The 41,163-nt window shown below is 44.7% G+C and carries 41 protein-coding genes; 27 read left to right on the top strand and 14 right to left on the bottom strand.

Annotation, left to right across the window (positions count from 1 at the left end; translation table 11 throughout):
• Both L1D55_RS21570 and nagB read left to right on the top strand, forming a co-directional pair.
• Positions 1 to 237: transposase (locus tag L1D55_RS21570; RefSeq protein WP_239916214.1), on the top strand; the 237-nt coding region annotated here is incomplete at its 5' end.
• A gap of 507 nt (positions 238 to 744) precedes the next feature.
• Complete coding sequence (nagB, locus tag L1D55_RS21565) at positions 745 to 1,545, top strand: glucosamine-6-phosphate deaminase (protein ID WP_063524791.1); 801 nt, start codon at positions 745 to 747, stop codon at positions 1,543 to 1,545.
• A gap of 286 nt (positions 1,546 to 1,831) precedes the next feature.
• Here nagB and L1D55_RS21560 read toward each other — a convergent pair whose 3' ends face one another.
• The 3 genes from L1D55_RS21560 to L1D55_RS21550 all read right to left on the bottom strand — a co-directional run bounded on the left by L1D55_RS21560 (position 1,832) and on the right by L1D55_RS21550 (position 5,643).
• Positions 1,832 to 2,368 carry an MltR family transcriptional regulator gene (locus tag L1D55_RS21560; protein ID WP_193777311.1) on the bottom strand — a complete coding sequence of 179 codons (537 nt, stop codon included), beginning with the start codon at positions 2,366 to 2,368 and terminating at the stop codon, positions 1,832 to 1,834.
• A 50-nt stretch (positions 2,369 to 2,418) separates the two neighbouring features.
• Positions 2,419 to 3,567: a mannitol-1-phosphate 5-dehydrogenase gene (locus L1D55_RS21555; RefSeq protein WP_105023982.1), complete on the bottom strand. Its 1,149-nt coding sequence runs from the start codon at positions 3,565 to 3,567 to the stop codon at positions 2,419 to 2,421.
• A gap of 183 nt (positions 3,568 to 3,750) precedes the next feature.
• Positions 3,751 to 5,643, bottom strand: coding sequence for a PTS mannitol transporter subunit IICBA (locus L1D55_RS21550; protein ID WP_239918783.1), 1,893 nt, complete (start codon positions 5,641 to 5,643; stop codon positions 3,751 to 3,753).
• Positions 5,644 to 6,203: 560 nt separating this feature from the next.
• Between L1D55_RS21550 and L1D55_RS21545 the strand changes: the two genes are divergently transcribed.
• From L1D55_RS21545 to norW, 4 genes are all read left to right on the top strand, one after another.
• Positions 6,204 to 7,070: a glycerol kinase gene (locus tag L1D55_RS21545; RefSeq protein WP_239918782.1), complete on the top strand. Its 867-nt coding sequence runs from the start codon at positions 6,204 to 6,206 to the stop codon at positions 7,068 to 7,070.
• Between the two features lie 324 nt (positions 7,071 to 7,394).
• Positions 7,395 to 8,051 carry a nitroreductase family protein gene (locus tag L1D55_RS21540; RefSeq protein WP_102426648.1) on the top strand — a complete coding sequence of 219 codons (657 nt, stop codon included), beginning with the start codon at positions 7,395 to 7,397 and terminating at the stop codon, positions 8,049 to 8,051.
• A 263-nt stretch (positions 8,052 to 8,314) separates the two neighbouring features.
• On the top strand, positions 8,315 to 9,829 hold the full coding sequence (gene norV / locus L1D55_RS21535; RefSeq protein ID WP_239918781.1) for an anaerobic nitric oxide reductase flavorubredoxin: 1,515 nt from the start codon (positions 8,315 to 8,317) through the stop codon (positions 9,827 to 9,829).
• A gap of 1 nt (position 9,830) precedes the next feature.
• Positions 9,831 to 11,000, top strand: a complete 1,170-nt coding sequence (gene norW / locus L1D55_RS21530; protein ID WP_239918780.1) for an NADH:flavorubredoxin reductase NorW — start codon at positions 9,831 to 9,833, stop codon at positions 10,998 to 11,000.
• Between the two features lie 113 nt (positions 11,001 to 11,113).
• On the opposite strand, the gene gltS is transcribed toward norW, so the two are convergent.
• Positions 11,114 to 12,340, bottom strand: a complete 1,227-nt coding sequence (gene gltS / locus L1D55_RS21525) for a sodium/glutamate symporter (protein WP_128163250.1) — start codon at positions 12,338 to 12,340, stop codon at positions 11,114 to 11,116.
• Positions 12,341 to 12,656: 316 nt separating this feature from the next.
• Positions 12,657 to 13,013: a YibL family ribosome-associated protein gene (locus L1D55_RS21520; RefSeq protein ID WP_004737001.1), complete on the bottom strand. Its 357-nt coding sequence runs from the start codon at positions 13,011 to 13,013 to the stop codon at positions 12,657 to 12,659.
• A gap of 187 nt (positions 13,014 to 13,200) precedes the next feature.
• Here L1D55_RS21520 and L1D55_RS21515 point away from each other — a divergent pair, with 187 nt between their 5' ends.
• Complete coding sequence (locus L1D55_RS21515) at positions 13,201 to 14,013, top strand: DUF4344 domain-containing metallopeptidase (protein ID WP_239918779.1); 813 nt, start codon at positions 13,201 to 13,203, stop codon at positions 14,011 to 14,013.
• Between the two features lie 120 nt (positions 14,014 to 14,133).
• Here L1D55_RS21515 and L1D55_RS21510 read toward each other — a convergent pair whose 3' ends face one another.
• Positions 14,134 to 14,520, bottom strand: a complete 387-nt coding sequence (locus L1D55_RS21510) for a tautomerase family protein (protein WP_004736999.1) — start codon at positions 14,518 to 14,520, stop codon at positions 14,134 to 14,136.
• A 287-nt stretch (positions 14,521 to 14,807) separates the two neighbouring features.
• Here L1D55_RS21510 and L1D55_RS21505 point away from each other — a divergent pair, with 287 nt between their 5' ends.
• The 15 genes from L1D55_RS21505 to L1D55_RS21435 all read left to right on the top strand — a co-directional run bounded on the left by L1D55_RS21505 (position 14,808) and on the right by L1D55_RS21435 (position 26,500).
• Positions 14,808 to 15,428, top strand: coding sequence for an LON peptidase substrate-binding domain-containing protein (locus tag L1D55_RS21505; RefSeq protein WP_128163246.1), 621 nt, complete (start codon positions 14,808 to 14,810; stop codon positions 15,426 to 15,428).
• A 110-nt stretch (positions 15,429 to 15,538) separates the two neighbouring features.
• Entirely contained in the window at positions 15,539 to 16,186 is a 648-nt protein-coding gene (locus L1D55_RS21500; protein WP_004736997.1) for a sigma-70 family RNA polymerase sigma factor, read from the top strand.
• Positions 16,179 to 16,859 (top strand): ChrR family anti-sigma-E factor, encoded by a 681-nt coding sequence (locus L1D55_RS21495; protein ID WP_239918778.1) that lies wholly within the window; start codon positions 16,179 to 16,181, stop codon positions 16,857 to 16,859. Before L1D55_RS21500 ends, L1D55_RS21495 begins: the two co-directional genes overlap by 8 nt.
• Positions 16,860 to 16,983: 124 nt before the next feature.
• Entirely contained in the window at positions 16,984 to 17,931 is a 948-nt protein-coding gene (locus L1D55_RS21490; protein WP_128163240.1) for a DUF1722 domain-containing protein, read from the top strand.
• On the top strand, positions 17,928 to 19,343 hold the full coding sequence (gene phrB, locus L1D55_RS21485; RefSeq protein ID WP_239918777.1) for a deoxyribodipyrimidine photo-lyase: 1,416 nt from the start codon (positions 17,928 to 17,930) through the stop codon (positions 19,341 to 19,343). Before L1D55_RS21490 ends, phrB begins: the two co-directional genes overlap by 4 nt.
• Before the next feature lie 14 nt (positions 19,344 to 19,357).
• Positions 19,358 to 19,789: a nuclear transport factor 2 family protein gene (locus L1D55_RS21480; RefSeq protein WP_004736993.1), complete on the top strand. Its 432-nt coding sequence runs from the start codon at positions 19,358 to 19,360 to the stop codon at positions 19,787 to 19,789.
• A complete protein-coding gene (locus tag L1D55_RS21475; protein ID WP_239918776.1) occupies positions 19,789 to 20,520 on the top strand; it encodes an SDR family NAD(P)-dependent oxidoreductase in 732 nt (243 codons plus the stop codon). The genes L1D55_RS21480 and L1D55_RS21475 overlap by 1 nt, the downstream gene beginning before the upstream one ends.
• Before the next feature lie 2 nt (positions 20,521 to 20,522).
• Positions 20,523 to 21,794: an FAD-dependent oxidoreductase gene (locus L1D55_RS21470; RefSeq protein ID WP_239918775.1), complete on the top strand. Its 1,272-nt coding sequence runs from the start codon at positions 20,523 to 20,525 to the stop codon at positions 21,792 to 21,794.
• Positions 21,791 to 22,597 carry a DUF1365 domain-containing protein gene (locus L1D55_RS21465; protein WP_239918774.1) on the top strand — a complete coding sequence of 269 codons (807 nt, stop codon included), beginning with the start codon at positions 21,791 to 21,793 and terminating at the stop codon, positions 22,595 to 22,597. Before L1D55_RS21470 ends, L1D55_RS21465 begins: the two co-directional genes overlap by 4 nt.
• Before the next feature lie 104 nt (positions 22,598 to 22,701).
• The gene (locus L1D55_RS21460) at positions 22,702 to 23,982 is read left to right on the top strand and encodes a cyclopropane-fatty-acyl-phospholipid synthase family protein (RefSeq protein ID WP_239918773.1); all 1,281 of its coding nucleotides are present in this window, start codon (positions 22,702 to 22,704) and stop codon (positions 23,980 to 23,982) included.
• Positions 23,960 to 24,484, top strand: coding sequence for a DUF2878 domain-containing protein (locus L1D55_RS21455; RefSeq protein ID WP_239918772.1), 525 nt, complete (start codon positions 23,960 to 23,962; stop codon positions 24,482 to 24,484). Before L1D55_RS21460 ends, L1D55_RS21455 begins: the two co-directional genes overlap by 23 nt.
• A gap of 3 nt (positions 24,485 to 24,487) precedes the next feature.
• Positions 24,488 to 25,093: a chalcone isomerase family protein gene (locus tag L1D55_RS21450; RefSeq protein ID WP_239918771.1), complete on the top strand. Its 606-nt coding sequence runs from the start codon at positions 24,488 to 24,490 to the stop codon at positions 25,091 to 25,093.
• Complete coding sequence (locus tag L1D55_RS21445) at positions 25,090 to 25,638, top strand: DUF3833 domain-containing protein (protein WP_239918770.1); 549 nt, start codon at positions 25,090 to 25,092, stop codon at positions 25,636 to 25,638. The genes L1D55_RS21450 and L1D55_RS21445 overlap by 4 nt, the downstream gene beginning before the upstream one ends.
• A 227-nt stretch (positions 25,639 to 25,865) precedes the next feature.
• The gene (locus L1D55_RS21440; RefSeq protein ID WP_004736984.1) at positions 25,866 to 26,129 is read left to right on the top strand and encodes a hypothetical protein; all 264 of its coding nucleotides are present in this window, start codon (positions 25,866 to 25,868) and stop codon (positions 26,127 to 26,129) included.
• A gap of 131 nt (positions 26,130 to 26,260) precedes the next feature.
• A complete protein-coding gene (locus tag L1D55_RS21435) occupies positions 26,261 to 26,500 on the top strand; it encodes an RNA-binding protein (RefSeq protein WP_004736983.1) in 240 nt (79 codons plus the stop codon).
• 132 nt (positions 26,501 to 26,632) lie between these two features.
• On the opposite strand, the gene L1D55_RS21430 is transcribed toward L1D55_RS21435, so the two are convergent.
• From L1D55_RS21430 to L1D55_RS21395, 8 genes are all read right to left on the bottom strand, one after another.
• Positions 26,633 to 26,977 (bottom strand): ribosome recycling factor family protein, encoded by a 345-nt coding sequence (locus tag L1D55_RS21430; RefSeq protein ID WP_061032887.1) that lies wholly within the window; start codon positions 26,975 to 26,977, stop codon positions 26,633 to 26,635.
• A 154-nt stretch (positions 26,978 to 27,131) separates the two neighbouring features.
• A complete protein-coding gene (locus L1D55_RS21425) occupies positions 27,132 to 28,319 on the bottom strand; it encodes a PatB family C-S lyase (protein WP_239918769.1) in 1,188 nt (395 codons plus the stop codon).
• Positions 28,320 to 28,657: 338 nt separating this feature from the next.
• Positions 28,658 to 30,481 carry a sugar phosphate isomerase/epimerase and 4-hydroxyphenylpyruvate domain-containing protein gene (locus L1D55_RS21420; protein WP_171730334.1) on the bottom strand — a complete coding sequence of 608 codons (1,824 nt, stop codon included), beginning with the start codon at positions 30,479 to 30,481 and terminating at the stop codon, positions 28,658 to 28,660.
• An 11-nt stretch (positions 30,482 to 30,492) separates the two neighbouring features.
• Positions 30,493 to 31,563, bottom strand: coding sequence for a Gfo/Idh/MocA family oxidoreductase (locus L1D55_RS21415; RefSeq protein ID WP_061032885.1), 1,071 nt, complete (start codon positions 31,561 to 31,563; stop codon positions 30,493 to 30,495).
• A gap of 43 nt (positions 31,564 to 31,606) precedes the next feature.
• Positions 31,607 to 32,536 carry an AEC family transporter gene (locus L1D55_RS21410; protein WP_239918768.1) on the bottom strand — a complete coding sequence of 310 codons (930 nt, stop codon included), beginning with the start codon at positions 32,534 to 32,536 and terminating at the stop codon, positions 31,607 to 31,609.
• A gap of 9 nt (positions 32,537 to 32,545) precedes the next feature.
• Positions 32,546 to 33,811, bottom strand: coding sequence for a TRAP transporter large permease (locus L1D55_RS21405; protein WP_239918767.1), 1,266 nt, complete (start codon positions 33,809 to 33,811; stop codon positions 32,546 to 32,548).
• Between the two features lie 9 nt (positions 33,812 to 33,820).
• A complete protein-coding gene (locus tag L1D55_RS21400; RefSeq protein WP_235201779.1) occupies positions 33,821 to 34,318 on the bottom strand; it encodes a TRAP transporter small permease in 498 nt (165 codons plus the stop codon).
• Between the two features lie 63 nt (positions 34,319 to 34,381).
• Positions 34,382 to 35,386 carry a DctP family TRAP transporter solute-binding subunit gene (locus L1D55_RS21395; RefSeq protein ID WP_239918766.1) on the bottom strand — a complete coding sequence of 335 codons (1,005 nt, stop codon included), beginning with the start codon at positions 35,384 to 35,386 and terminating at the stop codon, positions 34,382 to 34,384.
• A gap of 424 nt (positions 35,387 to 35,810) precedes the next feature.
• On the opposite strand from L1D55_RS21395, the gene L1D55_RS21390 reads away from it, so the two are divergent.
• The 5 genes from L1D55_RS21390 (at position 35,811) to L1D55_RS21370 (ending at position 40,884) form a co-directional block, all read left to right on the top strand.
• Entirely contained in the window at positions 35,811 to 37,031 is a 1,221-nt protein-coding gene (locus L1D55_RS21390; RefSeq protein WP_239918765.1) for a LysR family transcriptional regulator, read from the top strand.
• Between the two features lie 129 nt (positions 37,032 to 37,160).
• A complete protein-coding gene (locus tag L1D55_RS21385; protein WP_239918764.1) occupies positions 37,161 to 38,084 on the top strand; it encodes a DUF1932 domain-containing protein in 924 nt (307 codons plus the stop codon).
• Between the two features lie 30 nt (positions 38,085 to 38,114).
• A complete protein-coding gene (locus tag L1D55_RS21380; RefSeq protein ID WP_128163205.1) occupies positions 38,115 to 39,068 on the top strand; it encodes a Gfo/Idh/MocA family oxidoreductase in 954 nt (317 codons plus the stop codon).
• Positions 39,069 to 39,079: 11 nt separating this feature from the next.
• On the top strand, positions 39,080 to 40,084 hold the full coding sequence (locus L1D55_RS21375) for an aldo/keto reductase (protein WP_239918763.1): 1,005 nt from the start codon (positions 39,080 to 39,082) through the stop codon (positions 40,082 to 40,084).
• A 65-nt stretch (positions 40,085 to 40,149) separates the two neighbouring features.
• Positions 40,150 to 40,884 (top strand): PIG-L deacetylase family protein, encoded by a 735-nt coding sequence (locus tag L1D55_RS21370; RefSeq protein WP_032553670.1) that lies wholly within the window; start codon positions 40,150 to 40,152, stop codon positions 40,882 to 40,884.
• The last annotated feature ends 279 nt before the right edge of the window (positions 40,885 to 41,163 follow it).

Below are 41,163 nucleotides of genomic sequence, written 5' to 3'. Positions count from 1 at the left end.
GAGGTATGGTGGGCACAAGTGCAAGAAAGTGGAATTAAGCCATTGAAAGAGTTCGCACGAAAACTGAGGCCTTATCTTCACGGTATTATTGGATCGGCAAGTTATCCGCTCAACACCTGCACATTGGAAGGGATAAACAACAAAATAAAGTTAATCAAGCGAATGGGGTATGGGTATCGAGATACAGACTACTTCTTCTTGAAGATAAAAGCGGCTTTCCCCGGAAAGCCGCGATGAACCTTTTTTTTTTTGCCTTCAAACACGACTTCACCTCGTGATTAGTAATTTTAGCTAACCAATTAAGTTTTACCAAGATTTATAGAAAATTCATAACGATAGCACACAATAGCTATCTCTCAGTATTCACATCTTGCAAATGCAAAGCTCATAGACCTTTCCGAAAGCGGCTATTACTGCGGCTTTTTGCGTGCAGCCCTATCTCCCGGGGTCATGCTTTTCTGCTCGCCTCTACTATACTCCTCTAGCTCACTCCTACTTCAAAATCGGTGAACCCTTTCAGGCGCTGAATTAAATCAAGATTGCGATATATGACAAGCGTATTAATCTTGTTTAACGCCACCAAATATCCATACAATAAGTGTGCAATTTTGCGAGTTCGAGTCACAGATACGACGAAAAAAGTAAAAACTTGACCTAAAACAATGGCAGAAACAGATCACTTATTTTATAATGCGAATTAATGTTTCAGCACACTATAAATTACTTATCTTAGGGGCTACAAAAATGAGACTTATTCCTTTAAACAACGCGGCACAAGTAGGTAAATGGGCAGCACGTCACATCGTTGAAGCGATCAAAGCATTCAACCCAACAGCTGATCGTCCATTCGTTCTTGGTCTACCAACTGGTGGCACACCACTTACGACTTACAAAGAGCTAATCGCACTATACAATGCGGGTGAAGTTAGCTTTAAAAACGTTGTTACATTCAACATGGATGAGTACGTAGGTATCGATCCTAACCACCCTGAGTCTTACCGTACTTTCATGTACACAAACTTCTTCAACCACGTTGATATTCAAGAAGAGAACATCAACCTACTAGACGGCAAAGCAGAAGACATCGACGCTCACTGCGCAGCTTACGAAGAAAAAATCCGTTCTTACGGCAAAATCAACCTGTTCATGGGCGGTATCGGCATCGACGGTCACATCGCATTCAACGAACCAGGTTCTTCTCTAGCTTCTCGTACTCGTATCAAGACGCTAACTGAAGAGACTCGCATCGCGAACTCTCGCTTCTTCGACAACGACATCAACCAAGTGCCGAAATACGCACTAACTATCGGTGTTGCGACTCTACTAGACGCTGAAGAAGTAATGATCCTGACTATGGGTCACAACAAAGCACAAGCTCTACAAGTTGCTATCGAAGGTTCTGTAAACCACATGTGGACTGTTACAGCACTACAAATGCACCGTAAAGCTATCATCGTTGCTGATGAGCCAGCTCAACAAGAGCTAAAAGTTAAGACTCTACGCTACTTCCAAGAGCTAGAAGCAGAAAACATCCAAGACCTATAATTTCAGGTTTTGTTGAAACAAAAAGCCACGTTATGTGGCTTTTTTTGTACCTGAAATTTGCCGTCGATACACTGAACTACCGACGTGTTTGAACAATCAGATAGGATGCTAGGCGAGAGAATCATCTCCGATACAGATCTTGCTTAGGTCAGAAGAAATTAAGGATGGAGTGAATACAAAAAAGCGATTCCTCAATGAGAGAAACCGCAATCAATATCTATTCTAGGATGGGTAAAACAAGTGGTAGCGAGTTGTTGTGCGTAGTGAAAACGTTCAATAACGAAATCTAAGAACTCAAGGCGTTGTCACGACATAAGGTGTTAATGATGTCTGTGATAGCCAAAACAATGGTCGACTTCACTTTCTGATGATGTCGCCCTAAGAACATTTGAAGCATCGGGCCAGACATGGTTTCGACCATCTCCGCATCATATTCGATAGGCATAATACGCTGAATCGCATGTACCTTATTGAGCTCAAAGATAACATCAACTTCGGTAAAACTGGTGTCGTCACCTTGTAATTTCGCCCACTCTTTCAAGGTTACGAAAACCTCTAAATCGTCATAAAGCTCTTTACTGATAACACCCAAACCCAAGAGCAATTTACCGCGAACCATTATCTCGCCTAAAGGCCCACCGCTGTTGAGTAGAGGCTCGACAACGAATTTAATCGCCGTGTCGTCTTTCTTGAAGATGTTTTTTAAAACCGCATCCACCGTATCATCCAATGCATCATAAGCCGCCATCAAGCAGGCGCTAGCACTCTCAGCTTCAGATAAGGCCTCGAGTAATTCTGTTTCATGACTAGGATGTATTGGCATAACGGCTCGGCAATAAGAAAGTGCCACAGGTGTGGCACTTTGATGATTTATCATTTCAATGCTAGGTAAGCTTGTTCCGCTAGTTTAACAACTTCTGAGTCGATATTCAGCTCAGAATAGTGCGCTAATGTCTCAGCAAAACCTTTTTCTGCGAACATTGCCTGAAGTTCAACCGCTTGAGGGTCATCTTCATTCTTGTAGTGGAAAGCCGCGGCAATCGCTTTTACAAGGTGTGCATTTGGTAGGCCGTATTCTAGCGTACCGTTCAGTGGCTTGACTAGACGATCTTGTGGGCTCAGTTTACGGATTGGTTGACGGCCAACACGGTCAACTTCGTCACGTAGGAATGGGTTCGCAAAGCGGCCTAGAATTTTTAAGATGTATGCTGCATGTGCCTCTGGATCAAAGCCGTAACGCTTGATAAGCACCTCACCACTCTCTTCCATCGTCGCTTTTACTTCAGCGTAAATTGCTTGGTCTTCAATCGCGTCTTTGATTGTTTCGTGGCCTGCAAGCACGCCAAGGTATGCCGTTACCAAGTGGCCTGTATTTAGCGTGAATAGTTTACGCTCAACGAAAGCCATAAGGTTGTCAGTGCATTCCATACCTGGGATGTTTGGAATCTCACCTTTAAATTGTGTTTGGTCTACGATCCACTCGCTGAACGTTTCAACCGTTACTGCTAGTGGGTCAGTTTCGCCTGCTTCTGCTGGCGGTACGATACGGTCAACCGCTGAATCAACAAAGCCAATATGTTCTTCAGTGAACGCTTTCATGTCATCAGAAAGATGCTCTAAAACCGCCGCTTTTAGTTGGCTAGTACCACGAACCATGTTCTCTGCTGCAATGATGTTCATTGGCGCAGTATTGTTTGCCGCTGCACGCTTTTCGATACCTTGAGCAATAGACTTAGAAATAATCTTAAGAACTGTTGGGCCAACAGCTGTCGTCACAATGTCAGACTCAGCAATGCAATCTACCACAGCGCTTGTTGCTGAGTTTACTGCTGTCACGTTCTTAACGGTTTCAACAACGCACTCTTCACCAACAATCTTTACTGGGTATTCTTGGCGTTCAATTAACGCATTAACAACCGTTTCATTTACGTCAGCAAAAGTAACCTTCATACCAGCGTCAGAAAGAAGTTTACCAATGAAACCACGACCGATATTACCTGCACCAAAATGTAACGCTTTCATAATTTTGACCTTATAAATATTTGAATCTAGATAGCTAACTGCTCAACCACATGCCTGATGATTAACTAGAGACATTAAGCAGTAAGCTATTCAGACTGAATCTTGTTAAGACAGATTTAGACCGAAAATGAGGCCAGTAGGGGGATACCGGCCTCCTTCACTTAGGAGCTTGACTAGAGCTTTTTAGTTTCCGCTAAGAATACGTAGAACATCAGCAGGGTTTGTTGTGTTCTGTAGGCATTCCACAGCGTCTTCATCATCAAGTGAATTGGTAATAGCCATCAGCACCATGTTGTGCTCATCGCCTTGAGCGGCAATACCGATAACCATCTTCGCGATATCATCTTCATCTTCGCCCCACTGAATACCTTCAGGGTACTGACAGAACACGATGCCGGTTTTTTGTACGTATTGCTTCGCTTCGATTGTGCCGTGTGGTACTGCGATAGACTCGCCTAGGTAAGTAGATACAAGCTCTTCACGAGCAAACATGCCATCTACGTACTCTGGAGATACGTTGCCAAGTTTCACTAATTGGTCGCCAGCAAACTTGATTGCGTCTTCTTTCTGAGTCGCTTTAAGGCCAAGGAAGATGCTGTCATTAGTTAGTGCAAGCTTGTTGCCTTCTTGAGCTGGTGCTGATGTAGGAGCCGGAGCTTCTACCTTCGCTTCACCACTTTGTGCTTCAACAAGTTCTGCTACTAGGTTGTCGTATACTGCGCCGTCTAAGAAGTTGTTCAGAGACATGTGCATTGCACCAGGAATGGTTTTACGTGCACGGTCTGTTAAATCTTTATGCGTAATAACAATTTGTGAATCAGCTGGTAAGTTGTTGATTGCGTAGTTAGTTACCGTGATATTTAGGCCCGCTGCATCTACTTTCTTACGCAGTAGACCTGCACCCATTGCACTTGAACCCATACCCGCATCACACGCTACGTATACTGCTTTCACGTCAGCTAGGTTGATGTCTGCACCCGTTGCTGCACCTTTAGAAGACGCTTTCATGTCTTTCATTTGTGCTGATGCTTTCTCTAGTGAATCTTCCTCATCATCTTGCGCTGATGTTTTAAGAAGGATTGACGCTACAACAAACGATACTGCCGTTGCTGCGATAACCGATAGAATCACGCCGATGTAAGAGCCTTTTGGTGTCATCAACAGAATCGCGAAGATAGAACCAGGAGACGCTGGAGAGATTAGACCAGAGCTGAACATTACGTTAGTGAATACACCAGCCATACCACCTGCGATTACCGCTAGGATTAGACGTGGGTTCATTAGAACGTATGGGAAGTAAATTTCGTGGATACCACCTAGGAAATGGATGATAGATGCACCCGCAGCAGATTGCTTAGCGCTGCCTTTACCAAATACCATGTAAGCAAGTAGTAGACCTAGACCAGGACCTGGGTTCGCTTCAATTAGGAAGAAGATAGAACGGCCGATCTCTTCAGACTGCTGAATACCTAGTGGAGAGAAAATACCATGGTTGATTGCGTTGTTTAGGAATAGGATTTTCGCCGGTTCTACAAAGATAGAAGCAAGAGGTAGTGCACCCGCTTCAACCATCACGTTAACGCCAGCCGCTAAACCAGAAGACAGAACTTTCACAGCAGGACCAATCACGATGAACGCGATGATCGCGCAGATCATGCCGATGATACCAGCAGAGAAGTTGTTCACTAGCATTTCGAAACCACTCTTCACTTTACCGTGAATAGCTTCATCGAATTTCTTGATTGCGATACCGCCTAATGGACCCACAATCATTGCACCCATGAACATCGGGATGTCAGTACCAACGATAACACCCATTGTTGTGATGGCACCTACTACCGCACCGCGGTCACCACCAACCATCTTACCACCAGTGTAACCAATCAATAATGGCAGCAAGTAAGTGATCATAGGACCAACCATTGATGCTAACGTTTCGTTAGGCCACCAACCTGTTGGGATGAATAGTGCTGTAATGAAACCCCACGCAATAAATGCGCCGATGTTTGGCATTACCATATTGGATAAGAAACGACCAAAGTTTTGAACCTTGATCTTCGCTTCTGGTGATAACATAGGTAGAACCCCGTAGTGTATTGGTTGGTCAAATGACCGAAAAGGTGTGCTCAAAAGTTGATTGAAATGTATCACAACATTTCCAAAATGCACCTCAAGCCAATTTTCGTGATAACAATCACACACAAAAAACACTTAGGGGTTACTGAGAACGATTTAGATCACAAAAATGTCATGAATTAAAATTACAAAGCAAAATTAACGATAATAAATCTCATTCACACAAGATCTAGATCACACTTATAAATTCAACCACCAAAAATAATTAGCGATCCAGATCACACTTAATAAAAGACACACCTTAAAAACTATAAACCATGTATGAAAGAACGCCATTCCAAGTGTGTTTTCTATGCACTCAGATGAATTTAGCTTGTCATTTTGTAATTTAATTACAAAGTCAGATTAATGCCTATTTTTCAAAATTCTGATTTTCCCAGCCCCTAAACCTCAAAATACATGAACAATGAAGGAACGAAATTGCTTAAAATAGATGTGTTATTCTAATTACTCCTACCCCAACGTTATCCAGTAGCCCAATAACGAGTTAAGAGAAGACTATGTCAGACAAGATCTCCACATCAGCTCTCGCTAAACAGAGAGATATAGAAGCTAAAACTCTATTCAGTGACCTAAAAACGGCCGGCTATATCGTACGTTCACAGGATCGATGGGTGCTGACTGAACGAGGGGAAAGCTTTGGTGGGGAGTATGTGGAACACAAAAAGTTTGGTGTCTTCATTGTCTGGCCTGAGAAGCTACTTATCGATTTGGACACCTTCTCAGGGCAAACACTAACCGCAACTCAACTTGGGAGTGCTTTCAAGCTCAGCGCAAAGAAAATTAACCTCTTGCTCAATGAACTTGGTTGGATAACAAGAGAAGAAGACGGTTGGCACGTCACCTCGACAGGTTTAAAGGCAGGTGGTGAACAGAGAGAAGATAAAGCCACACAAAACTTATTCGTGGTGTGGCACGATTCATTAGTCCGCAATAAACGTTTGAAGCAATCAGTTGTTGAATTTCTAGGGCACGATGCAGAAAGCCACTCAACGGATGTGTCATTTTCTAGCTTCCGCCAAAAGTTCGAGGCCAAGCATAGAACCTTGGATGGGCACTATGTGCGTTCAAAAGGAGAGCTAATCATCGACAACTGGCTATATATGGCGGGTGTGGTACATGCGTACGAGCGTCCACTGCCAATAGCGAAAGAAGTGATCAGTGACTTTTATCTTCCAAGCGGGAAAGTTTACATCCAATTTTGGGGAACCGACTCTGCGCCAATCGCCGAAGAAAAACGTGACGCGACGAGAAAAATCTATGATGAGCATGGTTTTGGCTTAATCGAGATCACACCGGAAGATATCCCAAACCTAGACAGCGTCCTTCCACCATTATTGCGCCAATATGGCATCAAGGCGTACTAAACGACTGAATCTAGACAATTCAAACCTATTGAGATCACACTTATCGAATCATTATGGATATTATTTACCATAGTGATTTGATATGTTCGCTATTTTTCCCAAGTTAATCTTCTATTATCTTACCTCCATCGACTTGAGCTACCGCAGATACTCGATTTATTGGGGCATGTTCGATGACCATTTCAGCGCTTGTTTCTTAGAAACCCGTTCTATTTAAGACCGATGATATTAGAGACAAAGCCCAAATGCGTTATCCGTTTATTGTTGACGTTACCGAACATAACACCCTACAACATTTATTATTGATAGATATTAGGATTCAACATGACTCATCCAATCATTACTGATCTAAACACTCGTTACACAACTAAAAAATACGATGCAGAAAAACGCATCTCTGCGGAAGACATGGAAGTAATCAAAGAAGCACTTCGTCTGTCAGCTTCTTCTATCAACTCTCAGCCTTGGAAATTCATCATCATTGAGAGCGACGAGGCAAAACAACGTTTCCACAACACTTTCGAGAACATGTTCCAGTTTAACCAACCACATGCGAAAGAAGCGTCACACACAATCCTGTTCGCTCACGATCCTAAGTACACTAAAGAGAAATTTGCGAAACGCGCAGATACGGAAGTAAGCTCTGGTCACCTACCGGCTGAAATGTATGAGCAATTCTTAGGTGCTTACGCATTCGCAGAAATGAACACTGACGAAACAGGTTTCAACGGTAACTGGACTAAGTCTCAAGTGTACATTGCACTGGGTAACACACTGCACACGCTTGCTCGCCTTGGTATCGCTTCAACTCCAATGGAAGGTGTAGACGCGGCTATGATCAGCGAAGAGTTTGCTGACGAGCTAGAAGGTCACGTTGTTGATGTAGCACTGGCTATCGGTTACCACAAAGACGGCGAAGACTACAACCACGGTAAACCAAAAGCGCGTCTAGCTCTTGATGAAGTCGTGACTACGCTTTAAAAACCGACAAATAAATTGCACTACTTATTTGGCCAGACTTTCGTCTGGCCTTTTTTATGCGCGCCTTTTGGTTGTTGGTCAGCATTGGAAATTACCAGAGTCAAATAGACACTTTAGAATCATATTAATCACAAAAAATAGGGTGTCATAAAGACACAAAAGCAAGCTCAAAAACCAAACAAAACCATCAAAAACAACATCTTAAAAATATGGCACGACTAGTGCAATGATGACCTTAGAAATTCAAATAAGGTATTATCATTATGACTATTCACGTTAAATCAAATGTTCACTGGGTTGGTATTCACGATTGGGAAACCGAGCATTTCCATGGCAAGGAATACCACATGAACAAAGGCACCAGTTATAACTCGTACCTAATCCGTGAAGAGAAAACGGTGCTTGTCGATACCGTTGACCATCGCTTTACAGAGCAATTCCTTGCAAACCTTGAGATGGAAATCGACATAAACGAGATCGACTACATCATTTGTCAGCATGCCGAAGAAGACCACTCCGGCGCTCTTGCCGCGCTACTTGCTAAGATCCCTAATACCCCGGTCTACTGCACAGAAGCGGGTGTGAACTCGATTGTCGGCCATCATCACCAGCCAGACTGGAACTTCAGAACGGTAAAAACCGGCGACACACTGGATATCGGTAATGGTAAGCAACTTATCTTTGTTGAGATGAAAATGCTGCACTGGCCAGATTCAATGGCAACTTACCTAACAGGCGACGAAATTCTGTTTAGTAATGATGCCTTTGGCCAACACTACTGCGATGAAAACCTGTTCAACGACCAATTAGACCAAGTTGAATTGCACGAACAGTGCCTGCGTTACTTCTCGAATATCCTGACGCCATTTGCACCGCTAGTAAAAGCCAAGATCGAAGAAGTATTGAGTTTAGGTGTACCAATCGATGTGATTGCTACTTCTCACGGTTGTATTTGGCGAGATAACGCCACCCAGATCGTAGAGCAATACTACGAATGGTCAAAAGCTTATAAAGAAGACCGCATCACGATTGTGTACGACACCATGTCGAACAACACTCGTATGATGGCCGATGCCATTGCGAAAGGAATTCGTAAAGGGAGCCCAGAAACGGCAATCAAAGTGTTCAATATTTCTAAGCATGATAAGAACGACATCCTTGCCAATATCTTCAGATCAAAAGGTGTACTTGTTGGCTCATCAACTATGAACAATGTGATGATGCCGCAAATCGCAGCCTTACTCGAAGAGATACACGGTTTACGTTTTGCCGGAAAAAGAGCCGCAGCATTCGGTTCTTCAGGTTGGACTGGTGGCGCAGTAAAACGTATTGATGCTCGCCTACGTGAAGCCAACTTCGAAGTCAGCGTTCCACAACACATCCACTGGAAACCAGACACAGATGCCCTTCGTCAATGCATCGATTACGGCATGACATTAGCTGAAGTTTGGCGCACAGATGCAAACGAGGTGAGTAAGCCTAAACAAGTTGAACGCAGCGTAAAGAAAATCGACACTCCGGATAATCAGCCAGAGCACACAACTGAATCAGAAGCCGTTGCAGCAGCTTCTACCGAAGAAGCACAGCAGGCAGAGATGCAACCCACTCACAGCGAAGACTGCACATGCTGGCGCTGCACGGTTTGTGAATGGGTATACGACCCACAATTAGGTGAACCTTACCAAGGTGTTGAACCAGGAACACCATGGGCACAAGTACCTGATGACTTCCTTTGTCCTGAGTGCCACTTAGGCAAAGAAGTATTTGTGGAGAAGTAGCATGTCGAACATTGTGATTGTGGGTGGCGGTTTCGCTGCCCTACAAACTATCAAGATGGTACGTAAGCTCAACCAAGATATCGCGATCACCATGATCACGGCAGATTCGGGGGTTGAGTACAGTAAGCCGAACCTTTCGCACGCTTTCAGTCAGGAACAAACGTCCGAAACACTCACCGTACATAATGCTCAGCAGTTAGCTGAGCAGTACAACGTGGTTATTAAAACTAAAGCACTTGTCAGCGAAATAGATGTTGAGCAACAGTATATTCGTGTCGATGGTCAACCAATCCACTACACAAAGTTAGTATTAGCAACGGGGGCCACACCATTTATTCCACCAGCAAAAGGGTTAAAACGTGGTGCGACAATCACGCTCAATAGCCTAGAGGAGTTTGAGAAGCACAAAGCGCAGGTTGATGATGCTCAGCGTGTCACAGTGATTGGTGGCGGCCTGATCGGAGTCGAGCTTGCCTTTGACCTCCAAACCGCTGGGAAAGATGTCACGATCATCGAGCCTGCCAGCTATCTCTTGAGCAGTTTGGTGCCGCCTTTCGTTTCTCTAGAATTAGAGCAAGTGTTAAGAAAAGCAGGGGTGACCGTTGAAACAGACTCTGCAGTTTGTCGAGCGACTTACCTCGAAGAGGATATAAGGCTACAAACCACCGCTTCTCGATTAATACGAACGGATGCTGTGATTGCAGCAGCAGGGCTGAAACCGAACACGACATTAGCGACACAAGCCGGAATCACCGTCAACAAAGGGATCGTTGTCGACCAAACCATGAAAACCAGTGCTAACAATGTGTATGCGATTGGTGATTGCGCCGAAATTGAAGGGCGTATTATGGCTTATCTCCAGCCCGCGATCTTGTCTGCTAATGTGTTGGCAAAGCAGCTCATTGCGAGTGATGAAGTACATGCGACCGCTGACATAAAACTCAAGTTGCCTCATATCATCACCAAGGTGAAAACCCCAAGCTATCCCATTCAGCTTGCAGGCCGCGATCTACAAACCGCTCAAAGCTGGGAGACTCGCTTTGACCCGAAAGGCATTATCGCAAAAGGCTTCAATGCAGATAATCAATTGGTTGGGTTTATCGTCACTGGAGAGCATACCCAAGCTGCATTCCCACTGCTCAAAGAGCTACAGACAAGCTCACCCGCTTAATCTCAATGACATAAGCCCAATAATTCAAAATCAATAACATAAGCAGCGTCCTACAAAACGAAAAAAGCCAGTCAATAGACTGGCTTTTTTATGCGTTAAGCGAGGTGTTCACATTAACCGATAAACGAGATGTAACCTTGTAGGATAATCAGGTTAACGATATCAATGAAGAATGCGCCGACGATTGGCACCACCATGAACGCCTGTGGTGATGGACCGAATCGGTTCACCAAAGAGCCCATGTTCATTACCGCTGTAGGTGTTGCGCCTAAGCCGAAACCACAGTGACCACCCGACATAACCGCTGCGTCGTAGTTTGACCCCATCACTTTAAACGTCACAAAGTAAGAGAACAGACCAAGTACCACTGCTTGAACACTTAAGATCACCAAGAATGGGATCGCTAGGTCGAAGATGTTCCACAGTTTCAGGCTCATTAACGCCATCGCCAAGAATAGAGACAGTGACACAGTACCCAGAATATCAACGGTTTCGCTGTCGGTCTTATGCAGCTTAGTCACTTCAAACACGTTAGTGATGAACACACCGATAAACAGAGCGTAAACAAAGTCAGGAATCATCAACCAAGAAATTTCAAAAGTCGCTACCCACTGCTCAAGGTATTTCGCACCTGTGATACAGATAAGGAGAATGAACAATACTTCAATCACCTTCTTGGCTGTCACTTTGTCTTCTTCATACTCGTTATATGTCACCAGCTCAGGGAAACGCTCGTGCGTTTGTGTACCTGTGCCGTACTCTGATTCAAGGTTGTTTTTGTCGATCAGCTTTTGTGCCACCGGGCTACCGATGATACCGCCAATGATCAAACCAAAGGTTGCCGAAGCCATCGCGATTTCTAGCGTGTTGGAAATGCCATAAGTATCAGAAAAGGTTTGCGACCAAGCTGCACCTGTACCGTGACCACCAGATAGCGTAATAGAACCTGCGATCAAGCCCATTAGCGGCTCAAGACCAAGCGCGGTAGCTAACGTCACACCCACACCGTTTTGGATGATGATGTATACCGAAGCGACGCCCAAGAACAAGAATACCTTCGCACCGCCTTTCATTAACTGTGTGTAGTTAGCAGCAAGACCTACGGTTGCAAAGAACATCAACATGAATGTGTTCTGTAAAGGTAGGGAGAACTCTAGATCAACGCCGTTAAAATGCAGACCTGTAATCGCAAAAGCAACAATTAAGCCGCCCACAATGGGCTCTGGGATATTGTACTTTTTGAGAATCGGTAGCTTTGCGTTTACAAAATGACCTAGAAACAAAACGCTGATCGCGATTAAGAAAGATTCTAGTGGCCCTATTGAAATTAATTGATTCATATAACCTCTATTGTTTTACGTTCTCATCTTCCCTAATGAGTCTAGTTTTATCTGTAAGTATTTGTGTTGCTCTGCCTATATTTATGCAAATTGATGAGAAATTGTTGGATTAGAAAACCGAACACATTAGCGTGTCAGCTAAGTGTCATGTTAGTAACACGTTAACTTTAGTAGGCGATGAGAGGTTTTGTGACCCAAATCAACACCTATCTGTTTATCTTATCGCCAATGCGATCGTCGATTTAACCCTTTCTGAATACCTAAAAAAGCAAAAAGGAGCTATTGCTAGCTCCTCTTTTATTACCATCGCTGGTAATTAGAATTTTTTAGGGGCATAACCCGTCATAACCTCAAGACGAAGCTCTTTACCAATCTTCGTCATTGGGTGAACAACGACTAATCCTTTTACAGACTTTTTCAGTTTACCCATATCCGCTTGCTCAGCTTTAGTAATCTCGCGGCTAAATGGCATATCAAGCAACGACTTACGTTCTTGATTCACATCGTAGCTTTGCTTGTGCTTAAGCTGTGCAATCTTCTTTGTTAGCTTTTTGATTTCGTCTTCAAATTGACGAACAACAGGACGATCATTACGAGCTTTAGCAGCCGCTAACTTATGGCGACACTTGTCTAAACGGTTGTTAATTTGTTGAAGTTCGTTTTTAGCACTCATAATAATTTCCTAAGATTAAGCAAGCCAATTCGGATTGGGGCGCGGAGTATAGCACAAGGGTTTACCTGAACCGAAATTTATCTGATAAATAGCCTTTGGAATAAAAAACAGCCTAAACTGTCTATCAGCCCATCGATACAAAAATGCCACTAATCCGCCGATCAGACATCAACCACAAGGAAGCGTAATGACATCACCGAAACAAAGAGTATTGACCTACAGCCTAGTCCTTGGCTCTGTATTTGCCACAAGTTATGCATCCAGCGAAGCCTCTAATGAAAGCATGCTCGAGAACAATCTGATTATTGAATATTCAGCGCCTCAAGACGAAACAGAGAGACAGCTTAAGCAAGAGATTGAGCAGAGTGGCGTTAATGACACCATGGTAGACCTATCGAATCAGTTGTTCCTGTTCAAACAGCCTTTGGTCATTCAATACGGTGGCGATGAGGGCCCGCTCTACGACCCGCAAACTCATCATGTACTAATTCCTTACAGCTTCTACGCAGAATCACTCAACTATTTTGAAAAGAACCAATACGAAAAAGAGTATGGGAAATCCGCGCAAACTGGCGCCATCGATACCTTGCTCCATACGCTGATTCATGAGGCTGGCCATGCCTATGTTGAAGATCAGCAAATAGCCATTCTAGGTAAAGAAGAAGACGCGGTTGATAATTTAGCGACCATCTTACTTATCAACTATGTCGAACACGGTACAGATGCAGCGATAAGCGCAGCTGATATGTTCGCCTTCGAATCAGAAGACCGCCCAGAGTATTACGATTTGGGTGAATACATTGATGAGCACAGCTTCGATCTACAACGCTACTTCTCAACCTTATGTTTGGTCTATGGCAGCGATCCTGAGGCCTACAAAAACTTACTTGATGAAGTAGAAAACGACTATCTGAAAGATAGAAAAGAGTTTTGCGTAGAGCATTTTGATGTCATCAACGCCAATTGGCATCGATATTTAAAAGAGAGCGACGATAGTTAAGAGCTTCACTATCACAGTTCAGAAGTTTTCCCATTCAACTGCTACTTCCAACAGCGGCTTCGTGCTTTAAAAGCCGCTGAATGTTGTTTGGGGAACGCAAAATGAGACTTCAGACAAAACCTAGACGTTCACTTTGTACTTCAGATCTTGTGCTTCATCGCCAGTCATCCCTCGGAACCCCCAACAATGTGAAGGCTGCTCTTTGATGGTGATTTCAATATCGATCGGAGAGATAGAGAGCTGCTTTTCAATCTCAGAAAAGATCTTCTTAATTAAGCGCTTTTTGGTGTTAACAGCGCGTCCTTCCATCATATTAATCTCGATAACGGTATAGGCCTGCGTTCGACCTTCTGGGTAAAAGAAGTCATCTCGTTCCAATGGCACAAAACGATGTGCACGTTTGTCATCTGGCAACCCCATCTCACTATTTAAGCATTGCTGCAAAACATTAGAGAGCTCTAGCTTAATCGGGTTTAAGCACTCTTTGATACCATAAATAACAATCATGACCAGTCCTTCGATGTGATGTTAAGTAAAGAAGAAAGTTAGAAAGAAGCAGCCATCCACCCTTTCTGCTCGCTTACTATTTATCCATATACTACCTAATGACATTGACTAAAGAAGAGACGAGCGATGAATTTATGAACAAGTGCAACAAAAAACATATCCTTCTATTGCAGCTGGTTTGCCAAACAACTTCGATTAATAAACAACCACCTTATGACCTAGATTGATCGAACCTCTCACACAGTCCGTATACCCTCCTAAATCATCTTTGAACTAAGGAGTGCTATGTGCCGAATTCAACTGGGAAGATCACGCGGACAGAAGCCAAACCAGACAAACCCGTAGAGTCTTCTCTAGAGCTTGCTGTGTTCCCCCTCCCCATCTTTCTTTTGCCAGGAGGGAGACAAAGGCTAAGAATCTTCGAACAAAAATATCTCACCATGGTGGCACACGCTGCCAAAGGCGAAGGTTTTATCATCGCGACGCAAGACAACACAAAGTCCGAACATCTTAGTACGTGGGGAACTAAGGTCACGATTGTCGATTTCAATATGTCAGATGATCAGTTGTTGGAGATCGACGTAGAAGGGCAAAACCTAGTGCAGTTACACTCCTCACATCGCCAAAGCGACGGCCTGATTAAAAGCCAATTCCATGATTTACCCCATTGGCCAGCGCTCGACTATGATGTGCCCAATGTCTTTACTGCATTTCTAGTGCAGTTATTCCGTGACCACGACTCAATCAGAACGCTCTACCCGACCCCAGATTTTGATAGCCCGCAGTGGATTTGTGCGCGATTGCTCGAGATGATGCCAATCCCGTTAGAAAAGAAATCGGAATTTACAGAACCTGCGAGTTTTCCCTCGTTAGTTCCTTTTTTGAATCAAATCATTACGGGGCAGTGAACACTTTTTTTCACTATAATTTTGTATAGTAAAAATTAATTTAAACAAAAGTGATCCCTACTGATGCTTTGCACGTAGTGCCACTCAAATTCGCATGATGGTTACTGACTATGCAAGTGGAAAGCAGAAGTAAAGGGAAGGGCAAGGAGCATGTCATCATTCCCGACAACAAATTACCGAGTGAAAACAAGGTACCTACAGAGCTCTCAAGCTGGTTGATTTCGGTGGGAGAAAACCGAGACAAGCAGGCATTCACCTGTTTGTTCAAGTTCTTCGCACCTAAAATCAAACGTTTCGGAATCAGCAAACTCGGTGGCGAAGCAGCCGCAAATGAACTGGTCCAAGACACCATGACTAATGTTTGGAAGAAAGCACACCTCTACAACGAAGATAAAGGTGCGGCCACCACTTGGGTCTACACAGTAATGCGAAACGCAGCATTCGATATGCTTCGCAAAGTAAAAGCAAAAGCAGAGCAAACGATAGCTGACGATATTTGGCCATTAGACGCTATGGTGGCTGAGACTCAAAACGAAGATTTGCCTTTTGGAGATCATCTAATGAGCCGACATGTCATGACGCAAATCGAGAAGCTCCCTTTAGCTCAGAAAACCATAGTGAAAGGCGTTTACTTCCAAGAGCTGTCACAGGAGCAACTCGCTCAGCAACTCGGCGTCCCGCTTGGAACCGTGAAATCCCGTTTAAGACTCGCTCTAGCCAAACTTAAGGTTCACATGGGGGAACAAAGCCATGATTAAACATCACCCAAACGATGCAATATTGAAAAACTTTGTTGATGGCACGCTTGCTGACTCAGTTTCCCTAATTGTGTCCAGCCATATCGAGCTATGTGAACATTGCCAGGCAAAGGTGCAGCAGCTAACGGCTAATGCAGCTGACAGCGTATTTGATGAGCAACAAACAGCAACAAGTAACGAACTAGATAGCTTCCTTGCTGACGGCATAGATTTCGATTTTGATGTGATTGATCAGATCACTGCCGATTTGTCGCAATCAATCGAGGTGGAATCAAAAGCCGAACAAGTGACAGTCGCTGACACTACTTTCACTATTCCACGTGCGTTGAGTTCAATCGCGAGAAAGGACTGGATGAACCTCGGGAAAATATCTCGAGCACGCCTCGATTTTGAAGATGACGCTCACCATACTAGCTTGTTACACATTGATAAAGACGGCCAAGTGCCTTGCCATACACACAAGGGTTTTGAGATTACTCTATTATTAGAAGGCAGTTTCGAAGACGAGATGGGTGTCTACAACAAAGGCGATTTCATCTGGTTAGATGGAAATCATACCCATCAGCCAGCAACGAAAGAAGGGTGTGTGTGCCTGACAGTATCAAGCGACGCCTTGTACTTCACTAAAGGGGTGAGCCAGCTGTTCAACCCACTAGGTAAATACATTTATTAAGGTACATCACAGAACTCTTAAAGTCGCTAGGAAACAACGTCAAAAACAGACTAAATTAATGTGGGATAAGCAACATCCCACATAATAAGAAATAAAATGAGCAATGAACGTAAGGAATTGACCAATGGATAAAAAAATAAAAATAGGCATTAGTGCATGTGTCGCTGGTCATAAAGTTAGGTTCGATACTGGCCACAAACGATCTCGCTTCTGTACTGAAGACCTTGCAGATTATGTTGAGCTTGAGCCAGTGTGCCCTGAAATGGCAGTTGGTTTACCAACGCCTCGCCCAACCATTCGTCAGACACGGATGTTAGACGATATCATTCACGTTTCCCGTCCTGATGGTACTGGCGACGTTACTGATGAGCTAATCGAATTCGGTCAAAACTACTCCAAGAATAACCAACACATCGCTGGTTTTATTGTGTGCCAAAAGAGTCCAACTTGCGGCATGGAGCGCGTTAAGGTGTATCACCACCATGGCCGCGGATCTGAATCAACAGGCATTGGCATGTTCACTAAGCAGGTTATGGAAGGTAATCCGTTGCTGCCTGTGGAAGAGAATGGTCGTCTGAACGATCCGATTTTGCGCGAAAACTTCATGACTCGCGTTTTCACTTATCAGAAGTGGCTAGACCTAGTAGATGAAGGGATTACCAAGCACAAGCTTATCCAGTTCCATAGCGCCCACAAGTATCTAGTAATGTGCCATCACGTTGAGGGCTATAAAAGCCTTGGTAAATTACTAGCAGGCAATGAGCTAGAGATAAATGAGCTTGCAGATAAGTATATCGAAGGGCTGATGACGGCATTATCGCACCATGCAAACCGTGGTACGCACGCTAACACACTTCAACACCTTCAAGGGTACTTTAAGAAGCAGCTCAGCAGTGCTCACAAGCAAGAGTTATCTAACCAAATTGCTTCTTTCAGAGAGGGCGTGATTCCGCTGTTAGTACCACTAACACTGATCAATCACTACTTGATGGAATACCCAAATGAGTACCTGCAGTCACAGGTTTACTTAAACCCGCACCCGCAAGAACTTAAATTGAGATACGGATATTGAGCGATATTCTATGGATAAGACGAGACCTGCGCATTCACGATAATCCAGCTCTCGTCTCAGCAATCGAAAACGGCGTTTCAATCGCCGTTTTTATTTCAACACCACAAAAGTGGCATCAGCATCACCTTGCTCCGATTAAAGCAGACTTTATCTTCCGTCATTTAAAGCAACTGGAAGCTGAACTCGCCGACTTGGGCATAACCCTGCTGCACCTCAAAGCGACCGATTTTGATGATCAAGCCAAGCAGTTGACCGAGCTGTACCAACAACTTGGTTCTCAGGTTATTTTCGCCAATTCAGAGCCAGAGGTCGATGAACAAGCTCGTGACCAACAACTGATATCGAGCGGTGTAAATCTTCAGATCAGCGACTGTGATGTGATGCTCCCTCTAGGCAGCGTGCTTAACCAGCAAGGTGAGATGTTCAAAGTTTTCACGCCATTTAAAAATGCCTGGTTAAAAGAAGTTCAAGCAAAAGGGATTCAATGCAGCCCTGCTGCACTTGCTTCTAATAACAACGCTAAGACTCAGTTGCCTGACAACTTGCAAACGCTCCAGCTTGCCAGTGACTATGATTTCGACTTTCCGCGTGTCGACTCAAGCCGTTGGCCACTAAGCCAAGACGTACTTGGCAATGTGATACCTAACTTCCTAGCCAACAAGGTCAACGACTACGCTCACCTGAGAGACATCCCTTCAGTAAAAGGTACCTCGGGCTTATCGCCTTACTTATCGATTGGCGCGGTAAGCCCAAGATGGTTAGCCATTCAGCTCATCCAGCAGCAACCCGATTTACTGTTTGATACCCAACTGCCCGCTTTTTCTTGGCTCAATGAATTGATTTGGCGAGACTTTTATAAGCACTTGATGTTCCACCATCCTAAACTGGTTAAAGGGGCTAATTTCCAGCAGAAATACAATGGTTTAGATTGGTATAAAGATCATCCGAGCTTCAAAGCGTGGTGTGAAGGAAAAACGGGGTATCCATTGGTTGATGCGGCCATGCGTCAACTGGTCGAGACCGGCTGGATGCACAACAGGTTAAGAATGGTAGTCGCTAGCTTTCTAACTAAACACTTGTTGATTGACTGGCGTTGGGGTGAGCGTTTCTTTATGGATCACCTCATTGACGGTGATTTTAGTGCCAACAATGGCGGCTGGCAGTGGGCTTCAAGTACCGGCTGTGATGCACAACCTTACTTCCGAATCTTCAATCCGATCACCCAGAGTGAAAAGTTTGATCCGAAAGGAATTTTTATCCGTAAGTACATACCAGAGCTGCAAAATATTCCGGACAAGCATGTGCATTTCCCACATGATTACATAGCAAAAAACGGAATAAACAGCGAATACTGGCAACCCATCGTTGAACATAAAGAAGCACGATTGAGAGCCTTAGCCTTTTTCAAATAATTAGAGTGAATATTATGGATAACTCTCTATGGCTTGATAACTTTCTCAACATGTATCGAGAGCTCGGAACGGACAATTTCGACGTGCTAAAGACGGTTTATCACCCTAATATCGAATTCCAAGACCCGCTGCATCATGTCAGCGGGATTGCAGCGCTAACTCACTATTTCGACAACATTTACACCCAAGTTACTAGCTGTAACTTTCACATCGAGCACACGTTTGAAGTTAATGGCGAAGCATCGGTTTATTGGACAATGCACTTCGTACACAAACAACTTAATGGGCAGAAGCCTATCGAGGTGCAAGGCCACAGCCACCTAAAAATGCTCGATGATCAAGTGATTTACCACAGAGACTATCTCGATGTCGGCTCTATGTTGTATGAACATATTCCGGTGTTGGGCTGCGCCATCAAATCCATCAAAAAAAGAGCGAGCCGATAATGCGTATTATGATCACAGGCGCGACCTCTGGTATCGGCCAATCACTCGCTCTAAATTATGCCCAGCAAGGACATCAAGTCATTGCTTGTGGTCGTAGCCAAGATAAATTACAGGCTCTAGTCGATTCGCACGAAACTGACATCGCAGAGTCGTCTATTACACCTCTGTGCTTTGACTTAACGGATTACCACAACTTCCCGGAGCTTGACCAAGACAATCCACTTGACCTTCTCATTCTCAATGCGGGTGACTGTGAATACATCGATGACCCAGTCAACTTTGACGCAGAGCTTTTTGAGCGCGTCATCAACATTAACTTAATCTCTATTGGTTACGCTCTGAAGTCTTGGTTGAAAAACATTAAACCCGGCGGACGCTTAGTTTTAGTAAGCTCTAGCGCCAGCTTTCTGCCTCTGCCAAGAGCTGAGGCTTATGGCGCTTCAAAAGCAGCACTCACTTACTTAGGAAGAACACTTTCGGTTGATCTTGCCAAGCACAATATTCATGTCTCAATTGTGCATCCTGGCTTTGTGGAAACGCCTTTAACCGAGCGAAACACGTTCGCTATGCCTATGATTATTAGTAGTGAGGCTGCAACTCAGCGAATCGTTAACGGAATTGCTCAAGGAAAGAGCGAGATCGATTTCCCTCGACGATTCATCATGTTGATGAAGCTATTAAGAATGCTTCCAACTTCAGTTTGGCAAAAACTCGCTTCAAGGATGGTATAACAATGAAGAAAATCGCCATTATTGGTTCAGGGATTTCTGGACTCACTTGCGCGCACATATTAGATAAACACCACGACGTAACAGTATTCGAAAAAAATGATTACGTTGGTGGGCACACCGCCACCGTTGATATTGAACATCAAGGCTCGGCGTTCTCGATTGATACTGGCTTCATCGTGTTCAACGATCGAACCTACCCAAACTTCAACCAACTACTCGAACAGTTGGGTGTTGAACGACAACCGACAGAAATGAGCTTCAGTGTACATAACACAACCACTCAGTTTGAATACAATGGCCACAGCATCAACTCGCTATTTGCGCAGAGGAGCAACATTTTCAGACCGCAGTTCTGGTCATTAATATCTGACATTCTGAAATTCAACAAGTTGTGTAAAGCTCAATTCGAAAATAACCAATTCACACCTGACGTTACCCTTGGCAGTTTCCTACGCGACAATCAATTTTCTGACTTCTTTAGCCAACACTACATTCTGCCAATGGGTGCGGCTATTTGGTCAACAAGTCTCGAAGAGATGGAAGCGTTCGAGCTCAAGTTCTTCATTCAGTTCTTTTACAACCACGGCCTGCTTGATATCACCAATCGCCCCCAATGGTATGTGATTCCAAAAGGTTCTCGTTCTTATGTTGAGATCATCCTTTCTCGCCTGAGCAAGCCAGTGGCATTGAACACATCGATTCAACAAGTCATTCGTCATGAAACAGGTGTAACTATCGAATTTGAAGACGGTGCAACAAAGCAATTTGATGAAGTGATTTTCGCCTGCCATTCAGACCAAGCGTTAGCACTGTTAGGCGATGCAACGGCAGATGAGAAAGAGGTATTAGGTGAGATACCTTACAGCCGCAACGAAGTGGTTCTTCATACCGATACCAGCTTGCTACCAGACAGAAAGCTGGCGTGGGCAAGTTGGAACTACATGTTGGATGGTAATAGCAAACGACCAGCTTGTGTCACTTACAACATGAACATTCTGCAGGGAATAGAGAGCAAAGACACCTTCTGCGTGACCTTAAACCAGAGTGAGGCCATTGCTCCAGAAAAGATCATCCGAAGCTTTGTGTATCACCACCCAGTATTGAACTCCAACACAGTCAATGCACAACAACAGCGTGACCGCATTTGCGGTAAACAGAATACGCATTTTGCAGGCGCGTATTGGTACAACGGGTTCCACGAAGATGGTGTGCATAGCGCATTGGATGTAACCAAGCGCTTTGGTCTTGACCTCAGCACGAGCTCAGCACAATGAACACCGAGACCCTAGCATCCAACACGGAAATTGCATCTGAACAGAGTGAAGAGTTCAGCGGTATCTATTGGGGAAACGTCAGGCATCGCCGCTTTGGTGATATCCCTCATGAGTTCAGCTACCAGCTCTACATGATGGGGCTAGATCTCGATGAGCTGCCTAAGACCACTGAGCGAAGTGCGCTGTTTGGGACTCGCTGGTACAACCCGATTCGCTTTGTCGAATCGGATTATCTTGCTGAAAAAGAAGAAAATGCAATTAGCGATGAACCTAAATCTCTAAAACAACGTATAGCATCCAAAGTAGAACAGCTTGGTGGCGATTGGCCTGATGTAAACCGAGTAACAATGCTGGCTCAATGCCGATGTTTAGGTATTTACTTTAGTCCAATCAACTGCTTTTTCTGTTACGACGAAGCAGACGAGTGTCGATATATGTTGGCCGAGGTTAGCAACACACCTTGGCGAGAGAGGCACTATTATCTGATCGACATGCGCCAAGAGTTGAAAGTTAAAAAAGATTTTCACGTTTCGCCGTTCATGGATTTAAACATGACCTATTTTTGGAAAATTAAGCCACCAGCGAAACGGACGCTTGTCCACATCGAAAGCCGCCGAAGCGAACGAATATTCGATGCGACACTAGCGCTGACTAAGCAGTCAGTAACGAAAAAAAACATTAGGCGAACGGTATTAAAGATCCCTGCAATGACAGTGAAAGTCGTGATGGGGATTTATTATCAGGCTCTCAAGTTATTCCTGAAAAAAGTACCGTTTGTGGCGCACCCGGACTCAACACCTTAAGCGCCAAAACCAATACTCAATTATGTTGTGAGTGCGCTCAAACCAACGAATGCCACCCAACTTAGTTGGCAAAAAAGTTAGAATGAATTCTCAGCGAGGTTGACATGGAACAGCTTGCAAAACAAAACAACAACATTGAACAACAAGCTAAAGCCGTTGCTGTTTCAAGCAACTGTAAGTATCGAGCTTTGATCTTTAAGGTCCTAGAGCGCCTGCAATTTGCAACGCTGGAAATCATCGAGCGAGACCAGCATTCAGTGTTTGGAGACAGAGAAGCAGATTTGAAAGGTCGAATTGTGATTCATGATGCGACCTTTTTTAGAGACGTGGTTGTCAACGGCAGTATCGGGGCATCCGAAGCGTATATAGACGGTAAATGGACCAGTCCAGACCTAACCCGCGTTATACAGATTATGGCTCGTAACCAAGCCCAGTTAGATGAGCTAGACGACAAAACTCAGTGGATTTCTCGTATTAAGAATCTCCTGCTTCGTCGCAAAAACGCCAACACAGAGCAAGGCTCTAAGCGAAACATTTTGGCTCACTACGACATCGGTAATGAGCTATACGAACGTTTTCTTGATAGCTCAATGCAGTACTCGTCGGCTATCTACAGCGAAGATGCGTTAACCCTTTCGAAAGCACAGCAGAACAAAATGAAAACCATCTGTGAGCGTCTAGAACTCTCTGAGGCAGACAGTGTGGTCGAGATTGGCACTGGCTGGGGTGGTTTAGCAATCTTCATGGCACAGCATTATGGCTGCCACGTCACGACGACGACTATTTCAGATGCACAGCACGAGTTGGCAGAGCAGCGCGTAAAATCGCTCGGCTTAACCGATAAAATAACTCTACTCAAAGAAGACTATCGCAACCTAACGGGTGAATACGATAAGTTGGTTTCCATCGAGATGATAGAAGCGGTGGGACATGAATACCTGCAAACCTTCTTTGAGAAATGCTCTTCATTGTTGAAGCCTTCCGGCAAAATGTTGATTCAAGCGATTACCATCGCCGATGGGCGTTATGAAAAGTACCGCAAAGGCGTCGACTTTATCCAAAAGTACATTTTCCCTGGCGGCTGCTTACCTTCTGTATCAGTGATGACCCAACATCTTGCGACCAGTACCGACCTTGTCGTTCAAGAAATTGACGATATTGGTCTGCATTACGCTCGCACATTGAACGACTGGAACATTGCCTTTCAAAACAGCTGGGAAGAATTGCAGTCTCTGGGCTATTCAGAAGAGTTCAAGCGTCTTTGGACCTTCTACTTCTGCTACTGTGAAGGTGCATTCAAAGAGCGAGTGATCAGTACTCACCATTTAGTCGCAAGAAAACCTCGTTACTTTGGAGCGAAAGATGAAACGGTTTTGGATTATTAATCTCATTCTGTTTCAAGCGACCTGGGTTTGTAGCGCGTTCTTCACCGCTCAAGCCCCGTTCGTAACACCGCTGCTGGTGATCGTTCACTTCTTATTGTCACCGACTCGCCACAGCGACCTTAAAATACTCATTTTATTACCATTGGGGCTACTGCTTGATAGCCTCATGCTTCACTTCGGCGTCTTCGCCGTCGACCATGCCATTGCCAATCAATCATGGTTTCCTGTGTGGCTCGTTTGCCTATGGATCATGTTCTTGATTAGCTTCAACCACAGCCTTAGTTGGCTCTTAAAATGCTCAAAAGTGATCTTATTCGCCTTAGGGTTCGTAGCGGGTACTAGTAGCTATTGGGGAGGAATCAAAGCGGGAGCCCTCCTTGCTACTTGGCCAGATGCATCGGTAGTTGCTGCCCTTGCGTTGAGTTGGGGGATATTTTTGCCTCTTCTTGTGGCCGCCTACTCCAACCTAATGAAACCGACAATGGCAAGGACAACGAGGTGACTTATGGCTTACTCACTCAAACGGACACAGGCGCTCCATTCAAAGGGCACTGAGAGTAACGCGTGTGCCCAATCTAACACTCAAACGACTGCAAACAATCACTACACAAGAGCATTTCTAGGTGCGTTCACTCTCTCTCTATTAATCGCAGCATTACTGTTTGCTGGGCAAGCTCGCGCCTCTGCTGTCGACGATTTAAATAAGCGCGGACAAGGGGAAATGAGTTACCTATTTTGGACCCTCTACTCTGCTGAATTCTACACCGCACCTTCGAGTTCAGAACGCGCTCTGAAAATAGAGTACTACCGCGCGATAGACAGTAAGGACCTAGTCGAAGCAACCGAGGATCAGTGGAACAAGCTCGGCTACCCTAACAGCAATATCGAACGCTGGTTGAAGCCCCTCTACTCGATGTGGCCCAACGTAGAAGCAGGAAGCACACTAACGATTCGCGTAGCAGAAGATAATGTCAGCCGCTTTTACTTCGATGAGCAGCCTATTGGTGTCATTCAAGACAAACAATTTGGCGATGCCTTCCTAGCGATCTGGCTCTCTGAAAACACGTCCGAACCTGGCCTACGCAAACAACTATTAGGTTTGAATAAATGAATTCAAAAACAAAAACAAAAATAATCAAATTTGCTCTCGCAATACTATCTCTTAGTTGGCTAACAGGTTGCGGCTCTGCCAGCCTTGATAATCACGTCGACACAACACCAGAGCTCAAACTTGAGACCTTCTTCAATGGTGAATTAATGGCCTACGGCATGGTACTCGACCGCTCCGGCAACTTGTTAAGACGCTTCGATGCTAAACTCATCGCTGCGTGGGAAGGCAATAATGGTGAAATCAAAGAGTGGTTCTCATTTGCCGATGGTGAACGCTCAACCCGAGTTTGGAACCTGATAAAAACCGGCGATAACACCTACTCAGGCACAGCTAACGATGTAGTAGGAACGGCTTATGGTGAGACACAAGGTTCTGCACTGTATTGGAAGTACGATTTAGAAATTGAAGTCGACGGCAGTACATATGAAGTCACATTGGATGATTGGATGTTCTTGATGGACGAAAAACGATTATTCAATAAGACCGAGATGTCTAAGTTTGGCTTTAAAGTCGGAGAGGTAATCCTGTACATCGAAAAGAGTTAGACAACTCGCCCTTCATTCGATCTGAATCGCCCACTTTAGAATCCAGCCCACGACGACACGTTGTGGGCTGTTTCGTTTAATCCCTCGAATAGCATGCCTACATGCTCCTCCACTGTGCTAAGATGCGCCATCAGCGTACAAATGGCCGATACCTCATACTGATGAATGCCCCTTTGTTTCGCCACGTGTAGATTCCCTACCACGATAAATTAAAAAGGCTTTTAAGCATGAGCAAGTTAACCTCAGCGGAGCGTAAAGCTCGCGACAATGAACGTTTCTCACAACGCGTAAACGAGCGCAGAGAAAAAGGTGAAGACGTAGCTGCTTACGCATTAACCAACAAAAAAGCCGTTAAGTTCCTGACCAAGTCAGAGAAGAAACGTCTCAATGAGATGAAAATTGCTCGCCAAGAAGAGCTTCGTCAGAAAGAACAAGAAGAGCTAAACCGAATCGAAGACGCCTTCACCATCAAACAGTTCGACGACGAATAATCACGACAAACAACTCAAAGTGCTATCGCAGATCTTGGCTACCCAATCAAATGAGATCTTAAATTATTTTGTAAGGGTGACCTTCAAAGTGTGCGACAATGCGCGATGTAAATTCATATTCAAGGTTCATTATGAAACTTCTAGTTCGTAACCTATCTCGCTCAACAACAGAGCAAGACATCCGTGTACTATTTTCTGAGTTCGGTTCAGTAAAAGCATGCAACCTAGTATTAGACCAAGAAACTGGCTACTCAAAAGGTTTTGCTTTCGTTGAAATGCCAGAGCAAGAAGAAGCGAAAACTGCACTAGACAAGCTGCACATGACCAAGCTTGGCAAAAACACGATTCGTGTAAAAGTCGCTAACTCTTAATTCGACTTTAACGCTCTCGCTGGTTTCACAGAAAGTCAGATGATAAAGCCCGTAACGATATTGCGCTGAAATAACGCCACATCGTTACGGGCTTTTTGCTGCTCAGTACTTTTCTAAGCACTCATAACTTATCTATAACCCTTCATAGTCATCAATGGCTCGTCGCGCTTCGGCCATTGAACATCCAGACTCCATCACCAATTGAGCAACTGTCATAGAAGGAGTTGCGGCTAACAGCGACGCCAAACACACCACAGGTTTTGGCAGTACCTTGTCTATGGCTACTGTTATCCAGCCGTCTTTTTCATGAGTTAACAAAGCTTTGAATTCGATCAATTGATGCTCTTGAGCCACCAATAACCAGTTACGTGAGCGACGAACTCGCTTCAACTGACATCCACACTCAGCAGCGTTCGCCATTACTTGGCTCTTATCACTCACACGATGTACAAAACTATTCAGTGGGACGCTAAACATAACTCTCTGCCAATCAATCTCTATAATCATTCTGCGCTGTCTAAAACAGCTTGGTGAAACAGTGAGTAGGATTACACAGACACAAAAAAACCGCCAGCCATGCACTAAGCTGACTCGCGGTTATCCAATTTGAAATGGCATTATCGTGTCAAAACTAGCGTTCAGCTTGCTCTGCATTATCAATCGCGTTTGCCAGTGCCTCAAACGATTTTTCGATATTGTCGCGAGACGTCGCAATGTTCATTCGCATGAAATGATAACTCTCAGCGCCAAACCATCCGCCCGGAGTTAGCCCCATCCCCGCCTGCTCAAACACGGTATTTTTAAGCTTTTCTTTAGAGAAACCTAACGCAGAAAAATCAAACCATACCTGATAAGTACCTTGTGGCTGGAACACTTTCAATTGAGGAATGCGCTTTTCAGCAAACTCAGTAATCCACTTAACCGTCTCTTGTAAGTACACCAACATACCCTCTAGCCACTCTTCCCCCTTTTCAAAAGCAGCAATGGTTGCAAATGTCGTCAAAGCGTTACCGTGATCAAGGTACATCGCCGCTACGTTGGCTTTAAACGCTTCAAATAGCGCTTCGTTATTGGTGTAGACATAACCGTTAGAAATACTGTGCATGCCAAAGGTTTTCGCCGGAGAACCAATCAAGGTAATCACCTTGTCGTAATCGAAACTGGTCAAGCTCGTGAAAGTATGGCCTTCAAAAATAATATCAGAATGGATTTCATCGCTGATGATCAGGACATCATGGCGCTTAGCGATCTCAACAACTTGCTCTATTTCTTGCGCTGTCCATACGCGACCCGTTGGGTTGTGCGGGTTACAGAAAATCATCGTCTTCACTTGATGGTCGACGATCTGTTGCTCCATCCCCTCGAAATCAATTTGGTAACTTTGGCCATCATTTACCAACGGGCTTTTCACTACCTCGCGACCGGCTTTGCTCACCAAGTTAGAAAACTGGTGATAGGCTGGCGTATGAATAAGCACGCCATCACCTTCGTTGGTGAATTGGCGCAGTAACAAGGCAATACCAGAGAGCACACCCGGCACCTGCACAAATTTGTCTGCTGAAAGGTTCAAACCATGACGCTTTGCATACCATTTCGAGAGGGCTTCAAACACCGCTTGCTCATGAAACTCGTAAGAGTATACGCCGCGTTCAACCAAACGATTCAGCTCGTGAGTGATGGGTTCCGCTATCTGAAAATCCATATCAGCAACCCAATATGGGAATACATCTGTGGTGTTATACATATTCATAAGCATCTGCGGTTTGCTTTTAATAAACGCATTATCACCGTAGTTCGATGTACTCTTAAACGCTGTCATGGCCTGTCCTCAAATAGTTTCTCAATCATCTTTTACAAATAAGATGAATTGCATAAATGCCCGTAAGACGATGGCAAAGTCAAAAAGACGAAGCTTTTAGAAAAAAATTGGAAATGAGTCCCTTGCCTCTACCTTTATCTCAGTCTTAACCGAATTCGCAATAAAGCAATTCTTGTATGGTAAGTAGTGCTGATTTTTGAGAGCGATGCAGCGTCAGTGAGATGCGTATTTATCGCAGTAAGCCTAAGAAAAAAGCCACCACTGAATTCAGTGATGGCTTTCCGATTACTCACACTCTTTCTTACTGCTCAAGGCAAAAGCGGAGGTGCTGATTAGCTTTAATCCTGATAAGACTGGGAAGCCAAGCGAATAAAGGCGTTGGTTTCACCGTATTTCTTATACTCGCCCACTCGCTGTACCACTTCAAAGAACAGGCCATTCACTTCCTTGGTGTAGAAATGGAAGAACGCCCCTGTGTCATCTTCAGTGTAAAGAATGTTGTTCTTCTGTAGCTGTTCAATCGACTCATCTTCCAAATCAAATTGTGCCTGAATATCTAGGTAGTAGTTATTCGGGATCTTCAATTGATAGATAGGCGATAGGTTAGCCGCCGCTTTAAAGATATCTCGGCACTCAATCGCAATCTGATTGATGCTCGCACCATTGGAGTCATTTAAGAATCGCTGAGCCGAAGTGCGCTTAGCGCTGGTACTGTTAAGTGCGATCTTAATATTCTCGTTCGGGCTCTTGATTGTGCGACTGGTGATCAAGCCGTTGATGTCTGGCAGATCAAAGCTATCTTCAGGAACAAAGCCAAAGATCGACTTATAGAAGAACATGTTCGACAGCAAAGTCTCTGGTGACACTACCTGACCAATGTGGTCAACGCGAATCAAGTTATCATTCACTGCCGGTTGCTGCTCTACTGGCTTAAAATCGACGTCGTAGAACTTGTCTGCCTGATTCTCATCCAATAGATGAATCATCAAGTTGCTAGAACTCTTAAGCGTTGGAATATCCAGCTCATTTTCTTGGCGAGCTTGGAAAATCGCTGGACTGTTATAGCGTTTTGCCAGTTCAACCAAACGATCTGAATCTTTGGTTAATACGCCTAGCGCGCACACAGATTCACCATGACCTTCTAAGTACGCTTGAGCGTTGCTGTTTTTCTCGTAGTTAAAGACGAAGTTAATATCACCTACTTGGTATAGGTCGACATTCTTACTCTTATGGCTGTGTGTTTTGCTAAAGCCCAATGACTCAATCACATCGGTAAATGGATTATCTTCACGCTCTTTTACGGCAAATTCAATGAAGCTCAAATCAGACACGCTTGGCATCTCAAACAGGTTGTTGGTCTGATCTTCGAGCCATTTCAACGAACGCACGCCATCCACCGCTTTCTCTCTTGGAGAAGAGGCGCGGAACTCATCGTTAAACACTTCATGAGAGAGGTAATCATCGTAACCTTTATCTTTGAGTGTTTTCACAAAGTCGATCACAGGGAAATCGCCTTGACCCGGGAAACAACGGTAGTGACGGCTGTACTGCAAAATATCCATCTGCATTTTCGGCGCATCAGCGACCTGTACTAGAGCAATCTTTTCCACTGGAATATCTTCACGCAGCGTGTCTAGTGTGTTGCCACGAGCAAACATGTGAAAGGTGTCCAATACCACGCCAAGATTCGGGTGGTCGACCATCTTCACCAAATTCCAAGCATCATCATAATCGGCAATATGACGCCCCCATGCCAGCGCTTCGTAACCCAATTCCATATCTTCACGCTTGGCCAGTTCTGCCAAGGCATGTAAATCTTCAGCGCAGCGGTCAAGATTATTGGTCGAGAGTGGATTAACGTTACTGCACATCATTAGACGTTTTGTGCCCAGTTGATGTGCTAGATCCATCTTGCGCTCCATCATCTTGTATTTCTTTTCGCGCAAGCCATTTGGCATCCCTTCCATGTCTCGGAAAGGTTGTAGAACCAAGATCTCTAGCCCCATGCTGTCAGCGATGCGTTTAACATCGGCTGCAGAACCACGGTACTGAGTTAAGTCATTTTCAAAAATTTCGATGGCATGAAAACCTGCTTTTGCCGCTGCATGCATCTTCTGTTCAAGAGTGCCAGATAGACAAACAGTCGCGATTGAATACTTCATCCTAAACTCCCTTAATTAACCAGTGCAGTAACATCTTGAACCGGAACGTATTGCTCCGTTTCTGTCGCTTTGATGATGGCGTCGATCACCAACAGATTTTGCAAGCCATCGTAAATGCTGACTTTTGGTGTCTGTTCTTCGCCACGAATTAAGGCGCAGAAATGCTCAAGTTGACGCTTAAGTGGATCTTCACGCGTTACTGGCTCTTGGCGCTCTTCCATCGCATTCCACCAAGAAGGTGTCACACCCTCTTTAAAAGACTTAATCTGCATTGTCGGGATCGATAGCGAGCCGTTAGTGCCAGCCACGTGGTAGCAATCTTCAGTTTCGTAGGTCGCGTAGGTCTTGTTCTCTTGCGAGGTTTGCTCCCAGCTTCGTGGACTTGCTGAGGCATCTGACAACATGAATGAGCCTAATGTGCCATTAGCAAATCGCAGCGAGATTGCGGTTGTATCTTCAACTTCGAACTCACGAGTCGCATTCGAATTCAGAGCTTGAACACCAACAATGTCGCCAACCAAATGACGCAGGTTGCCAATCTCATGAATCATGTTAATTAAGATCGGGCCGCCGCCTTTAACTTTGCGCCACTCGCCTTCGTTATAGTAGTAATCAGGTTTGTAGAACATCGCGCTGCCCATGATAGACACCGTCTTACCCAGTTCGCCGCTGTCGATAATCGACTTAGCCGTCTCTAGCAGTGGGCTATATGCACGGTGATGGCCAACCAGCATTTTTGCTTCTTCACGATTTGCGTGTTTAAGAAGCTCAATGGCATCTTCGATCGAGTCGGTAACTGGCTTTTCCACAATGGCAGGCACGCCAGCATTGATACACTCGTGCGCTTGAATCGCATGCAGACGATTTGGTGTCGCCAAGATCACACCGTCTGGCTTGTCTTGAGCAAACAGCTCTTCTAGGCTGGCGTAAACCTTAACGCCGTACTCTTCAGCAACCTCTTTTGCACCCGGAGAAGGATCAACAATCGACGCCAACTGACATTGCGCGTTTTCAGAAACCAGTTTGATGTGTGTTTTTCCGATCAGACCAGCCCCAGCGACAGCAATTTTAACTTGTTCCATGTTATGACCTTATTTTTCATTCACGCTCTACAGGCGTCTATTTTTATGATGATGTTGTGATAGCAATAACGACGGACAGCGAGAGTCCAGAGGCCACCGTCGTAATAATTAGAGTGTTTAAACAGAAGCGTTGTTGTTGATAGAGCCCACCTAAAATCGGGTAGATAGACAACATAGGAGACGCAGCAAAGATCAGTAAGACATACTTGAGGTCACCTTCAACGGGTAGCGTCATCAGCAGTGCAACAACCACCAATGGGAAGAACACCAGCTTCATCGACGTCACAAAAGCAATTCGCCTGAACTGCTCAAATTTCAGCGACTGCCCCAGTGCCCCACCAATAGCAAATAGCGCCAATGCGACCGATGTTTTCGCAAAAATGGATACCCCTTCAGTCACGAATTCTGGCAAGCGAATTCCCGTGATATTCACGACTAAAGCAAAGCTGATCGCCAAGATAATCGGATTGCGACTAATACGACCCGCGACAATCTTTAGCTGCTCACTGATGCTTGACGAACGACCTTGGGCAAACTCCAGTGAAATCAAACTCAGTGGGATAAACACCAGATTCTCAATCAGCACACACATTAAAAATGCTTCAATGAACTGGCCGTCGTACAGCGATAACACCACTGGAAAGCCAACAAACGCACTGTTTGGCATACCGCTGCCCAAACCATTGATGAAGCTTTCCGTCCAAGTGGACTTGAGCAGGCCTTTGCTCACCAATATCGCCACAGTCATCGCGCTCAAGCCTGCAATGGCGTACACCAACATGAAGTTGACTTGGATGACCTGCCCTAATTCAATGCTACTCAAGCTGCTGATGATCACTGCTGGCAGCGATACATACAGCACGAACTTGCTCACCTCAGCGACGAATTGTTGGCTAAAAAAGCCTTTTTTGGTCGTGAGGAACCCTACTGCCACGATAAAAATCAGTGGCAGCAACACTTCAAATACAAACATTGTTTTTCTCTAGTAGCCGAATAATTTCGGTAAGAAGAGCACGCTTTGTGGTACGAAAGTGATGAAGAACAGCACCACAACTTCCAGTAGGAATAGAGGAATAACTTGCTTAGATATCGCAGCAATCCCGACCTTGGAAATAGTATTGGAGACAAACAGACAGATGCCCATTGGTGGTGTAATCAAACCAATCATTAGGTTGAAGATAACCACAATGCCAAAGTGAACAGGGTCGATACCAAAACTCATCGCAATCGGGTGGAAGATTGGAATCAGGGTTAGCATGGCTGCAATGCCTTCAAGAAACAGGCCCACTGCCAGTAGGATTAGGTTCACCATGATTAGGAACATAATCGGATCTGAGATAGTGCTAAGAACCTGTTGGCTAATGTATTGAGGTACACGCGAGAAGGTTAGTAACCAGTTTGCTACAGAGACAACTGCAATCAAAATCAATACGATAGAAGAGTCGCGCATTGAGCGCATAAACACTTCAGGTAAGTCACTGACTTTGATTGATTTGTACATGAACATGCCTACCGACAGCGCATAGAATGCAGCAAAGGCAGCCGCTTCAGTCGGTGTCACGATACCCATTAGAATTGAGCCAAGGATAAAGATTGGCATCGTCAGTGGTACAAAGGCTTTAACCAAAGCTTTGCGACGACTGGTTCGTACACCGGTATTCACAATCTTATGCTTGGTCGCATAGAAGAAAACAAACACTGACAGGGCAATCGCCGACAAAACACCCGGAACAATACCCGCTAAGAACAGCGCAGGAACCGAGACACCACTGGCGATAAGTGCGTAGATGATCACCGGAATACTCGGTGGAATCATAGGACCAATCACCGAAGAGGCAGCCGTCAGTGCCGATGAAAACTCTTTGCTGTAGCCTTCTTTTTCCATTTGAGGGATAAACACTCGACCCAGTGCAGAAGTGTCTGCTACCGCTGAACCTGAGATCCCGGCAAACATTACCGAAGACCAGATATTTACTTGTGCTAAACCACCACGGAAGTGTCCCACCAAGGCGTTAGCAAAATCGATAATACGATTTGTAATACCACTCTTGTTCATCAGCTCACCGGCTAGAACAAACAGTGGAACAGCCAGAATAGAGTATGAGTCTAATCCGCTAAAAATTCGTTGTGCAACAAGGCTGATTGAGATTGGAGTGCTCGTTACGTAGAACGACATAGCCAAAATAATGGCAAACACTAGCGGAACACCAAATACGAGCATACCGCCCATTAAAGCTATTGATGGCATAGTAGATCCTTATACATCGCCTTGAGTGAGAGAAGAGACTGGCGCATTGGCGCGTCGAGATAGCGTGACGTGTTGTGCGAGACGCAATAGAGCGGCAACAAACAGACAGATACCACCAACAACTAACGCAGACTGGAAGTAGTACATGCTCAAGCCAATACCTGGTGATTCGATACCACCGCGTTTCATGACAAATAAGTAACCTGAGTAAGTCATGATGCCTGCCGATACTAGCACTGCGATATCAACCACAATCGCCAATACCTTTTGGAAAATGGCCGACTTAACTGAATCTAAAACCGCAAATTTGATGTGTAGCCCCTCTAGGTAACAAAGAGACGTACCAAACATCACACCGTAGATCATTGAGTACTTACATAGCTCTTCACCCCAAAGGATCGAGGTATTGAAGAAATAACGCGAGATGGTGGTGACCAGCATGACTGCAAACAGTACAAACAGAGACGAACCTGCGCAGAATGCCAATAGTTTTTTATATTGTTCCATCATAGTTCCCTATCTCCTTGGGAAAGCGCAGCATTGAAAGCATCAATGCTGCGAACATCAGAGTTACTTCGTTGCAGTCTCAACCGCTTGAAGTGCGCCATCGATCCATTTCGAATCTACGGTACCTTCAAGCCACTTGATTACTGCAGGCTGAGTTTTGTCGCGGAATTGCTTCTGCTGCTCTACTGTCAATGATGTAATCTTCATGCCTTTCTTACCTAGCGTTTCTAGGCCTTCTGCAGAGTTAACCTGCTGAACAGCTCGGCCAACCGTACCTGCAACTTGCGCTGCACGATCGATGATCGCACGGTCTGCGTCAGATAAACCTTGGTAGAAATCGTCGTTCATTAATAAGAAATCGGTGCCATACACGTGACCATCCAGCGTGATGTACTCTTGAAGCTCGTAGAACTTGTTCGCGCTGATAACGCTCACTGGGTTTTCTTGACCATCAATAACACCGGTTGTTAGAGCGGCTGGTACTTCTGGGAAGGCAATAGGTGTAGGCTCGGCACCTAAAGATTTCAGCAGCTCAACATAAAGCGGGGTTGTCATTACACGAATCTTCAGACCTTTTAGATCATCAGGAGATTTGATTTCGCGTTTTGAGTTAGTGAAGTGACGGAAGCCTGTCTCACCGTAAGCCAGGTTACGTAGACCTGTTTGTTTTAAACATTGCTCATTAAGTTGCTGGCCAAACTCGCCATCTAGCACTTCCCAAGCAACAGGTGCAGATGGGAAAAGGTAAGGAATTTCAAGAACATTGGCTTCTTTACACAGTTTAGAATAAGCACCAGACACCATCGTCATGGTCAGCATTCCCTCTTGTGTAGACTGAAGCAGCTCTGTTTCACCACCAAGTTGACCTGATGGGTAGATGTTAACCGCGATACGACCGCCAGATTCCGCTTCTACGATATTTTTGAATACCTGTGTCGCAGCCCCTTTCTTAGAGATCGTCCAATCCTGAGAGTCGACATGACCTATTGTAATATCGATATCCGCAGCTGATGTGTTTGCAGCAAATGCCAGTGATACAGCCAGTGATAGTGTCTTTATAGTTTTCATTCTATGGAACCTCCTGTTTCATTGCCGATAAAACTAACACTAGGAATTAACAAAACAAAATTCACTTACTGAAAGCATTATTCAAAAATTAGATAACCCTCACTCTTCAAGGGTCAGAGATAAACATAAATAACCACAAAAAATCAGAAACTTAAGAATAAAAAATAAACATAATCACCATCAATAAATGGTTAAATTTGATATTTTACAAATTGGTTAATTTTGGAGAATTAAGTCACACTTTAGAAACAATATATCATTCGCTACTTCATAGAGTGTTTGAATTCCGTTACTAATATGTCCATTGATAAGGGAGTCGACTATTTCGAGCCAGATTATTAATAGAGTTTGAACTCTAAAAACCCAAACTGTGATTTATTTCATATTTCGTACCGTAACCAACGTTCAGTGGTAAGGAAACCGTATGTTTAACATCCCAAATTTGCGCCACCTTAGGGCGATATCTGAAGTCGTTCATACAGGAAGTATTAGCAAAGCATCTGACACGGTTTTCCTTTCTCAACCCGCAATAACACAAGCTATCTCCAAGCTTGAAAAGAATATGAACAGTGAGCTGTTTGAACGCACCAGTGATGGCATGACGCCAACGAAACAGGGTGAAGCCTTCGCTTTTCGAATTGACCGTGCGCTGGAAAACATCAGTCAAGGCATCTCTAATGCGCTAAAAATTGCCACGAAACAACGCAAAAATAGTGTGCAGCGTTATCTGTTTAATATCACCACCACACAACTAAAAGCCCTAGTCGCCGTCGCTAACGGACAAAGCTTTACCGAGGCGAGCCGTTTGCTTGAAGTGTCTCAATCATCGGTCTATCGAGCGTCAAAAGATCTTGAAGAAATACTCGGGTTTACCTTATTTGAAAAGACCAGTACTGGCATCGCACTATCTAAAGCAGGAGCTGCATTAGACAAGGCGAGCAAACTCGCTTTTGTTGAGATAAAACAAGGACTTGATGAGGTCAACTTATTGAGTAACCGACACAGCTCAGTGATCACAGTCGGTTGTTTACCTCTCGCGAGAACCTGCTTGCTTCCAAGTACCATTAATGAGTTTTCCAACGCCTATCCTGACTGCCAAATACACGTCATTGACGGCCCTTATAAAGACCTACTCAACCACCTAAAATATGGCGAAATTGATATTCTAATTGGCGCTCTACGCTTTCCCGTTCCTAGCACCGATATTCGTCAAGAAACTTTATTTGAATCGAAGAACACCATTTTATCGCGTGCAGACCATCCTCTAGCAAACCGAGAAAAAGTCAGTATCAAAGAGCTTCAAGAATCAAGCTGGGTTGTCTCCTCTAGTGCAACACCCGCACGTAAAATGTTCGAAGATATGTTTACCAAAGCCTCACTGGAAGTACCGAATCGTTTAATTGAAGCAAGCTCGCAAATGCTAGTTAAAGAGCTATTACTGGGCAGTGATCGATTAACCCTTCTTTCCCAACATCAAATCAGACGCGATCTCGATGAGGGGCATTTAGTTGCTCTTCCTTATGAAGGTGAAGAACAATCCAGACCCATTGGTTTGACGGTCCGCAAAAACTGGTTTGCCACTTCTGTACAAACTCACTTCTGTACAAACTCACTTCTTACAATTATTGCGAACAAACGGAGTTAAAATGTCGCTGTAATAACCCTATTATTTTCAAAATTGAATACCCTTTGAATTAAATTGATTATCCGCACTCAATACCAAATGATAGTGTTTGACCATAGCCAAAGATAATTAACGAACAAAAAGGTGGTTATGGTGAAAATCAGTAGGATTGCATTTGTTGGTTTTGGCGAAGCAGCAAAAACATTTATTTCTTCTTGGAATGATCGAGCACCTGAAATAATTAATGCCTTTGACATAAAGACGAACAATATATTTACCCGAGAGAAAAAACTTCTCGAATATATTGATCAAGGTGTGCAAGGGACATTTCGTCCTGAAGAAGCAATTCACGGCGCACAACTTATTTTTTCCCTAGTCACCGCTGACCAAGCTGAACAGGCACTGCTGCAGATCGCAGGCTCTCTGACTGAAAAACAGATTGTACTCGACTGTAACTCTTGCTCTCCGCAAGCCAAGCAAAGACTTGCAAAGCTAGTTAAAGCGCAAGGCGCTGAGTACATCGACATTGCCATCATGGCGCCAGTATTGACATCACAGCCTAATATTCCGCTCTACTTGTCCGGACAAAAAGCCGACAAGGTCGCTGAATACCTAACTCTACTGGGTTTCGACATTGAGGTTATCTCAGAAAACGTAGGCGATGCATCAAGCATAAAAATGATGCGATCAGTCATGGTTAAAGGCTTAGAGGCGCTAACCACAGAGTGTGTTCTGGCAGCACGTAAATCAGGTGTTGAACATCACGTACTCAAATCGTTAAGCCACACCTACCCGGGATTAGATCTGAGTCACCTAAGTCGTTATCACATGGAGCGCATGCTCAACCACGGTCAGAGACGCCACGCAGAATTAAAAGAGGTCGCAGCAACCTTAAACGAGCTAGGCATGAGTCACTCGATGGTCAAAGGGGCAATGAACTGGCATCAATCGCTAGGTGGACTCAACATCGAAGCGTCAGATCAACCTCTCGCTCAACTGTCTGACCAGATCATAGAACAACTGCAGGTCGAGAATACTGAATCGACCGCAACGAAATTACAAAATATCCAATAATTTAATCGCTTGAATACAAAAGGAATGATTATGAAAGTGTGTGTAGTAGGCGCTACGGGTGCATTCGGCCAAAAACATTTAGAGGCACTGCGTAATATCGACGACGTTACCGTTACTGCGATGGTTGCCCCTGAAGCGGACAAACTTGATCAACTCATCACAGATTACAATCAAACAGCTCAAGGTTTCTCTTCACTTGAAGAAGCACTGAAATCTGACAACGTCGATGCTGTGATTCTAGCAACACCAACTCAAATGCATGCTGAGCAAGCTATCGCATGTATGGAAGCTGGCAAGCATGTTCTGGTTGAAATCCCAATGGCAGACAACATTGAAGACAGCTACAAAGTGGTTGAGACTCAAAAGAAAACTGGCGTTGTCGCTATGGCTGGTCACACTCGCCGATTTAATCCAAGCCACCAGTGGATCCACAACAAGATCGCAGCTGGCGAGCTAAACATTCAACAAATGGATGTTCAAACCTACTTCTTCCGTCGCACTAACACCAACGCAAAAGGTGAGCCGCGCACTTGGACTGATCACCTACTATGGCATCACGCTTGTCACACTGTTGACCTTTTCCAATACCAAACCGGTGAGAAGGCATCAAAGATTCAAGCACTGCAAGGCCCTATTCACCCAGAGCTGAACATCGCAATGGACATGAGCATTGGTATGAAAACGCCATCTGGCGCGCTATGTACGCTATCACTCTCATTCAACAACGACGGTCCATTTGGCACCTTCTTCCGCTACATCTGTGACGAAGGCACCTACATCGCTCGCTACGACGATCTATTCGATGGCAAAGAGAACCCGATTTCACTAGAAGGTGTCGCGGTTTCAAACAACGGCATCGAACTAATCGACCGTGAGTTCTTCGATGCGATTCGCACAGGCCGCGAACCAAACTCAAGTGTGGCAAGCTGCCTACCAGCAATGGAGACACTGCACGCATTAGAACAACTGCTAGAGCAAGAGTAAGGAGCCCGGCGATGATTACTATAGGTGAGCACTCACTCGCACCAGTCGCCCTTGGATGTATGAACGTTTCTCACGCATACGGGACACCTCCAAGTGAAGAGCACAGCATCAAGCTACTTAATAAGGCGCTTGATCTTGGCTACAACATGCTGGATACCGCAGCTCTTTATGGGTTTGGTAACAACGAGAAACTACTCGCTAAAGCAGTAGGTCATCGCCGTAATGAATTCTTCCTTGCCAGCAAGTGCGGCATGTTTAAAGGCCCGGACGGTAAACGCGCGATTGATGGTCGCCCACAAACCATTCGTCAAACCTGTGAAGAGGCGCTGCAGCGTCTCAATACCGATGTGATTGACCTCTATTATCTGCACCGCTGGGATAAATCTGTGCCGATTGAAGAGAGCATTGGTGAACTTTCGAGACTGGTTGATGAAGGCAAAATCAAACACCTTGGCCTATCTGAGGTATCGGCAACCACGCTGGAAAAGGCGCACCAAATCCACCCAATAGCAGCGGTTCAGTCGGAGTATTCATTGTGGTCACGCAACGCAGAGATCTCAGTGATTGATAAATGCCAAGAGCTGGGAAGTACCTTTGTGTCTTTCAGCCCTGTAGGGCGCGGCATCCTGAGTGGTGAGCTGCAAAGCAATCAATTTGTTGATGGTGATATTCGTAATGCGATGCCGAGATTTAATGCAGAAAACTTTGAATCTAACTTATCGGCCGTGAATAAATTCGCTTCTCTGCTGCCGATTTTTGCTGAAGAGAATGTATCACTACCTGCGCCAACTCTGGCTCAATTTGCATTGGCATGGACGCTGGCTAAAGCGCCTCATTCGATTGCACTACCAGGCACCACTAACTTTAAGCATCTAGAAGACAACTTAAACGCGCAGCACTACACGGTTTCGAACGCCCTGCTAGAGCTGGTTGAGCGCACTGCACCGCAAAAGGCATTTGTTGGCGGTCGCTACAACGCACCCACTCAAGCCGAAATCGATACCGAACAATTTTAACCGAACAAAGAACATAAAAGACACGCTCATCAGACGAGCTCAAGAGTAAATAAAGGATTAATAACATGACAACAAAGAAAACAGCTTTAGTAATCAGTGCCCATTCAGCAGATTTTGTATGGCGTTGTGGCGGTGCCATCGCCCTTCACCAGAAGTTGGGCTACGAAGTGACCATTGCATGTCTTTCATACGGTGAGCGTGGCGAGTCTGCAAAGCTATGGAAACAAGAGGGCATGACACTTGAAGACGTTAAGCGTATTCGTCATGAAGAAGCGACAGCGGCAGCGGCAGCGCTTGGCGTAAGTGACATTCGTTTCTTCGACTTCGGTGATTACCCACTGGAAATCGACAAAGAAGGTAAGTACCAGATCGTCGACCTGATCCGTGAGATTCAACCAGAGTTCATCATGACGCACTCTAAATGGGACCCGTACAACACAGACCACATGTACGCAACTGAGATCACTCTACAGTGCCGCATGATCGCACAAGCTTGGGGTCATAACCCAGGTGAGAAAGTACTAGGCGCACCTCAGGTTTACCTATTCGAACCGCACCAAAGTGAGCAGATGGAATGGAAACCAAATACCTTCCTAGATATCTCTGAAGTATGGGAAAGCAAGAAAGCCGCTATTGAGTGCATGCAAGGTCAAGAGCACCTATGGACCTTCTACGAAAACCTAGCAGAAAACCGTGGCAACCACTTTAGACGTAACTCAGGTGGCCAGGCGGGCGGCAGAAGCTGTCAACACGCTGAAGGCTTCCAAGCGATCTTCCCACAGTGTGTTGATTCGCTGTAATTAACTATTAGCACACTCAAAGTTGCTTCAAAAAAAAAGGTTCATCGCGGATTAGCGGGAACTAAAAACAAAAACGGTAGTAAGTGATATGGTTTAGTCGCCAAACAAAAATCATACACAAACTACCGTTTTCATGCCGAATCATACTTTCCTATCTTCATTCTGGGAAGGCTTTAAAATAGTAAAGTCTCACCAGACAGCATCACTTATTACACTGACTCTTAAACCTAACTCTGAGGCTAAATGCCTTTGCGGTCTTGAAGCCGAGGCTATCCATGA

This window comes from Vibrio sp. Isolate22, from assembly GCF_022398115.1.
Taxonomy (GTDB): Bacteria; Pseudomonadota; Gammaproteobacteria; order Enterobacterales; family Vibrionaceae; genus Vibrio.
Note: the sequence above shows the minus strand (reverse complement) of the source record. Positions and strands in the feature narration are given on the sequence as shown.

Coding starts and splice junctions, on each gene's coding strand:
- L1D55_RS21410 (WP_239918768.1), bottom strand. CDS start 32,536: ATGTTTGTATTTGAAGTGTTGCTGCCACTGATTTTTATCGTGGCAGTA.
- L1D55_RS21395 (WP_239918766.1), bottom strand. CDS start 35,386: ATGAAAACTATAAAGACACTATCACTGGCTGTATCACTGGCATTTGCT.
- L1D55_RS21430 (WP_061032887.1), bottom strand. CDS start 26,977: ATGTTTAGCGTCCCACTGAATAGTTTTGTACATCGTGTGAGTGATAAG.
- L1D55_RS21405 (WP_239918767.1), bottom strand. CDS start 33,811: ATGCCATCAATAGCTTTAATGGGCGGTATGCTCGTATTTGGTGTTCCG.
- L1D55_RS21560 (WP_193777311.1), bottom strand. CDS start 2,368: ATGCCAATACATCCTAGTCATGAAACAGAATTACTCGAGGCCTTATCT.
- L1D55_RS21385 (WP_239918764.1), top strand. CDS start 37,161: ATGGTGAAAATCAGTAGGATTGCATTTGTTGGTTTTGGCGAAGCAGCA.
- L1D55_RS21380 (WP_128163205.1), top strand. CDS start 38,115: ATGAAAGTGTGTGTAGTAGGCGCTACGGGTGCATTCGGCCAAAAACAT.
- L1D55_RS21440 (WP_004736984.1), top strand. CDS start 25,866: ATGAGCAAGTTAACCTCAGCGGAGCGTAAAGCTCGCGACAATGAACGT.
- L1D55_RS21540 (WP_102426648.1), top strand. CDS start 7,395: ATGACTCATCCAATCATTACTGATCTAAACACTCGTTACACAACTAAA.
- nagB (WP_063524791.1), top strand. CDS start 745: ATGAGACTTATTCCTTTAAACAACGCGGCACAAGTAGGTAAATGGGCA.
- L1D55_RS21445 (WP_239918770.1), top strand. CDS start 25,090: ATGAATTCAAAAACAAAAACAAAAATAATCAAATTTGCTCTCGCAATA.
- L1D55_RS21420 (WP_171730334.1), bottom strand. CDS start 30,481: ATGAAGTATTCAATCGCGACTGTTTGTCTATCTGGCACTCTTGAACAG.
- norW (WP_239918780.1), top strand. CDS start 9,831: ATGTCGAACATTGTGATTGTGGGTGGCGGTTTCGCTGCCCTACAAACT.
- L1D55_RS21400 (WP_235201779.1), bottom strand. CDS start 34,318: ATGGAACAATATAAAAAACTATTGGCATTCTGCGCAGGTTCGTCTCTG.
- L1D55_RS21375 (WP_239918763.1), top strand. CDS start 39,080: ATGATTACTATAGGTGAGCACTCACTCGCACCAGTCGCCCTTGGATGT.
- L1D55_RS21435 (WP_004736983.1), top strand. CDS start 26,261: ATGAAACTTCTAGTTCGTAACCTATCTCGCTCAACAACAGAGCAAGAC.
- L1D55_RS21455 (WP_239918772.1), top strand. CDS start 23,960: ATGAAACGGTTTTGGATTATTAATCTCATTCTGTTTCAAGCGACCTGG.
- L1D55_RS21480 (WP_004736993.1), top strand. CDS start 19,358: ATGGATAACTCTCTATGGCTTGATAACTTTCTCAACATGTATCGAGAG.
- L1D55_RS21475 (WP_239918776.1), top strand. CDS start 19,789: ATGCGTATTATGATCACAGGCGCGACCTCTGGTATCGGCCAATCACTC.
- L1D55_RS21520 (WP_004737001.1), bottom strand. CDS start 13,013: ATGAGTGCTAAAAACGAACTTCAACAAATTAACAACCGTTTAGACAAG.
- gltS (WP_128163250.1), bottom strand. CDS start 12,340: ATGAATCAATTAATTTCAATAGGGCCACTAGAATCTTTCTTAATCGCG.
- L1D55_RS21460 (WP_239918773.1), top strand. CDS start 22,702: ATGGAACAGCTTGCAAAACAAAACAACAACATTGAACAACAAGCTAAA.
- L1D55_RS21465 (WP_239918774.1), top strand. CDS start 21,791: ATGAACACCGAGACCCTAGCATCCAACACGGAAATTGCATCTGAACAG.
- L1D55_RS21390 (WP_239918765.1), top strand. CDS start 35,811: ATGTTTAACATCCCAAATTTGCGCCACCTTAGGGCGATATCTGAAGTC.
- L1D55_RS21515 (WP_239918779.1), top strand. CDS start 13,201: ATGACATCACCGAAACAAAGAGTATTGACCTACAGCCTAGTCCTTGGC.
- L1D55_RS21545 (WP_239918782.1), top strand. CDS start 6,204: ATGTCAGACAAGATCTCCACATCAGCTCTCGCTAAACAGAGAGATATA.
- L1D55_RS21555 (WP_105023982.1), bottom strand. CDS start 3,567: ATGAAAGCGTTACATTTTGGTGCAGGTAATATCGGTCGTGGTTTCATT.
- L1D55_RS21490 (WP_128163240.1), top strand. CDS start 16,984: ATGGATAAAAAAATAAAAATAGGCATTAGTGCATGTGTCGCTGGTCAT.
- L1D55_RS21470 (WP_239918775.1), top strand. CDS start 20,523: ATGAAGAAAATCGCCATTATTGGTTCAGGGATTTCTGGACTCACTTGC.
- L1D55_RS21495 (WP_239918778.1), top strand. CDS start 16,179: ATGATTAAACATCACCCAAACGATGCAATATTGAAAAACTTTGTTGAT.
- L1D55_RS21370 (WP_032553670.1), top strand. CDS start 40,150: ATGACAACAAAGAAAACAGCTTTAGTAATCAGTGCCCATTCAGCAGAT.
- L1D55_RS21550 (WP_239918783.1), bottom strand. CDS start 5,643: ATGTTATCACCAGAAGCGAAGATCAAGGTTCAAAACTTTGGTCGTTTC.
- L1D55_RS21450 (WP_239918771.1), top strand. CDS start 24,488: ATGGCTTACTCACTCAAACGGACACAGGCGCTCCATTCAAAGGGCACT.
- L1D55_RS21415 (WP_061032885.1), bottom strand. CDS start 31,563: ATGGAACAAGTTAAAATTGCTGTCGCTGGGGCTGGTCTGATCGGAAAA.
- L1D55_RS21510 (WP_004736999.1), bottom strand. CDS start 14,520: ATGATTGTTATTTATGGTATCAAAGAGTGCTTAAACCCGATTAAGCTA.
- L1D55_RS21500 (WP_004736997.1), top strand. CDS start 15,539: ATGCAAGTGGAAAGCAGAAGTAAAGGGAAGGGCAAGGAGCATGTCATC.
- L1D55_RS21425 (WP_239918769.1), bottom strand. CDS start 28,319: ATGACAGCGTTTAAGAGTACATCGAACTACGGTGATAATGCGTTTATT.
- norV (WP_239918781.1), top strand. CDS start 8,315: ATGACTATTCACGTTAAATCAAATGTTCACTGGGTTGGTATTCACGAT.